This window comes from Pseudoalteromonas sp. Of7M-16 (genome assembly GCF_022347805.1).
GTDB classification, from domain to species: domain Bacteria; phylum Pseudomonadota; class Gammaproteobacteria; order Enterobacterales; family Alteromonadaceae; genus Pseudoalteromonas; species Pseudoalteromonas luteoviolacea_F.
This window is the reverse complement of the sequence record NZ_JAKRFY010000032.1, coordinates 1-57,671: the sequence shown is the minus strand read 5'-3', so window position 1 is coordinate 57,671 and position 57,671 is coordinate 1. Positions and strand designations below refer to the sequence as shown.

Annotated in this window: 39 protein-coding genes and 1 pseudogene (1 of these 40 running past the window's edge); 26 read left to right on the top strand and 14 right to left on the bottom strand. The window is 40.6% G+C overall.

Translation table 11 applies throughout. The annotated features are described in order from the left end of the window. The 3 genes from MHN81_RS24210 to MHN81_RS24200 form a co-directional block, all read left to right on the top strand. On the top strand, window positions 1–537 hold the final stretch of the coding sequence (locus tag MHN81_RS24210; protein WP_239426982.1) for a tryptophan 7-halogenase. The gene continues 585 nt to the left of window position 1, outside the view; only the last 537 of its 1,122 coding nucleotides appear in the window; the start codon falls outside the window, past its left edge; its stop codon occupies window positions 535–537. Between the two features lie 164 nt (window positions 538–701). Further along, complete coding sequence (gene amt, locus MHN81_RS24205) at window positions 702–2,609, top strand: ammonium transporter (RefSeq protein ID WP_196764416.1); 1,908 nt, start codon at window positions 702–704, stop codon at window positions 2,607–2,609. A gap of 349 nt (window positions 2,610–2,958) precedes the next feature. After that, window positions 2,959–3,192, top strand: a complete 234-nt coding sequence (locus MHN81_RS24200; RefSeq protein WP_239426980.1) for a hypothetical protein — start codon at window positions 2,959–2,961, stop codon at window positions 3,190–3,192. Between the two features lie 283 nt (window positions 3,193–3,475). Here MHN81_RS24200 and MHN81_RS24195 read toward each other — a convergent pair whose 3' ends face one another. From MHN81_RS24195 to MHN81_RS24175, 5 genes are all read right to left on the bottom strand, one after another. Continuing rightward, the gene (locus MHN81_RS24195; protein ID WP_023399088.1) at window positions 3,476–4,372 is read right to left on the bottom strand and encodes a heparin lyase I family protein; all 897 of its coding nucleotides are present in this window, start codon (window positions 4,370–4,372) and stop codon (window positions 3,476–3,478) included. Window positions 4,373–4,840: 468 nt separating this feature from the next. Then, the gene (locus tag MHN81_RS24190) at window positions 4,841–6,175 is read right to left on the bottom strand and encodes a glycoside hydrolase family 55 protein (protein ID WP_239426978.1); all 1,335 of its coding nucleotides are present in this window, start codon (window positions 6,173–6,175) and stop codon (window positions 4,841–4,843) included. Between the two features lie 420 nt (window positions 6,176–6,595). Then, entirely contained in the window at window positions 6,596–9,886 is a 3,291-nt protein-coding gene (locus tag MHN81_RS24185) for a TonB-dependent receptor (protein WP_239426977.1), read from the bottom strand. A gap of 1,012 nt (window positions 9,887–10,898) precedes the next feature. Then, window positions 10,899–12,491: a S8 family serine peptidase gene (locus MHN81_RS24180; RefSeq protein WP_023399091.1), complete on the bottom strand. Its 1,593-nt coding sequence runs from the start codon at window positions 12,489–12,491 to the stop codon at window positions 10,899–10,901. Window positions 12,492–13,156: 665 nt separating this feature from the next. After that, window positions 13,157–13,534, bottom strand: coding sequence for a hypothetical protein (locus MHN81_RS24175; protein ID WP_239426975.1), 378 nt, complete (start codon window positions 13,532–13,534; stop codon window positions 13,157–13,159). A gap of 2,144 nt (window positions 13,535–15,678) precedes the next feature. Between MHN81_RS24175 and MHN81_RS24170 the strand changes: the two genes are divergently transcribed. From MHN81_RS24170 to MHN81_RS24160, 3 genes are all read left to right on the top strand, one after another. Then, a complete protein-coding gene (locus MHN81_RS24170; protein ID WP_239426974.1) occupies window positions 15,679–16,041 on the top strand; it encodes an adenosine deaminase in 363 nt (120 codons plus the stop codon). Between the two features lie 41 nt (window positions 16,042–16,082). After that, window positions 16,083–17,795, top strand: coding sequence for a DUF4105 domain-containing protein (locus MHN81_RS24165; RefSeq protein WP_239426973.1), 1,713 nt, complete (start codon window positions 16,083–16,085; stop codon window positions 17,793–17,795). A gap of 110 nt (window positions 17,796–17,905) precedes the next feature. Further along, on the top strand, window positions 17,906–18,754 hold the full coding sequence (locus MHN81_RS24160; RefSeq protein ID WP_239426972.1) for an alpha/beta fold hydrolase: 849 nt from the start codon (window positions 17,906–17,908) through the stop codon (window positions 18,752–18,754). Window positions 18,755–18,900: 146 nt separating this feature from the next. On the opposite strand, the gene MHN81_RS24155 is transcribed toward MHN81_RS24160, so the two are convergent. Next, complete coding sequence (locus tag MHN81_RS24155) at window positions 18,901–20,193, bottom strand: alkaline phosphatase (RefSeq protein ID WP_239426971.1); 1,293 nt, start codon at window positions 20,191–20,193, stop codon at window positions 18,901–18,903. 129 nt (window positions 20,194–20,322) lie between these two features. Here MHN81_RS24155 and MHN81_RS24150 point away from each other — a divergent pair, with 129 nt between their 5' ends. The 3 genes from MHN81_RS24150 to rnd all read left to right on the top strand — a co-directional run bounded on the left by MHN81_RS24150 (window position 20,323) and on the right by rnd (window position 24,149). After that, window positions 20,323–21,195: an alpha/beta hydrolase gene (locus MHN81_RS24150; protein ID WP_023399096.1), complete on the top strand. Its 873-nt coding sequence runs from the start codon at window positions 20,323–20,325 to the stop codon at window positions 21,193–21,195. 122 nt (window positions 21,196–21,317) lie between these two features. Then, the gene (gene fadD / locus MHN81_RS24145) at window positions 21,318–22,967 is read left to right on the top strand and encodes a long-chain-fatty-acid--CoA ligase FadD (protein ID WP_023399097.1); all 1,650 of its coding nucleotides are present in this window, start codon (window positions 21,318–21,320) and stop codon (window positions 22,965–22,967) included. Between the two features lie 51 nt (window positions 22,968–23,018). Then, the gene (rnd, locus tag MHN81_RS24140; protein WP_023399098.1) at window positions 23,019–24,149 is read left to right on the top strand and encodes a ribonuclease D; all 1,131 of its coding nucleotides are present in this window, start codon (window positions 23,019–23,021) and stop codon (window positions 24,147–24,149) included. Window positions 24,150–24,326: 177 nt separating this feature from the next. Here the strand turns inward: rnd and MHN81_RS24135 are convergent, their stop codons facing one another. Beyond that, the gene (locus MHN81_RS24135; RefSeq protein ID WP_239426970.1) at window positions 24,327–25,421 is read right to left on the bottom strand and encodes an MBL fold metallo-hydrolase; all 1,095 of its coding nucleotides are present in this window, start codon (window positions 25,419–25,421) and stop codon (window positions 24,327–24,329) included. A gap of 99 nt (window positions 25,422–25,520) precedes the next feature. Between MHN81_RS24135 and MHN81_RS24130 the strand changes: the two genes are divergently transcribed. Then, window positions 25,521–25,775, top strand: a complete 255-nt coding sequence (locus MHN81_RS24130; protein WP_023399100.1) for a hypothetical protein — start codon at window positions 25,521–25,523, stop codon at window positions 25,773–25,775. Window positions 25,776–25,824: 49 nt separating this feature from the next. Here the strand turns inward: MHN81_RS24130 and MHN81_RS24125 are convergent, their stop codons facing one another. Together MHN81_RS24125 and MHN81_RS24120 are read right to left on the bottom strand one after the other, a co-directional pair. Next, window positions 25,825–26,775 (bottom strand): carbohydrate kinase, encoded by a 951-nt coding sequence (locus MHN81_RS24125; RefSeq protein WP_023399101.1) that lies wholly within the window; start codon window positions 26,773–26,775, stop codon window positions 25,825–25,827. Beyond that, a complete protein-coding gene (locus tag MHN81_RS24120) occupies window positions 26,772–27,965 on the bottom strand; it encodes an AGE family epimerase/isomerase (RefSeq protein WP_239426969.1) in 1,194 nt (397 codons plus the stop codon). The genes MHN81_RS24125 and MHN81_RS24120 overlap by 4 nt, the downstream gene beginning before the upstream one ends. A 256-nt stretch (window positions 27,966–28,221) precedes the next feature. Here MHN81_RS24120 and MHN81_RS24115 point away from each other — a divergent pair, with 256 nt between their 5' ends. The 13 genes from MHN81_RS24115 (at window position 28,222) to asd (ending at window position 46,413) form a co-directional block, all read left to right on the top strand. Continuing rightward, complete coding sequence (locus MHN81_RS24115) at window positions 28,222–29,478, top strand: sugar MFS transporter (protein WP_239426988.1); 1,257 nt, start codon at window positions 28,222–28,224, stop codon at window positions 29,476–29,478. 186 nt (window positions 29,479–29,664) lie between these two features. Next, on the top strand, window positions 29,665–31,992 hold the full coding sequence (locus tag MHN81_RS24110; protein ID WP_231105483.1) for a GH92 family glycosyl hydrolase: 2,328 nt from the start codon (window positions 29,665–29,667) through the stop codon (window positions 31,990–31,992). 2 nt (window positions 31,993–31,994) lie between these two features. Beyond that, window positions 31,995–32,756 carry a basic secretory protein-like protein gene (locus MHN81_RS24105; RefSeq protein WP_023399105.1) on the top strand — a complete coding sequence of 254 codons (762 nt, stop codon included), beginning with the start codon at window positions 31,995–31,997 and terminating at the stop codon, window positions 32,754–32,756. 176 nt (window positions 32,757–32,932) lie between these two features. Continuing rightward, entirely contained in the window at window positions 32,933–34,822 is a 1,890-nt protein-coding gene (locus MHN81_RS24100) for a methyl-accepting chemotaxis protein (protein WP_023399106.1), read from the top strand. Window positions 34,823–35,009: 187 nt separating this feature from the next. After that, window positions 35,010–35,762 (top strand): DUF3450 domain-containing protein, encoded by a 753-nt coding sequence (locus tag MHN81_RS24095; RefSeq protein ID WP_023399107.1) that lies wholly within the window; start codon window positions 35,010–35,012, stop codon window positions 35,760–35,762. Between the two features lie 13 nt (window positions 35,763–35,775). Continuing rightward, complete coding sequence (locus tag MHN81_RS24090) at window positions 35,776–37,143, top strand: MotA/TolQ/ExbB proton channel family protein (protein WP_023399108.1); 1,368 nt, start codon at window positions 35,776–35,778, stop codon at window positions 37,141–37,143. 2 nt (window positions 37,144–37,145) lie between these two features. Next, complete coding sequence (locus MHN81_RS24085) at window positions 37,146–37,673, top strand: MotA/TolQ/ExbB proton channel family protein (protein ID WP_023399109.1); 528 nt, start codon at window positions 37,146–37,148, stop codon at window positions 37,671–37,673. Window positions 37,674–37,691: 18 nt separating this feature from the next. Next, window positions 37,692–38,102: a biopolymer transporter ExbD gene (locus MHN81_RS24080; RefSeq protein WP_023399110.1), complete on the top strand. Its 411-nt coding sequence runs from the start codon at window positions 37,692–37,694 to the stop codon at window positions 38,100–38,102. 9 nt (window positions 38,103–38,111) lie between these two features. After that, complete coding sequence (locus MHN81_RS24075; protein WP_023399111.1) at window positions 38,112–38,717, top strand: energy transducer TonB; 606 nt, start codon at window positions 38,112–38,114, stop codon at window positions 38,715–38,717. Window positions 38,718–38,737: 20 nt separating this feature from the next. After that, complete coding sequence (locus tag MHN81_RS24070; RefSeq protein WP_239426968.1) at window positions 38,738–40,042, top strand: tetratricopeptide repeat protein; 1,305 nt, start codon at window positions 38,738–38,740, stop codon at window positions 40,040–40,042. 176 nt (window positions 40,043–40,218) lie between these two features. Then, window positions 40,219–41,832 carry a hypothetical protein gene (locus MHN81_RS24065; protein ID WP_239426967.1) on the top strand — a complete coding sequence of 538 codons (1,614 nt, stop codon included), beginning with the start codon at window positions 40,219–40,221 and terminating at the stop codon, window positions 41,830–41,832. A gap of 80 nt (window positions 41,833–41,912) precedes the next feature. Then, the gene (locus MHN81_RS24060; protein ID WP_239426965.1) at window positions 41,913–44,627 is read left to right on the top strand and encodes a TonB-dependent receptor plug domain-containing protein; all 2,715 of its coding nucleotides are present in this window, start codon (window positions 41,913–41,915) and stop codon (window positions 44,625–44,627) included. 676 nt (window positions 44,628–45,303) lie between these two features. Next, window positions 45,304–46,413 (top strand): aspartate-semialdehyde dehydrogenase, encoded by a 1,110-nt coding sequence (asd, locus tag MHN81_RS24055; protein ID WP_239426964.1) that lies wholly within the window; start codon window positions 45,304–45,306, stop codon window positions 46,411–46,413. Window positions 46,414–46,459: 46 nt separating this feature from the next. Here the strand turns inward: asd and MHN81_RS24050 are convergent, their stop codons facing one another. The 4 genes from MHN81_RS24050 to MHN81_RS24035 form a co-directional block, all read right to left on the bottom strand. Continuing rightward, complete coding sequence (locus MHN81_RS24050; protein WP_239426963.1) at window positions 46,460–46,885, bottom strand: hypothetical protein; 426 nt, start codon at window positions 46,883–46,885, stop codon at window positions 46,460–46,462. A 300-nt stretch (window positions 46,886–47,185) separates the two neighbouring features. Then, entirely contained in the window at window positions 47,186–48,073 is an 888-nt protein-coding gene (locus MHN81_RS24045) for a sterol desaturase family protein (RefSeq protein WP_239426961.1), read from the bottom strand. 9 nt (window positions 48,074–48,082) lie between these two features. After that, the gene (locus MHN81_RS24040) at window positions 48,083–48,679 is read right to left on the bottom strand and encodes a hypothetical protein (protein ID WP_239426960.1); all 597 of its coding nucleotides are present in this window, start codon (window positions 48,677–48,679) and stop codon (window positions 48,083–48,085) included. 86 nt (window positions 48,680–48,765) lie between these two features. Next, entirely contained in the window at window positions 48,766–49,350 is a 585-nt protein-coding gene (locus MHN81_RS24035; RefSeq protein ID WP_023399119.1) for a TetR/AcrR family transcriptional regulator, read from the bottom strand. A 125-nt stretch (window positions 49,351–49,475) separates the two neighbouring features. Here MHN81_RS24035 and MHN81_RS24030 point away from each other — a divergent pair, with 125 nt between their 5' ends. From MHN81_RS24030 to MHN81_RS24020, 3 genes are all read left to right on the top strand, one after another. Continuing rightward, window positions 49,476–52,589 carry a hypothetical protein gene (locus tag MHN81_RS24030; RefSeq protein ID WP_239426959.1) on the top strand — a complete coding sequence of 1,038 codons (3,114 nt, stop codon included), beginning with the start codon at window positions 49,476–49,478 and terminating at the stop codon, window positions 52,587–52,589. A gap of 78 nt (window positions 52,590–52,667) precedes the next feature. After that, window positions 52,668–53,852, top strand: coding sequence for an aromatic ring-hydroxylating dioxygenase subunit alpha (locus MHN81_RS24025; RefSeq protein ID WP_239426958.1), 1,185 nt, complete (start codon window positions 52,668–52,670; stop codon window positions 53,850–53,852). Window positions 53,853–54,527: 675 nt separating this feature from the next. After that, the gene (locus MHN81_RS24020) at window positions 54,528–56,606 is read left to right on the top strand and encodes a carbohydrate binding domain-containing protein (protein ID WP_239426957.1); all 2,079 of its coding nucleotides are present in this window, start codon (window positions 54,528–54,530) and stop codon (window positions 56,604–56,606) included. 367 nt (window positions 56,607–56,973) lie between these two features. Here MHN81_RS24020 and MHN81_RS24015 read toward each other — a convergent pair. Beyond that, window positions 56,974–57,342 (bottom strand): annotated as a pseudogene (locus MHN81_RS24015) (FAD-dependent oxidoreductase); the annotation flags it as partial. Window positions 57,343–57,671 lie beyond the last annotated feature (329 nt).

Genomic DNA, 57,671 nt, shown 5'->3' with positions numbered 1-57,671 from the left:
GAGAATAAGTTGACCCTGTTAGAAGCGGTCGAGCATGGTTGGTGGTATTGTGCTTCACTACCTAACAATTTACAGGTTGTTAGCTTGACCACGGATATTGCGCTGGCAAAAAAGCTTAGGTTAAAACAGCCTGAAAACTGGTATTCCTTACTCAAAAATAGCATACATATCAATAGTCGAATTGAGGGCACAGTGTTCCCTAATCGACTAAATAATTGGAAAACACCCTCTAGTTTATTGAGCCCTCCTGCAGGAAACGGCTGGCTTGCAGTGGGTGATGCTGCTGCTTGCTATGATCCAATTAGCTCTCAAGGTATATACAAAGCTCTTGCAAATGGCTTACAGGCAGCTAAGGCAATTGTTCAATGGTTAGATGGAGACCCCGAGGGACTGACGGAGTATCGCAATAAAGTCGTCAAAGACTTTGTTAATTACCTTGAGCAAAGGGACTATTTTTATGGGCAGGAACAACGTTGGCAGGAAGCCGAATTTTGGGCTAAACGGCGCGCTTATCTAGCTGGGTTAAAATATGGATAGGTAATACATGCGTAAACGCGATGCTTTGAACACTCGCTCATACATAAAATGCACAAAAGCAGGGCTAGCTAGACTGTTTAATAACAGAATCGTTAGCTTATGTGGAGAAATATAAGGAGCTTGTCTAAGCTCGTTATACGAGTCACTAAACGTTTGGGGCATCTTTGCTAAATATCGAGATCGACCCACATACGATATCTATCACGTGGACGTTGCTTTGCACCGCGCTTGTGCTTTTAATGCAACCTGGGTTTACTTGCTTAGAAAGTGGATTGGTTCGAAGTAAAAACAACATTAATGTTGCTTTGAAAAACGTTGCAGATTTTTGCATCAGCGGTGTTTGCTTTTGGTTAGTCGGATATGGATTGATGTACGGAGCCAGTGCTGGTGGATTCTTCGGTACCAATCAATTTGCATTGGATAGCTATGACAACCCTTCAATCTTAGCGTACTTCTTATTCCAGATGATGTTTTGTGGCACTGCGGCGACTATTTTATCCGGCGCGGTGGCTGAGAGGATGCGATTTTCCGGTTACATTATCTGCTCTTTTCTCACCGCGACGGCATTATTTCCAATCGTTGGCCATTGGATTTGGCATGGTAAACACTTTGAACAGGCTCCCATGGGCTGGCTTATTGAGCTTGGCTTTATCGATTTCGCGGGCGCAACCGTTGTTCATTCCGTAGGAGGGTGGATAGCTTTAATTGCACTTGTTGTCGTGGGGCCTAGGTTAGGGCGGTTTACCCGAGAGGGTGAACCAAAAGAAATGTATTGCCAAAACTTACCCCTGTCGGCACTGGGGACCTTTTTACTTTTTATCGGGTGGTTTGGATTTAATGGCGGCAGCATACATACACCCAGCACAGAATTGGCTCGGGTGTTTTCAAATACAGCTCTATCCGCATGTGCAGGTGGCGTGAGTGCACTGCTATTGTCTTGGAATTTACATTCTATGCAAGGAATACGTTATGTATTGAACGGGCTTCTTGCTGGACTGGTCGCAATTTCTGCCAGTGCAGATCTAGTAAACTTACCTTCGGCGATTGTAATAGGTGCAATTTCTGGCTGTATTAGTGTGCTGCTTGGCGATCTCTTGGAAAAGTTCAAAATTGACGATGTTGTGAGTGCGGTTCCCGTTCATTTAGGAGGAGGGATTTGGGGGACTGTAGCCGTAGCGCTGTTTGTGCCATTGGAAAAGCTAAAACTTGAAACGCACTCAGAGCAGCTTATTGTACAGTTGGTGGGAGTGGCTGCATGTGCAATTTGGGTATGTTCCATAGGCGCAATTTTTTTATGGCTGGTAAATAAAGTGCACCCTCTGCGAGTTTCCGCTCAAACAGAAACGATAGGCTTGAACTTTGGTGAACACGGCATGAAAGATGAACTGATTGACTTAATGGAGCAGTTCGACAATATCGCCAAAAATGAGAGTACGCCCCAACACCTTAACGTTGAACATGGGTCAAACAACGCGTCATTGTGCATGACTTACAATTATCTCTTAGATCATACTAGCAGGCACTTTAAGGCTCGTGAGGAGGAGTTGTTGCGCCTTGCGAGTTTGGATCCCTTAACTGGGATTGCCAATCGACGTGTTTATGAAAATGTGCTTGCGGAGACTTTGGAAAAAAGTAAAAAGTCCAATTTAGATTTTTGTCTTTTGGTGATTGATGTCGATAATTTTAAACAATATAACGATCACTATGGTCATCAACTAGGGGATTATTGTTTACAAAATGTTTGCCAAGCGCTATCTAGCAAATTAACGGTAAAAAATGGCTTGCTGGCGCGAATAGGCGGAGAGGAGTTTGCCATTATTCTTCCAAACACAAGTCAAAAAACGGCACAGAGTTTAGCTGAAAAAATACGTAAAGAAGTCAGTGCGCTTAAAATACCGCACTGTGCTGGGCAAGGTGAATTTGTCACCGTCAGTATTGGAGGTGCCCGTTGGAGTCATACAAATGAAGTAAATCTTCAGACTTTATTCGATGATGCAGACATGGCTTTATTTCAAGCCAAAAGTAATGGTCGAAACCAAGTGCGATTTAGTGATCAAGCAGCAACAAATTGAACTTGGAATTGGGTGACATTGCGCCATGAGTAAAGTCGTATCTGAAACCTGTTGCGGAAAATGGAGTGCCAATATAAACAGAGTTTTAGTGTTCTCCCTTTAGGTTAGCAACTCGGTATATGGCCAACTTACGTTAAATACACAGGTTAAACGGTACGTAAGGCGCAATAAATAGAGTCAATAAAGGCTGTTTGAGTGATGTGTTTAACACTGAGCTTAGCTCACAATTAATCCGCTTTTTAGGATGTTAAGCACACTGTTTAAAGGAATATAATTGTGACAAGTTTCTTTACATTTTGTAAATTTAGGTATAAAAAATACATGCTAATCAATAAAAGGAGAATAATTAATGAAATTAGCATCTGTATTCTTAAGTGCTGCAATAGCACTTGGTGCTGCAATGCCAGCGTCTGCCAAGTCAGTTACCGATTTCGCGTATTATCATGTTGGCTGCTATGCGACAAGCACTGGTGATATGATGTGGTACGAAATTGCGGATACCAGCTCTCAGATAAGAAGCATTATCCAAAGGTGTACCGCCGATGGAGGCCAATTTAGAATTCAAAAAATATACTACAGATAGTTTTGCGACTGTAGATATAATGAATGAGTACAACTTAATAAGCTCCACTCGGGGCTTATTATTTTTCTTTGAGTTGAAACTTAAGAGCATAGTGAGAAAATAAACGCTTTCTATACCATCAATCGCGTTGACTTTAGTTTCTGTGAAACTCTGACTCCGACGAGCCCAGACATTGGTAATGTAACTTTTTCCGCTATTGGTTTTGCAAAACACTGATAGATAATCAGTGGGCTGTGAATAAGTATTAATATGGGCATAGCCCACATTAATACTAAGTATGTTCTTAATTTCTATACTGACTAGGTAGACCACCAAAATAGCTATTGGAGTAAACTTCATCGAAGTAGATCACACCAGAAGAATTAGGCCTTGCCGGACCATACCAACCAAATTTGAAACTGTTCGGTTGCACTGAGCGTCCATTGGCTGTTAGCTCATGGGTGAATGTTTTGAAGTAGTTCGTTCTGCCATTGGGGCCATAATAAGAAAATGCTTGCCAGCTACCACCTTGCTGTTTCACTGCGGCTCTGATGTCTCCATTTGCTACGGTTTTACCATTAAGGGGCGCATCAGCACTAATACCCATACGAACGTAATACCATTTGCCCTTTTCCACAGGGATTGATTTGAAATAGATTTTTCTATTATTGCGTTCATTACCACATAATGACTCGCCTTCTGAATTTACAAACTGACTGGCGTTGCTGTATGAGCACTTAATTGAGTGCTTAAAATTGAGTGTGAGCTTTCCGGTTAGTTTAGATAGGTAAAACTCCATTTTTGGTCCTGTAGCCGCTGTAGGGCTCCAAAATTGCTGAATGATCGCATACCTGTCGCCCAAAACCGGTCCATCTAATGCCGAGTCGTCTGCGACTTTAAAGCTAAACCCGTACCAACGATATTCATTGAGAGGCACATCTTGCAGTTTATTGGCATAGAGCTCTGTTCGACCTTTCCACTGACATGTGGGCGTTGTTACATTACCATTACGGTGAAACTTGACCCCTTTGCCATAATACCCATAGCCGTAGCCCTGAGATATAGAACCATTGCAGTCCTGTATATGATAATTATATTGTATTGGGTCGTTAAAACTGCCATAGCTCATATACTCAATGGCATTTGCATTTGTTGAAAAGTAACAGGCTGCAATAGTCAGGGATAAATTTATCAATTTCATAATCATTCCTTGTTAATAGTTATCAATATATTTACCTAAAAAGTATTAGGTGAATAAATTGTATAGCAAAAACCTAAAACAACGAACTAGATAATAAATATCGCCTTCTCAATAATTGCAAACATTGGTCAGCGTTACGGTATATTGAAGTCTAAGTCTAACTTGCAATTATTTTAAATTTTCAAGATATTAATCCGCCTGATGGATAAGAGTACATGGGCACGTTTAAGCTGAGGAGCTTAGTTAAATAAGAAATGCGTTACTCAACAGAGCCTATTTTGTTGGCTTTATTGAATGTTTGAAGCATGCGGGGGTGTTGGCATGAACTCGTTTATGAGGCTTGTATCACTGTAACTTATTCGATAAACAAAAATAGTCGGAGTTCCATAAGATATAAACAGGTTAATTGCAGTAGATATTTTTAACGTAGGGTGCGCTGAACTGCACACCCAAGATTCACACAAAAACTTAGTGAAGTCTTTCGATAGTCACTTTACCACCACTTAGACCGTTACCACCGTTATATGCTAACTGTGCGTATAGTCGACCACCTTCAACTTTAATTTTCACACGGCCCACCCCTGAATTGTGGGTGATCTTGCCGTAACGGCTCACACCATTCCAATTGAATATCGTGTATTCCTCCAAAACAGGCTCGTAACCATCACGGATCCCGGTAACGGTTACTCTGTAAGTGCTATTAAGAGAGATCGCCACACTGCTTGGTAGTGCAACCCAGCTGCTGTTGGCAGGTAGACTAATACCAGCGGTTTGTTTACTTGAGTAAACTGATTGAGCATCGATACTTGGAGTGCCACCAACTGCTGCAACGTGTCCTGTTAAGTTTGTATTTTTTAATACTACGCTGTGAGTCCACCAGTCTTGACCCGTCATACCTTTGATATTAATCACACCACCATTTTCGGCGTCTATAACAGCATACGCGCGATCACTGCTTTTACCACCTTGGGCAAACACGCCATTAATATCCAATGTTCTGGAGTTTTTTACTTTAAATACTGTCTTTACACCTTCGGCATAAAAGTTACTTATTTGATTATTCCATGTCCTATGATCTGCGGGTCCATAGATCTCGATACCTACTCGTGAGTTTTGTACCGTAGAGTTTGCAATGTCGCTGCCCATCGCAGCTAACTTTATGCCAGTATCTGACTTTTCTACATACACGTTGTCAAAGACGTTAACGTTATTAAACCAGCCATTTGGTTCTGTATTCCAATAAGCTGGTGCTTCACCATTACCATGTAAATGAATTCCAAGGTTTACATTGGCGATAAATAAATCTTCAAAGCGACTCCATATTACCCACTTGCCATTAATACCTGTATTGAACCCGGATATATCTAACTTCGAGAAGTTTGATCTATAACTTGCAAACGGAATGTCGATTGCAGTGCCTTTTTTATAACCAGCAGTTTGAGACAGAGATAAATTATGTAATTCCACACCGTGTGCTACTTTAAACAAAGCTATGTCGGCGGAAGTTTCTAATTTTGATAAGTTACGTTTCTCACCATATATTTTAATTCTAGAGTTGTGATTTCCTTTGCGTTGGGTTACATCAAGTGTATTTGAAACTTTAAAAGTACCTGCAGGGATGTATACGCTTTTGTTATTTTCTACAGCATAATTTATAGCAGCTTGAATTTGAACTGTGTCGTCAATATTATCATTTGCAATTGCACCAAAACGGCTGTCTGTAATTGATATTACACTTGCGTCAAAAGCAATTGCGGAAGAAGATAACAAGCTTAGCAAGAATATTGAGTTGCGGTAATTCATTGTAGTCCTTTTTTAAGTTTTAAGTTTCTCTTAAATAGTACACTATTTTTACAATTAATATAGTGTTTGGGTGAATATAATGTAATTATTAATATATTAATTTTTTGGGTCTGCATTTTGATTTTTGATTGTCATCTTATAATTTATTTTGATGCTTTTTATTAATCTTTAGGGGTTTTGTTTTTTTAAAGGTGGAATTGATAGAGGTGTGGAGTAATCAATGAGTGAGAAAATATTGTGAATTTTAGTTCTGTATGGGTGAAGTTTATTTCTAACTTATAAATAAGTAAACGCATTCTCACTGATGGATTTTAAAGATAATGTTTATAGATTGAAATATAAAAGTATTTGATATACCTTATAAATAAAAATGACCAACAATTGTTGGCCATTATAAAGTTATTTAGTTAATTTCAGCTATTAAAATGTATAGCGGATACCAACTTTAGCTTGCCATGCTGACGAGCCTTTATCAATTTGAGAGTAGTTACGAACATCAGAGCCTTTGTAACGCTCATCGATCACTAGCTGACCATTTTCTAAACCACCAAAGTCATAAAGTTTTTGGTCACTGTGACTAAGCTTCTTCTCAATACCCCAGTCGCTATTAAGTAAGTTTGCAAAGTTTTCGATCATGAAATAGATCTCGCCTTTGTGCTCTTTATAGAAACCTGGAATTTCTTGTTTAAAGCTGACATCCATAGTTGTAACCCAAGGTTGAGTGCCCGTATTTCTGTCAAGGATCTGACCGCGCTCAGAAATGCCTGCACGGTTAAGAAGTGCCTCTAGCTGCTCCCAGCTGAGGCCAGATTCGTCCCAATTTACTTTTGGATCGTTGGCACCAGTTGGAATGTAAGCTAGGTATGCTGACGTGCGGTTAAAGTCGCGTGTATCACCAAAGTCGCTGTCATTGTATGAACCCATTGTGTAGCTGAATGGGCGGCCTGAACGACGTTCGAAGAAAACATTGAACTTAGATGCATAGCCATCAATAAACTCTGTTTGGTAGCGTAGGTTCAATTTGAAGCTATGCTCAACCTCGTAGTGACCACGACCAACTAGGTCAACATTACGACTGTGTGTAGTTGTATGCTTGTAGTTACCATCTGCTTGCGATGCACCGCCAGGTACGATGTCTTCAACGTCTTGGTTTGTGTAGCTTGCAGAGACATATAGGCCGTTTTCAAACTCTTTCGCAATTGCTGTTGAGATGATGATAGATTTGGCTTCAAGATCAGAATTGGTCATCATGATGTCGTAGTTATCACGTAGATCACCTGAGTAAATGCTATCGTAGATTATACGACCTGTCGCAGAGCGAACAATGTTTCCACTCTCATCTAACTGTGGCTTGATAGATGTGTTGCGCCATACCGCTTCGTCTTGTTTGTTTTGGTATGCAATTTCCGCAGACCATTTGAAGCCATCACCTAGTAGTTCTGAATCGAACTCATATTCAAAGCCTAATTGTGCACGAATACTTGAAGGCAGTTCAAAGTTTGGATCAGTGTATGCAGTGCTGCCAGTACCTGGTTTTAGAGAATCTTGGATCCCTTGAGGTACTTTTGTAATGTCTACTTGTTCAACGTCAGCAAAGTGTGCATTGATTGCAGCTTGCGTCGCGGCTACTTGTGTGTAACCGTCTTTTTGGAAAGGGTTGTTAAACCAAACATTTGGAATACCACCTTGGAAGCGGCCAATACCACCGTTGATAGTTAATGCGTCAGTCGCATAATACTTAAAGCCGATACGTGGCAGGATGATATCCGCGCCATCAAGATTTTCTTGGTTTGTGTAACCATAAGTATTCTGGAACGCTGCGTTAAGCCTTGGCTCATCGCTTGAAGCCAAACGTTCATAACGAACACCCGCTGTGATCTCTAGGTCATCAGTTAAATAAAACTTGTCTTCAATATATAATGCGATCTGTTCACGCGTTGCATCATAAGCAAGGTCGTTTACGTTATTAGTGTACGCATTAGTATATGAGAACTGATAATCTTCAATTTCAGTTCTTCTGTCTTTAATAACGTGCAGCTTTTTATTTGCAAAGTCTTCCAGGCTACCAAATGTCCAAGTACCCATTGAACCTTCACCGAATACGTTATATAGACGTTTACTTTCTAGCTGCGCACCAAAGTTGATTTCATGATCGCCCATGAAGTACGTAGCATCGAACGTCAGCGCGAAAGTCTCTGTTTCACTTTTGTTTGCATGGCGGTATCTGTCACGACCAAACTCAAAAGATTCACCTCTACCACCGTCAATAAATACTTCAATCGAGCCTAAATCAGAATTTGTGATACTGTCGTTGGTAACATTTTTGTACGCTAAGCCAATTTCTGTTGAGAACTCATCAGACCAATCAGAGTATAGCTTGGTTGCGAAGTTATCGAACTTAGTTGTGTACTCATATCGGCTAGATGCCAAGCTTAGTGAGTTACCGCCAGTTGCAAAGCCTCTGTCGTCTTTTTCATCTTGCCATTGGTAAGTGAAATCGGCACGGTGTAAGTCGTTAATATTCCAGCTCAGTTTTACTAGTAAGCTTTCACTTGTATCTTCTGGGTTGCCACCTAGTTCATCTTGAATACCGTAGGTGTTGTTTAGTGTGTTAACAAACGTGTTGTAATCTGATTCTGTGATATCGAACTCATGTGCAGTACCTGAACCATCAAAGCCGTAATCCATGTCCATCTCTTGCTTCCAAGAGTTGTAGTTCACAAAATAGAACAGCTCGTCTTTGACAATTGCGCCACCAGTACTGAAGCCCATGCGAGACTCTGTTTCGATAGGATCTGTACTAGAGATCTCAAACGTTTTATGGCCATTCTCATCAAGAATGCTAGAGCCTGCGCGGTGAATTGTGTCACCATTCGCATCTTTTACATCTTCTTTGTATTTAGCTTCAGAGATATTGTCTAGCTTACCTGTCAGGCTAGGCGTACTGGTTTCATAAAAACCAGTAAACGTGTATTCATTTGAACCAGACTTAGTTACAGCGTTAATAGTACCGCCACCAAAGTTACCTTTTTTCGCTGAAAAAGGAGATGTATCTACAGAGATTTGCTCAACAGCATCTAGAGCAACAGGTGGTTGTGAAGTAGGGTAGCCACCAAAGTTCAAGCCAAAATCATCATTTTGACCAATGCCGTCTACAGTTAAACTGTTTGTTCTAGGGTTGTTACCTGCAATGGTAAGTTCGCCGTTACCGTTAATGCTTGCCATTGGATTTAGGCGTGCAACATCTTTAATGTCGTTGTTGAAGCTAGGAACGTTATTGATTGCATCTTCACCAAATACGCTGCTTGAACCGCCAGCTTGTTGCACCAATTTATAACCACTTACTTCAATTTTTTCAATTGTTTGTAGCGGTTTTAGTTGATTGCTGATTCTATGCGTGTCGCCTAATTGAAGGAAAATATTGTCTAGCTCTGCGTCTAGGTATTTGTCCGAGTCCAGCACTACGCGGTAAGGTCCGCCTACGCGTAGGCCTTTAGCAATAAAAGCACCTGCTTCATTGGTAGTAAATGTGCTGACAGTGCCAGTTGGTTCGTGAATAACTGTAACTTTAACATTAGCTGCCGCATCTCCGTTAGGCGTGGTGATTTTACCACGCATAGCAGATGATGTATCAGAAGCGAATGCGCTTGCTGATACGCCAATAGCTAATGCTAAGGCGCCGGCCACTTTAGTTAAGCGAACGTTTTTCATTGTGTTGTTTCCCGTGTGTTTTGTATTTAAAAATTAATAAGGTCAAATATTTGAATCTCAGCTCAATACATATTTGACTTAAACAAACTTCTCCTGCGAACGACTTTATTTCTCACACCAAAACATGGTTAGACTCTAAGCTAGGACTAACCTTGAGAGTTGATGCTGTAAAGTTCAATCGATAGGAATTACTAATTAGAAGTTGAATCTATTGCCAAAGGGTATTTTGATTACGATGGTTTAATATCGGAGTGTTTACCAAGCGGATTGTTGAGTCACTCAAAAGTTTATCGACCAAGGTCGTTTCTTGAGTCTGTAACAGCATTGTGTGTTGAAGTACCACGTTTTAGTCTATCCAAATCATCGTTAAAAAGGTTTTTGACGTTGTTAAGCACAAAATAGAGTATCCATAGGACATTCATCCTGTGTACTTAAAGCAATGTGTTTTATTCTTCTCGTTTGCTTAAGCCACAGCTCCTAGAGCTAGCCATGTAACTAAGAAGAACCCTTTTGATTTTTGCAATTGTTGCAATTGTTGCGGCCATTATAGCGCAATGTTTATTAACTTATCAAAGATCTTGCTATCTAATGGAATAGAAAATATACAAAATAGAGGTGGTTTTAACTCAAAGAATAAAGTGACTGTATAGGTATTCAGTAGTTGGTTCGAAATATGCGCACATATAGCATGTATTATCAATTGTTATATCTAAGTTTATATTAATAAAGATTTTAATTATTTCGAAGAATTTACTGTCTTTATCAGTAGGGTTGAATTGTGTGTGGTGAATTCGTGGGTTCTGAACGCCTTAGCCAGGTAATATTTAAATATTTTATTATTATGAATAGTTTGTAATAGTCTTTTTAAATACTGATTCTGTTAGTTGTTTTATTGTTGCTATATTTTATCTAATCTTCACAATTTTATTTCACCTGGGTGGAAGAGAGTCGGCGTATTCAATTCCGACTCTATTACAGCATTAAAGTGAGGTTAGCCTCACTTTAGGTGTGTTTATTTATATGAGTAGTTCAAAGTTACACCGTTGAAATTATTGTAACCATATAGGCTGATGTGCCATGTACCCGCATTTGGATTGGTAAATGAGCACTGTTCTTCATTGCCATTTTTCCATGGGCGGCAAGTATAGTTGTTGGCGTCTGGTTGAGCGTTGTATCTCACGTAAAGGTCTGCATCACCTGTGCCCCCAGTGATCGCCAAATTCATTTCTTTAACTCCCTGTGGAATATTCCATGTGTAGTGGGTCCAACCATTTTGATTACCTTGCAAGTTTGGCAAAGAACCATTTACTGGTTTAACACCGCCAGGATTGCCTGGATCTCCGCCACCTTGACAGCCATTTGCAGAAAGGTAGTCTGATGCACTTTTCGCTTGGGCGATGCCGTGTCCATAGTAATTGTCACGGCCAGCGGCACCTTTGTCTTTTGCTGTCGCATTAATTGCTGCGCGGATCTCTTGGTTTGTACATTGAGTATGATGGCTCCAAACGAGTGCAGCTACGCCTGCAACATGAGGCGATGCCATCGATGTACCACTTAGGCTTCTATAAGTGTTAGTTGGATAAGTTGAGTTTACATTCGATCCAGGCCCCGCAACCTCGACTTGATCATTATATTGAGAGAAAGATGAGCGAGATTCGCTTGAAGTTACAGACGCTACCGAAATCACCGAATTGTAAGATGCTGGGTATGACTTAGAGCTATTTCCGTCGTTGCCTGCTGCTGCCACAAGCATCATGCCGCCATTAACGAAGTTTTGCATCGCAGTGTTTTCACTGCTCGAATAGTTACCTCCGCCTAAGCTCATATTAACAACATGAGATCCTGCGTCTTTACATTGTTGGATAGCGTTAATGAGGTTCGACGCATGTGTCCACTGGCCATTATCGTTAAAAATTTTGACGATATGAAGGTCTACACCAGGATAAACACCAACCACACCTTGGCTGTTGTTTTCGGCTGCAATGGTACCTGCAACGTGTGTTCCGTGACCATTTCCATCATTATTCCACCTACCAACGGCGTTATTGTTCGCGATACCTGTGACGTTACCATAAGGTAAATCTGGGTGTCCTAGATTGTAGCCTGTGTCAATAACACAAACTTTTCTTGCTGAGGTATTATTTTGAGACAGCAAGTGTCCTTGCACCATATTGATACCGTATGGCGTACTTTGTGCGTAAGGGCTAATTACGCCATCAGATTTAGTGGCATCGAACAAAAAACGTTTCGGGTCAATCTCTATCGACTCGATAGAAGACAAGCCTCGTAATGTTTCTAGGCTATACTCATCTAACTCGGCAACCATAGCTTGTTGACCATTGAGCGAGAATAGTGGCTCAGCACCTGCTGTAAACAGGAAGTTCATGGCAATAAAGTCGTTGAAAACTCTTTTTTCGGCTGTTTTTTCGCTTTTAAATTTAATAATGTAGCGATTGTTGGTTGGTGATTTTTCCTCTAATTTAAGAGCGCTTAGCTGCTTTAGTTGTTGCTCTTGAAGTACTGGGGCGTCCGCCAGAGTTGGAAAACTCATTGCCGATACCATGATGGTTGCTACTGTAGAAAGTTTAAATCGCTTGATACTCATGTTTGTTCCTTGTTGTCTTTAGTTACGGTTGTTTTGAACTGATAACTCACTTAAACATCAGCACTAAAAAACAGAGCATAAAAGTGGTTTAACTACTCTTTCAATTTCATAAAATTGACGTCAGTTAAACATATCAGTTACATATTGTGTGTTTTTTAAACAACCTTACACTTGGAACGGTCTAACCGCAACTATGAAACATATTAAACTTCGACTAGACGCACCTTGAATGGCCAAAATTCAACCTAAAAGCCGTTGTTAAATATGCACTTTTTATTAACATGAAAAATTTTAATAATGAGCTAAAATTACAATTTCGGTTGTTAAAACTGGGTTAATGGCTTGGTTGGGGTGATTTTTCCGTGAAGAATTCGGCGTAGTAGTTTGCACATATGCTCAATAGTGGATGTGTTAGAACAAACACAATGGAATAGAGGTCACCTAGAGGGGCAAAATATCTATAGCAATAGCGGGAGTATTTGTCTATTTGGTGCACTGAGGGGCACGCGGAAACTGTGATCCAGATTAGCGCTATATTTTAAACTTGCGTTGTATTTTTCAAAATATCAAAAAAATCGGTAGCTTCGGTGTTTTTTATGAGTAACGAGTAGGCAGCGTCCGTTAAATCTAGGTTGGACGCTGCTGTCACTCAATAGGCCTAAATTTTAGTGACCTGTTTCGTAAGATGCTCTGGCTGTATTCGTTCTTTCCCATGTACCATCTTTATAAAGGATAAGTGCAGATGCTGTATTGCTGCTTGAATAAGCTCTTACTGTGACACTACAGCTAGTACCACCATTACATCTTGCAATACCTTCCCAACGAACCTCTGAAATTTCCTTTGACACATCCTTTAGGTAAAAACGGCCTGAAGTTGAACTGCCGAAAGAGTAGTCAAAGGCCGTACAGTTTTGAGTTCCATTACCCCATGAATGACTGTTACCACCTTTAGGGTATACATCACATACAACTTGTGCAGAGAAAGCTGAACCCGCAAATAAAGTACCTGTAATTAGCGTAAGAGCTTTTAATGTAGTTTTCATTTTAGTTTCCTGTTTATTGATATTTTTAATGTGGCGCATCAGCGCAATAACAAGGTAGTAAATAATTCTAGTTTGAGTCAATAGAGGGTAATTTTCTTGAATTTTCCTTTTGTTAATTATTAAGCATCCGTATTTTTCTTATTAAGTAGATAAATTATCCATTTTTATTAAAAGTGGTTTATTCTTATTTTTTCGATATTGATGATTTGTCTTCTTATTTTTTAATGTTTGTAGTGCTTTGGTAAAGGCGGGCAGGGCAGAAACGGGATAAAATCAATTTATTTTATTCCTGATCGCGGGTGTTGATTGGAATTTAATATCTTTTCATTTTAACTGTCTGATTTTATGAGCTATAAATTTCATATTTTTTGCGTTTAGCTTTATCAACCGAAAGTAATTTAGAAATTTCAAACGCCGAGAAAAACCATCGTTGTTTTTTTGTTGCTTATTTGTTGCTTGGTGTTTCGGTGTTTCATGTTAGCGTGTTCGCCAATTTTTTGTCGATGTATCTGTAAGTCAGTAGTGCGCATCAAGTAGGAAAACAATTTACATTAAAGACTCTGAGTTAATGAAACATGAACGGAGTGATAGAAGGGGGCACAACTTTGGGCATGAATAATACCCGTTCAAAATATTTCGAATTGGAGGTTGAGCATATGACTTACCTTTGAATATTCTCATTAGGCTAAAACCGGGTGAGCCGCATTTTCGCTTTCGAACACTGGCCTAGGTAATTTAAGTCGCATAGCGAGGTTTAAAATTCTAACAAGTTGAAAAACCTAGTATTATGTAGATATTTCATAAGCCAAAATATGGTAGATAAATCGTTTAAGTCTTAAACTAAGTTGATGCCATTAATATTGTTGCGCAGTTTTTCGGGTGGCCTCTTTCCTAATATTGGACGTCTACCAATAGGGCGAGCCGTGCTTATCTGTAATTGCAGAATAAGCCCCGTCATTTACTATTTGTGCAATATTAGGTTACCTAGTAATTTGCCACCATAAACCTTAACCGTTGATAGTTAATATCCTGCTAGTTGCTTATCAGGTCGAATGTAGCTAACGCCGAGTCAGGCGCTCATTGGTTTTATGTTTTTGCGTATGTCACTCACCATTGCCATAAACTTTGAGACTGGCAATACCGACAATGATATTAACAAATTCATGAATTTTCACTTGGTCCAATATTGGATACCAAGCTCCATTTTTTTGCTTACATAAGCAGCAATATTCGAACTAGTATATAGGAGTATTCATTAAATTGAGGACAGAACCAACGAAACCTTCAAGTGCTCGAAGTGGCAGAATAGAAACAGAGCGAAGTGTTTCGGAAGTTTCAATTGCTAAGTCAGAATATTGAATTGAACTACCACGCCTGCCGCGCTTTCTGTGACTTAACATTGCTCTATGGTTTGATGCTGAGCCAAATAGAGATATTACCACTTTGTGTCAATAATCGAGTGAAGTTAATAAGTTCTTAATTTCCTTTGTAACAGGAGCTTGGCTTGCGTAGCTTTTTTGTTCTTAACACTCAAAAGGCCAGTATTTCAACTATTTATTAAACAAGTTCTTGATAGGCTACAAACACAAGAACGATTAAAGGCTTATCTTAAGATGAAGTCGAGAGGTAGGCTATTTAATTCAGAAAGTATCTGTAGGGCTGGTCCATGAAAAATGTTTACGGGATTGAATATGCAGTCCGATAGAGGGGTAATTGATTTAATGGCTCATGCTCTCTCACATAAGTTAAGTGTCTCCAACTTAACATACAATTAAGAAGCCGTCGTTAACTCTCGATATTAATTAGTTTCAATTTTTTCGAACTAATGCATTAAAATGAATGTTATATAATCTGAAATGTAATTAATAAATTTAAAGGTATCTGATTGGTTTTCTAAAGCATTAATAAGTTAAATTTAAAAAAATGCTAATAGATAAGTTTACATTATCAAATTACATGGCTAGATAAGCTACTTTATGCTCAATACGTCTTACGAGGTAGAGCGTAAAATAAACAGATGGGGATGTTTTTGTGATGGATTAATATTAAAATGTTAATATAGTGAAGATTTTTGTTGAACAGTTGATGTTTTTAGTTAGAATAGCCAGCGATTTAAAGCATTAACGATTTGGACTTAAATTTTTATGAAAAAAGTAACTCTAACCTTAGCAGCATTGTCTATTGCTACACTTTCTGGTTGTGCAAGCATTATGACTCATGAAGAGCAAACAATTGACATCACAACGTCTAACCACAAAGCTGTTGAAGTAACGGTTGAGGGAAATAAGGTTACGACTCCAGGAACAGTTGTTGTACTAAGAGATGGTAAATCTAAGGTAATTAACACGACAGATAGTTCATGCGAGCAGCAAACAGAAGTTAAAAAGTCTGTGACGCCTGTATTCTTCGGAAATATCATAATTGGTGGTTTGTTGGGTTCAACAACTGATAGTGTCACAGGTAAAATGTGGGATTATGACGATTCAGTTGAAATCAAGTGTAACTAACCTGCAAGCATATGATTTTAAAATTATTGAGCCACCTGATAGTGGCTCTTATTTTTTTATGTAGTCACATCGTTCTGGCTACACCTCTCCACGATAGAGTCTCTTCACTACCTGTTTGGCAAAGTTTAATTCACAGTTCATCTGGCGAACCTCAGCTTGGAGACCCTACTTTTTTACTTTCTGTCAGCAACTTTTCTGCATCACATGAGCTTAAAATGACATTGAAGCTTATTGAGTCAGATGTCGATAGCGCTTATTGCAGATTCCCTGCAAGAACGGTTTTTTTAAAGCATGTTTTGCAGCTAGATATTCCGAAACTAGATGCATCACTACCAGCATGCCCTGAACTAGAGAAATATATTCAACATGTCCCTTTTGAACAGTTAGAGTTAGTATTTGCATCAGAGATCTTCTCTTCTGCGACTAGCATGATGGGGCACATCTTTCTAAAAGCAGATGGGAAGAACTTTCGCAATACAAAAGTTAGCCACTCATTAGCTTATTTCACCGAAATTACGACGCTAAATCCAGCTAAGTTAATATCAGAAAGTTTAATCACCGGAATGTCGGGCTTTTTTACTGTTAGGCCGTTTTCAAAAGATATAGAGCAATATTTAGAGAAAGAAAAGCGCAACTTGTGGCAATTCCGTTTAAGAGGCTCCGACTTTCATAAACGTTTGCTGCAACTGCATTTATGGGAGCTTAAGGGCGCCAAATTAACTTACTATTTCCAGTCATATAATTGTGCAACTTTAACACTCGAACTGATTTCTATACTTGAGCCTAAGGTGATGGAAGAACAAAAGTTGTTTGTTAGCCCTGTAGATGTGGTCAAGGCCGTTATAAAACATGACTTAGTGGAACAGACAGAAGTCATGGCGTCACCAAAATGGCTTCTTAATTCCATTGAAGGTGCGCTTAGTAAAGATGAACTTGATTCAATAAAACCATGGTTAAATGATCAAGAAACAAGTGACTTAAATAGTTTGACGTCACTGTCTCAACAATATTTGTCTTTAGCTATTCCTGACAGCTATACAGAAAATGGTGGTATGCGAAATTTTAATATCGACCTATCGGATTATAAACATCCAGCAAATACGCCTCAAGATTCTGCAATTGGATTTAGCGTTTTTAAAAGTAAATCTGACCGCGTTTTAGGTTTCAACTTCTTGTCTTCTGGACACTATTTGTACGGGGATAATAGGCAGTACCTGTACGAATCAGAATTAGTATTGGGTAAGGTATCAGGCAGTTTATCTATAGACTCCAATGATATAGATATTCAAGAAGCCACAATATACAGTGTTAAGAATTTGACACCAACTTCTCAATTCAACCCTAGTTGGTCTAGTGAATTTTATTTTGGATTACGACCATCTTATACTGACGAATTGAAATTTAAGTCGCTCGCTGAGTTGTCGTTCGGGCTAGGAAAAAGCAAAAAGCTTCACCGTGATATACTTGGCTACTTACACGTTGTCGGTGGATTAACTTCTAATATAAAAAATCAAGAGTGGTTTACTCAGATAAAATCAGGTGTAGTTTTGAATTTAATAAATGATTCAAAACTTACTAGTGAATTAAGGTGGGGAACAGGGAAATGGTCTAAATCTCGATCTATGTTTGAAATAGAAACGATATTAAGTTGGTTTCCAAGCACCGATAAAAGTGTATCTGCTATCTCGAGGTTTTCGAAAAACTCTGAAAAGAGGTATCACTCATTAGGCATTGAGTATAACCACTACTTCTAGTTCAGGAATTTGTATGAGTCAGTTATTTTTAGTTACAAGTTGGGGCTGACAACAGCTTACTTATTTCTGCTAAATTATTCGCTCCATCGCCAAAGAATAATAAGGACAGGATGATGAAAAAAACGATGTTAGCCTTGGGGCTTGTAACGGCGCTTACGGGGTGCTCGGTGTCTATTAAGGAATCAAACTTTATTAGCCAAGATGAGTCAGTGACTGTTTATACTAATGACTTTGTTGAAAATCTGAATGCTAGGACGCCCCACCATGAAATAAAACCCATTTCAATTCAAGTTAATGGAGAGGCTGTCGTATTGCACGGTCTGCACTTTGACCACGCAAATACGAAAGACACCATTTTATATATTCCCGGCAATGGCATGAGCGTCGAAAAATCAGTGAGTTCTGAACTTATCGATATTGTTAAGTACGATTATGATATTGTCGTATTTGACCGCAGGGGCCTAGGCGCTAGCAATGGAACTGCCACGATTTCAACCTTGATCAGTGATGCGCAATTAAGTTATGAGTTTAGTAAAAGTGAACTGGGTGCTGAAAAGTTAATTGTTCACGGTTTTTCTCTTGGTAGTTTTGTTGCGGCACAGGTTGCCAAGAGCAAACCAATTGATGGCCTAGTGATGCAAGGATCGGCGACAAACGTTGCCGATTGGATAGACGAAGCCATTCCTTGGTACAAAAAAATGTTAGTTGATGTGCAGGTCGATGACGTGTTTTTTTCAGTCAATAATGCGCAAGTTCTCAGCGATTATTATCAGGGTCCACTTCTGGTGATAGGTGGAGGAAAAGACAAGCAAACACCAGTATCTTTGTCACACAGATTATACGACGCAAGCCAAAGTATAGATAAACAGATAGTGATATCTGAAGAGGCTGGTCACTACAAAATGTTCGACAATAAGCAGGTACGTGCTGCATACGACGAGTTTCTCAACAAGATCTAGCGGTCACTGGAAGGGCATGAAAAATATCAGTTTAATAGCTCTGTTGGTTATGTACTTTATCTTTTGAATAAAAAGCAGCTAAAAATCGCGTTTATGATCAAGTTTGGCGGCCTTCATACCGCCAAACTTTCATACTAAAAAACTAATTACTCGATAAAAGAAATTAGTTTTTTAGCAATTTGGGTATTATTTTGTGAGCCAATAAAGTGTTCACGACCTTTACCGTGGGCAAATACTTGTACATCAATTGCTGTGTGGCCACCGGTAGTCCACCCTGTATAGCTTGCTTTATTGATGAATCCATTGATGACGTCAAAAATCGCTCTGTCGCCGCTAGATTTTGCCTCATTGAGCTTTTTCGCTATTTCTTCAGAGTATTCTAGTCCAGTCAGTGCCACCCAATCACGTTCAATATTTTTGCTATCTTTTAGCTTTTTGGTAATTGTTTTTACTGAATTTTTCACATTCGCTACGACATCTCTTTCCCATTTATAATCGCCGTCAGCTCCAAGAGTTAAACCTCCTGTTGAGTGGTCAGCTGTTATTACGAGTAGCGTGTCCGGGTTATTGTCAACATACGCTTTGGCCAACTCAATCGATTGTGCGAAGTCTTCCATTTCTTTCATGGCACACGCAATGTCATTAGCATGACCACACCAGTCGATTTGACTTCCTTCGATCATGACAAAAAAGCCCTTATCATTTTTATCTTTGTTCAACAAAGAAAGTGCTTTTTTTGTCATATCCGTTAGGCGCAATGGGCTTTCATCGATTGCGTAAGGCATGCCTTTTTCAGCAAAAAGTCCAATAGCAGGAATTGATTCAATAGTATTTAACTGATTTAAATCATCAATATACTGATAGCCAGCCTGTTTAAATTCAGAAACAATATTACGGTCTTCGCGAATAAAATACTTGGTACCCCCCCCGAGCATAAGGTCAACAGGCAGCTTACCTGCAACCTTTACATCAATATAGTCGTCTGCAATCTCATCATAATTACGACGAGACTCATTGTGTGCTGCAAAGCTAGCTGGGGTTGCGTGGTTTATCTGTGAGGTAGCGACTAGCGCTGTGGTTTTTCCGTTTTCTTTTGCCATTTGTAACATGGTCTTTAACGGCTTCTTTTTTGTGTCGACCGCGATTGCACCATTATAGCTTTTAATAGCTGTACTTAGCGCCGTTGCTCCTGCTGCACTATCCGTAACAACCGTGTTGTCGTCTGGATAAGTATGTGCCATGCCAACCAAAATCGAGTCAAACACAGTTGGTTCTACAGTTTTTGTTGTTTTATCGTCTTTGTAGTATCTATACGCAGTTGTGTATGCCGGACCCATACCGTCACCTATCATATATATGATATTTTTTGGTGCAGCGTAAATTTGACTACTAGCCAAGAGAGAGATAGCCGCTGCAACTGCCGAAATTTTGCGTGACATAGTTTTTCCTTTGATTTCCCGTGTTTGGTTTAAACGAGTTTTGTAATAATTGATATAATTATTACCTTAAACGCTTAAGTTTTATCGCGTATGATCTTAACTAAATGTGATTGTGAAGAATATCAATAAATGTCGATTAATAAAAAAAATGAGATGAAAGACTATTTTTGCGAAGGTTTTGCATGGCAGCAAGTTGGCCATGGTCCCAATAAGGTGGTGTGTTTGCATGGTTGGCTGGACAACAGTAATAGTTTTAAGCCTATGGCAGAGCTCTTAACGGAACAACACTTAGCAACGCATACTTGGTATCTGGTCGACTTGCCAGGCCATGGTCGTTCAAAGTGGAAGTCAGCGGATGCACAATACTATTTTATTGACTATATATACGATGTGATGCGATTTATGGACGCAATAAACTTGCCGCAGGCACACTTTGTCGGTCATTCAATGGGGGCGTTTATTTCAAATTTGCTGGCTAGCACTTTCCCAAATATGGTGCAGTCATTGAGCTTAATTGATGGCATAGGACTCGTATATCAAAGCCCTGAGCATGTGAAATCAAACTTGATTAAAGCTTTTGAAGAGAGAAAAAAACTTGCTGCGCAGCCAAAGCGTTGGTTTGATGATAGACAATCAATGGTTAGAACAAGGGCCACGGTCGGCAAGTTTAGTGATGACATCGCAGAAATATTAATGGCGCGTACAATCATCAGCGAGCAGGGCAGATACACGTTAAGCTCTGATCCTAAATTGAAATTGCCCTCTACGATTAGGTTAGGTCAAGAACAAGCGATGAGTTTATTAGATAAAATTACAGTAGACACTATGCTTATCTTACCAAATGAAGGATATGCTCAAATGCGTGATAACATGAAACAATTTCTTCCATGTTTTGATATGCTTAGTGTTTCTGAAGTTCAAGGAGGGCATCACTGTCATATGCAATACCCAAAAGAAATATTGAAAGAGATCGTCTCTCATATTGAAAAAGCAAGTGCCTAGTTGATTGTAAGTTTGCTTTAAATATGGGAATATCCCTTAGTTAGAGTAATTACTCAATTGTTTAAGTGCCTTATTTGCTTTAAGGTAAGTGTAAAAAAAGAACGAGAATACAGGAGCTAAGAGTGGAAAAAATCTGGCTAAAACGCTATCCAGAAGGCATGCCGGCAACGATTGATCCAGAGCACTACAACTCGCTGCTAGAACTAATAGACGAATGTTTTACCAACTATGCTCAGTTACCCGCTTATTCAAATATGGGCAAAACACTGACATATAAAGAAATAGACAATGCGACTAAAGCAGTTGCAAGTTATATTCAGAATACGCTAAAACTTGGAAAAGGCGATAAAGTAGCGGTTATGATGCCGAATTTACTTCAAACGCCGATCACCATTTTAGGTGTGCTCAGAGCGGGCTGCACGGTTGTAAATGTGAACCCTCTGTATACGGTTCGTGAGTTGGAGCACCAGCTGAATGATTCAGAAGCAAAAGCGATTTTTATTCTAGCTAACTTCGCTAGTACTCTAGAAAAGGCTTTGCCTTCGACACCTGTGAAACACATAGTGATGACGCAGATAGGAGATTTGCTTGGTGGTGTTAAAAAGCACTTAGTGAATTTTGTCGTCAAGAAAGTTAAAAAGATGGTACCCGCTTATAATTTACCTTCGGCTATTCCGTTTGCTCAGGTAATGAACGCAGATCCCAATAGCTACAAAAAGCCAGACGTTAGCCAAACTGATTTGGCTTTTTTACAATACACTGGTGGAACTACTGGTGTATCGAAAGGTGCAATGCTGACCCATGGCAATATGGTTGCGAACTTAGAGCAGGTGTCGGGCTGTTTGGACAAAGTCCTAGATAAGGGCAAAGAAGTCGTTATTACAGCTTTACCGCTTTATCACATCTTTGCGCTCACTGCGAATTGCCTGACATTTATGAAATACGGCGGTCATAATATTCTAATCACAAACCCTCGAGATATGGCAGGGTTTGTTAAAGATTTGGCTAAGTATCCGTTTACGGTCATTACGGGTGTAAACACCTTATTTAATGGACTACTCAACACTGAAGGCTTTGCACAACTAGACTTTTCAAACCTAAAAGTGTCTTTAGGTGGTGGTATGGCGGTGCAAAGGCCTGTAGCTGAAAAGTGGCAGTCTGTGACCAACTCTCGATTGCTTGAGGGTTACGGCCTAACTGAATGTGCGCCGCTTGTCACAATTTGCCCGCTAGACCTAGAAGGGTACAATGGTTCGATTGGTCTACCTGCACCTAGCACGGATTTAAAAGTTGTGCTTGAAAATGGTGAGGAAGCACCAAAAGGTGAGCCAGGTGAATTGCTAGTTAAAGGCCCGCAAGTCATGGCTGGTTATTACAACAGACCTGATGCCACAGCCGATTGTTTGCAAGACGGCTGGTTCGCTACTGGAGACATAGCGACCTATGATGATGAAGGGTTCTTTTATATTGTTGATCGTAAAAAAGACATGATCTTGGTCTCTGGCTTCAATGTATTCCCAAATGAAATTGAAGAAGTCGTTGCTAGCCATGATGGCGTTCTTGAAGTTGCCGCTATTGGCGTACCTCATGAGGTAAGTGGAGAACAAGTAAAAGTTTTTGTTGTAAGAAAAGATCAATCTTTGTCAGAAAAAGATATAATAGCGCATTGTCGTGAAAACCTAACAAACTACAAAGTTCCTAAAATGGTTGAGTTCAGAGATGAACTACCAAAGACAAACGTAGGAAAAATATTACGTAGGGCGTTAAAATAAGAAAAAACCGGCAGCAGCCGGTTTTTTTTCGCTAAATGCGAAGGAGTCAATGTGCAGTATCAGTTTATTCAATACCAAGCTGAGTTAGATGAGTTTGTAAGCCTCATTTCGGATAGTAAAGTTTTGGCAATCGATACCGAGTTTATGCGTAGAAGAACGCTTTACCCGGAAAATGCCTTATTGCAGGTCTATGATGGTAAGCATTTGGCGTTAATAGACCCCTTGGTAGATATGGACTTCTCAGCGTTGTGGGCACTATTTACGTCACCTGATGTGATTAAAGTGATCCACTCTCCTTCGGAAGATATTGAAGTATTTCAAAATTTTGCAGGTATAGTGCCAGCGCCCCTTTTTGATACTCAATTTGCTTTGCAACTTTTAGGTGAAGGCAACTGCGTTGGTTTTGCCAATATGGTCAAATCATTGCTAGATATTGAAATAGATAAAAGTATGTCTCGCACAGATTGGCTGAAACGTCCTTTGTCGGATAAACAACTAGAATATGCTGCGGCTGATGTATTTTACTTATTACCCTGTTTTGAAAAAATCATTGTGCAGATAGAACAAAAGCAACTGTTTGACATCGTGATTTCAGAAAGCGAACTTATTGCTAAGAAGCGCGCGTTCAGAACCCCTGACGAATACATTTATCTTAACATCAAAAATGTATGGCAACTTCGGAGTCGAGATCTGGCGGTATTGAGAGAGCTGGCTGCATGGCGTATGAATAAGGCTGAAAAAAAGAATATTTCGGTAAACTTTATACTCAAAGAGCTCAATATGGTTGAAATTGCTAAAAGGCGACCCTCCTCTTTAGCAAGTATGCGTAATATTCCTGAAGTTGAAGCGATGGAAGTGAACCGTTCTGGCAAAGAAATATTAGCATGTATTGAAGCGGGCAGGGCCGTTGAAGAAGATGCACTACCGGCCAAAGTTAAGCGTTTAATTGATTTCGCGCAGTATAAAAGGGCAGCGAAAGAGATTAAATCTGACATCAGCCAAGTTGCGAAAGAGCGCAATTTACCAGTTGATGTGATCGCGTCTAAAAAACAAATTAACCAGGTCATAAGCTGGAATTGGAAGCTTACCGACACACAGCGCCAAGTGATGATTAAACCCGATCTTTTCCAAGGGTGGCGCAAAGAAATTATTGGTGATGCGCTTAAAAAGTGGGAAATTTAAGCCTTCTAATTGAATAATCTATATAAACGTGTAAAAGGCACTGTCACAGTGCCTTTTACATTTAAATTCTATTTATCAGCAAGCACACATCTATCCTTTCAAATATGAGCCACTAAATCTCAACCGGACTGCTATTGATAGCGAATCATGAATACTCGCAAGCATTACGATACACAACTATAACTTAACCTGCTCGCCCTCATTTAAAATATACAGTGGTGTTGTACTTTTTAGCTGGTTTTTCATATGAAGTAGCCTAAATAGCGCAGAGTGAGAAGTATGATCACCCATTTTCCAGCTCATGTTGCCGTGACCCCATGGGATCATAACGCCACAATTGAGCTCTTTAGCTGCTAAAAGCGCATCTTCGGGTGTTAAATGAACATTACGATACCATTTGCCGTGTGTTTCATGATGGTATGATGCAATTGGAATGAGGCATACGTCCATATCGCCGTACTGTGCATGAATGTCTTTGAAGTGTCCTGAGTACCCTGTATCACCAGCGAAAAACAGTTGTCTGTCCGCGCTTTTAAATACCCATCCCCCCCACAAGGTTTCATCGTCATCATTGGTTATCATGGGCACAACCAAACGATTGCTGAAATGGTGTGCTGGAACAAAATGAACGTCAGTCTTTCCTACGCCATATTGAGTATACCAAGGCATTTCAACAATATTGTACCCGCCAGTTGGAAAATAATCAGCAAAGTTTAACGGAGTAAGGTAGGTAGGTTGATTACCGATTTTTTCAATATCAGATTTACTAAAATGATCGTAGTGAATATGTGAATACACGACCGCTTTGGCATCATTTAAAGTTTGTTTTTGGTAAGCGGTTGGTTCATTGCGATAAAACCCACCCGCAAGGTGAACAAATGCCCAATCTACTGGCCAATCGAATTGTCCTGTTACAGGATCAATCAAAATGGTTTCCCCAGTGGGGGTTGTTACTGAAAAGCTGGCATGTCCTAACCATTTTACGTCAAAAGTGCGCTCTTCATCGATAGATAAAGCGGGATTTTTTCCGATGTATTGACATGTTTCCATGTCGTTTTGACATTCAATATACGGGCTTTTAGGGTAACAATCTTCTTCGCAGGTATGGGGGTAGGCCTTTGGCATGTTATAGCTGTTAGCAAATTGATGTGTATATCCTTCAGTAGACTTATATTTTATCTCTTGAGATGGTGCTAGACGGTTGACATTGTTTGGTGTGGTGCAGCTTGCGAGTAAGATGCACATAGGCAATGGTAGGTATTTGTTTATCATGGGTATTCAAATCTTGTTGTAATTATAGCTATCTGTCTCTATTCTGACATTGACTGAAATAGCTTGTCTTATTCAATGTTAAACCGCTACGGGAGTATTATGGAACGAGTGTCAGATGAAACTTGGTACGCTGTATTAGTGTTTTTTGCTTTAATAATAGTACCGTTTTTAATAGGGCTCGCAATCTTTAAAATGTATCGAAAAGTGTTTCCTTACAAGCCATCTGAGTTTCAGTCTATTGTTGAGGAGCTCAATGCTAAACGGATCGGGTTTTTCAAACCTTTTTTGGTGGGGTGGGTGATTTGCAGCCCAGTTGTATTTTGGTTTTACAGTGAATATCTAGCACACCTTTAAAGTCTAAATAGGCTCTTCCTTGAGCCTGTCTCACACTTAGGAAAATGTTCTAGCCTATATCGTGCTTTGTTGGCAATGAAGCAAACGCGCCATATCGAGTCACGGCATATGCGCCGCATTTAGCCGAGAAATTAACTAAATCTAAAACGTGTGCCTCATTATTGGCTATTTCGTTGAACGTAGTTGACTCTAGCTTTCTGGACAACTCTGCAAGCAAACCGCCGACAAAAGCATCTCCTCCAGCAGTTGTATCAACGGCGTTGACTTTTGGAGGAGTAATGTAACCAGAAAATTGGTTGCTAAAATAGCGGATATCATTCGGCCCATCTGTAATGAGTAACAGTTTTACGCGACTATTGAGAATGGCTTCAATCGTTGTTTGCTCATCTTGTGAAGGGTGCGCATGGGTGTTTAAAAACTCCAGTTCTTCTTTAGAAAGCTTAACAATATCTGCCTGAGTCATGATGTGCCAAACTCTATCCAAACAATGATTCATGGATGGCCATAAATTTTCTCGTAAATTCATGTCAAAGCTTTTGATCAGACTATGGTTTTTAGCTTGTTCCATCGCGGTGACCGTACTTAGATAAATATTCTTTTCGGTCAAACTGTTTGAGCAAACATGCAGTATTTTTCCCTGCTCGAACATCTCAGATTCGAAGTGTTCTGCACGAAACAATAAGTCAGCAGCAGGTGGCCTATAGAAGCTAAAGCTTCGCTCACCATCAGCATCCAATGATACAAACGCTAGGGCCGTTTTTGCTTCTTTCGTGAACTTAACATACTGCGTGTTTACCTGTTGGTGAGATAACTCTTCTTTGAGAAAATGGCCGAACATGTCGTCTCCTAACATGCCACAAAATGCGCTGTCCACACCTTGTTTCGCCACTGCAACAGAGACGTTAGCGGGGGCTCCGCCAGCATATTTTGTAAATGACTCAGGCGTGCCGCCATCGGATAAGAAGTCAATTAATGCTTCGCCAAAACAAACTACACTCATTGGCTTTTCTCACTTATGTTGTAAGCTCTAAGTACTTCGTAACATGCGCCCATGGTATGGTAATCGGTTTTACCTGCGGGGCTTTTTTCATCGCTATATGAACGATTGTCTTGTGTTAGTATTCGGTACCACGCACCATATTTATGATCAACCATGTGTTGCCAGCTGTATTGCCAAATTTTGTCGTACCACTGCCAATACTTTTCGTCATTGGTTTCAATTGCGAGAAGCGCAGCAGCCGCAAAGCTTTCTGCTTGAACCCAAAAGTACTTGTCGCCGTCGCAGATAGATTTATCCGGCGCGAATCCGTAGCAAATTCCGCCATTTTCTTCATCCCACGCGTTATCTAGTGCTTGGTCGAATAAAAACTTGGCTTTTTCTACCATCCAAGATTCAGGCTTGTGTCTGTTGAGAATTAACAACAGCTTGGTCCATTCAGTTTGATGACCTGGCTGAAAACCCCACGGTCTGAACAAATGTTTCGGGTTGTCTTTATTATAATCCCAATCAATTTCCCAATTTGTGTTGTAGTGCTCCCAAATCAGTCCGTCAGCCAGTTTTGCTTGGCGAACAGTCATATTGTGAGCGAGCGTATAGGCTCTTTCTAAAAACTTGTTGTCGTTGGTCGCTTCAAAGCACATTAATAGCGCTTCACACATATGCATGTTGGCATTTTGGCCACGATATTTATCTGCTTGTTCAAAGCTTGCATCAAACTCGTCCAAATATAGCTCGAACTGTGTATCGTAATATTTGTCTTCTAGCAGTGACCATACACGCTCTATGGTGTCAGTAGCTGAGTTTATGCCCGCTTTGAGCGCAATTGCGTTGGCTAAAAGTACAAAAGCAAGCCCATAGCAGTGGTTGGTAAGGTCAGTGGCCACACCGTTTTCAATCAGCCAGGCATAACCACCGTTTTCTTGTTTGTGTACCTTTTCAAGGTAATCAAGCCCATGACGTGCTAGATCTAAATATTCTGTTTTATCTGTATGGATATATGCCATTGCATAATTGAAAACAAAACGTGTACTTGAAACTAGGTGTCGAGTTGTCTGGTCATAAACTTCACCACTATCTTTAAAGAATTGATAAAACCCACCTTGGCTGTCTACGCATTTGGGGTGATAAAAATCCATCGTTTTATCAATATGTTGCTTTAAAAACTCTCTACTCTTAAAATCTAGCGACATAAATTCGTGCTCCACTTTCTAATCGCGTAGCGGTAAATGCATAACAAGCTTAGCGTCTTTTTGAATCAAAACGTTGTTCTTTTAGCTTTGTTAATTCAGGGAAGTGCATCAACCGTTGTTTTTCATTTATGCGTTTACTCTAGCATCTTCAAAAAAATAATGGAACGATCCAATAAAACATTTGTGATTTTCTTGTAACAATGTGTAGAATCATTACATCCTTTAACATGGAGTAATCCGAGTGAGTGAAATCAACATGAATCAAACCATTGCTGCTGGCACCCATAACAACGAAAAAAACTTTTTTTTTCCGTTAGCTGCAATGACAACCCTGTTTTTCTTATGGGGTTTTATAACCGTATTTAACGATGTATTAATTCCGAGATTAAAAAGTGTCTTTGACTTAAACTACACCGAAGCAATGTTAATTCAGTTTTGTTTTTTCATTGCCTATTTTGTCGTTTCCCTTCCTGCAGGCTCTTTAGTAAAACGTTTTGGATATCAAAAAGGTATTATTATTGGGTTGATTGTCGCCGCGTGTGGTTGCCTATTGTTTTACCCCGCAGTGATCGTTCATCAGTACTGGATCTTCCTAACGGCTTTGTTTGTAATGGCTTCAGGTATTGTGATTTTACAAGTATCTGCCAACCCGTATGTTGCAGCACTGGGAACCTCAAAAACAGCCTCAAGCCGTTTAAACTTAGCCCAAGCACTAAACTCTCTTGGTACAACTCTAGGCCCAATCGCAGGTGGTATGTTGTTATTTGGCGCAGGTGGAGCAATGGCTGTCGAAGCTGCAAGTGCGGATTCGGTAAAAGTGCCCTATCTCGTTATTGCGGGGGTTTTGGTTGCTATTGCTGTGGTATTCGCATTTTTAAAGCTACCTACAATTGAAGCACATGTTGAAACGGTAGATTGCAAAGTTAAAGATAAAAACCTCAAAGAAGCCCCGCATTTGATGATGGGAGTTGTCGCAATCTTTTGTTATGTAGGCGCGGAAGTGTCTATTGGCAGTTTTATTGTAAATTACTTTGCAGAAGAACATATTGGTGGCTTGGATGCGCCAACAGCAGCCAAGCTACTAGGGTATTATTGGGGTGGAGCCATGGTAGGCCGATTTATCGGTTCGCAAGCACTTAAGTATGTAGCGCCATCTAAGGCACTGGTGTTTAATTCTGTCTTTGTGATGTTGTTGCTAGTAGTAACAATGTCCACTGAAGGGAATGTCGCAATGGTTGCTGTATTAGCTATTGGTTTGTTTAACTCCATTATGTTCCCAACTATCTTTACAATCGCAATTGAAGGTCTAGGTTCGTTGACCAGCAAGGGCTCTGGCTGGTTGTGTTTGGCTATCGTTGGCGGTGCAATTATTCCTCTATTACAAGGGGTTGTGGCGGATAGCATGCATATTCAAATTAGCTTTATTGTGCCACTGGTGTGCTATGTGTTTATTGCATGGTACGGACTTAATGTCGTTAAGTTGTCTAAACAATGGCACGATAAAATAGCCTAACGCTCAAGTACTCCTTTCAATTAGGCAAGTGTTCACTTGCCTTTTTCATCTTAAATTTATAAATTTCTATCTCATAACTATTGAATACGTATTCATAGACGTTGTATATTAAACTCAGTTGGAACGATCCAATCATAATTTTGAATAAAGGAGAGGCACATGCATCGCTCTATTTGGGCAGCAGCTATGCTATCGCTTACCACTGTATCGTCGGTAAGCGTCGCTAGCGGGTCAAACACGCAGTGGGTTGATACATTTATTGGTACCGGGGGAGATGGTCATACTTTCCCTGGCGCAGTGGTTCCATTTGGTATGGTGCAATTAAGCCCTGATACCGATAACCCAATGCGCGGCGTTTCACCACAACCAGAAATATACAAACGTTGTGCAGGTTATCATTATGATGATCACACCATTGTTGGATTCTCCCATACACACTTCTCAGGTACCGGACACTCTGACTTAGGTGATCTTTTGGTCATGCCAATTACAGGCGATGTCAAACTTGAAGCCGGTACAGCGGAAAAACCTGACACAGGTTATCGCTCTCGCTTTTCTCATGACAAAGAGTGGTCAGAGCCTGGTTATTATGGTGTCGAACTACAAGACTACAATGTGACGGCTGAACTCACCGCAACAGCACGCGTGGGCATGCACAAATACAGCTTTAATAGTCATGATAGTGGTCATGTTCTATTTGATTTAACTAGCTCTATTTATAACTTTGAAAATAAAGTGATTTGGAGTGATATCCGCAAGGTCGATGATAGAACCCTAGTTGCATATCGTGCTACCAACGGTTGGGCTAGAAATAGACAAATGTATTTTGCTATTCAGTTCTCTCAGCCAATTGATGACTACCAATTTATCAATCAGGACAACATGCGCTACAGATGCATGAATTGTCTAAATACAAAGCAAAAACATTCAACAATTGAAAATAAAGCGGTTAAAATGACCGCGGGTAAAGCAGTTAAATTTGTCGCATCATTCAATGGCTTAAAAGATAAACCTCTTTACGTTAAGGTCGGTCTTTCTGCTGTGAGTCGTTCAAATGCCCTTGAAAATTTAAATGCAGAGATCCCACATTGGGACTTTGACAAAGTACGTGCAGACTCAAAACAACTTTGGGCAAATTATTTAGACAAGGTTGACGTAGAGGGTACGGTTTCTGAAAAGCGTCAATTTTACACAGCACTTTATCATGCACTTCAAGCACCGAGCATCTATCAAGATGTCAATGGCCAGTATCGTGGTGTTGATGGTGAAATCCATGATGGTAAAGGGTTTGAACATTACACCTTATTCTCTTTATGGGACACGTACAGAGCGCTACACCCGCTATTAACATATATTGACCCAGATCGTGTATCGGGCATGATCCAGTCTATGTTAGTTCACTACCAGCAAAGCTATGAAAAAATGCTGCCAATTTGGTCTTTCCACGCTCATGAAACTTGGACTATGATTGGCTACCACGCGGTATCGGTTATTGCAGACGCTTACCTAAAAGGCATTCGAGATTATGACATTGATCTAGCAGTTGAAGCGATTACCAATACGGCCAACAATAAAGTATATGATGCTATCCCTGAGTACAAAAAGTATGGCTATGTCCCTATGGACGTGCTGCCAGAGTCTGTGTCAATCACATTAGAATATGCCTACGATGACTTTGCAATTGCACGCATGTTTGAAGCTATGGGTAAAACAGAACTGGCTAAAGATTACTATGCACGTGCAATGAGCTATCGAAATGTATTCGACCCACAAACCAAGTTTATGCGTGGTCGTGATACGAAAGGTAACTGGAACCCAGATTTCAATGCGTATGAAGCAAAGTACATGGGTGCATTCACAGAAGGTAACTCAATGCAATACAGCTTCTATGTGCCACATGATGTCGCAGGTCTGATTGACTTAATGGGTGGCGACGATGCCTTTGAGCAGCGCCTTGATGATCTATTTGATACACACTTGTCTGCTGACATGATTAAAGAGCATGAAGATATAGCAGGTCTTATCGGCAACTATGCACATGGTAATGAACCAAGCCACCATATTGCATATCTATACAACTATGCAGGTAAGCCTTGGCGTACACAAGAGCGTATTCGCCAGATCATGGATACATTGAGCTCTGATAAACCAGATGGTTTGGCAGGTAACGATGACGTAGGTCAGATGTCAGCATGGTATATTTTCTCTGCAATGGGCTTTTATCCTGTTGCGCCAGGTGATTTAGCTTATGCAATTGGTGCGCCTCAAACGCCTAAAGTAACGCTTAAACTTGCCAACGGTAAAACGTTTACAACCACGGCGAAAGGTTTGAGCAAAACACACAAATATATTCAGTCTGTTAGTTTAAATGGTAAGCCGCTGAAGCGTAACTATCTGACTCATGACGATATCATGGCTGGTGGTGAGTTAAAGTATGTTATGAGCGACAAGCCTAATAAAGCTTGGGGTAGTGATGTTACTGCTCGCCCGCCTTCAATGTCGGAGTATCACTAAGCATGACAATTAAGACTGCAATCACTACGCTTGCAGTGGCTGTGGGCCTATTGGCTCACAGCGCATCAGCGTTAGAGAATATCAATACAGACATTAAACCGATTCAATTTGATGCAGACATTGCCTGGCAAAGCTTTTCATTGCCTAATGTTCAAATACGTAACTTTAGCAAAGAAGCAGTGCCTGTATGGCAGCACGTCAACGTTGATTTGATCAAGCAAATCTCATACAACGTCGCACGTATTTTATATAGCCAAAAGCATCGAGCGCCCCAGCTACCATTGCTGGAGATCATCGTTGAAGATATGAAAGGAGTTGCCTACAAAGAAGGTGACTTTAACGGCGCAAAAATACACATTAGTGCGCAGTATCTTAGTAAATTCGCCAAAAACCATAGTAAGCAAGCGCTTTATGATGAGCTCGTTGGCGTGCTTTACCATGAAATTGCCCATGCTTACCAATTGGACGATCACAATTATAAAGAGATTGGACCTATCATTGAAGGCATTGCGGACGTGGTGAGAATGAAAGGTGGGTATGTCGATTTTGCACATAGAAAGTCCGGTGGAAATTATGACTCAGGTTACAAAACAACTGCATTTTTCTTGCACTGGTTAGAAGAAAATCATCACCCTAACTTGTTGGTAGAACTAAACGCCCAATTAGATCCCTCTGATAATAAAAAGTGGACTTGGCAAACCTTCTCCTCTGAGCTGGAAATAAGCTTGGATACGGCTTGGTCTGATTATCAAAGTAAACTCTAATATTAGTTCTTTTTTACTAGTTAAAAGGCGGGTCATACCTGCCTTTTTTTGTGCCAATTAAAAATAATTCAATAAATTTATAATAGAAACATAAAAACTGCCGATAACATAAGACAAAGCCTTAAAGATTTGATACAACCTACTTAGAAGTAGATAAGAATTAAAACAGGATCTGCATGTTTAGCGCCTTTAAATTTACCACCAAAATTACCCTTGCGGCTTCGGTCGTGCTTGTTATCGTTTTAAGTCTATTTACAGTGAATAACTTTGTCTTGATGCGTTCACAAACTCAAGACCAGTTGACACTTGTATTACAAGAGATATCCCAATCTGTATCGCAAAATATAGCTAACTGGCTAAACGATAGGTTAGATATCGTACAGTCAGTTGCACAAGGCCACCTCAAGTCAGACAGTGATGAAGAGGTACGCAGAAGGTTGCAAACAGCAGCTAAAGCCGGCCACTTCAAAAATACGTTTATTGGTACACCAGATGGCCAATTTGTATTAAACGATTCCTCTATTGTATTGCCGAGTGACTTTGATGCGACAACGCGTCCATGGTATCAATTGGCAATGCGAAAAAGAGATACTGCTTTTACCACGCCATATACAGATGCAACCACTAATGAGCTGACGATTACTGCGGTTGTGCCTGTCTATAGTAACGGCGTTTTGTCGGGAGCAACTGGTGGTGACATAGATATGGGCACTATCACTCAGATCATTAATGAGATAGATTTCTTAGGCTTTGGTTACGGTTTTTTACTCGACGGAGAGGGGCGCATCTTAAGCCACCCAAATACGCAAATGAACGACAAAAACATGCGTGATTTATTTGGCCAGCAACTGAACCTGCAAGAAGAATTTGTCGAAATTGAAATCGATGGCACTGAAAAGCTCGTCTCGTTTGTCAAAATGCACGGTATTAAGAATGTTGAGTGGTACCTTGGTGTTGTTATCGATAAAGAAATTGCTTATTCCTCGATTTCATCATTCAGAAATATGGCTCTAATCTACATGTTACTGGGTGTAGTTGTAATTGTCGTTTTGATGCAGCTGCTATTGAAGTATCTAATGAGACCAATGACGCATCTCAATGAAGCCATAAAAGATATTGCTCAAGGCGAGGGCGATTTGACTCGGCGCTTAGTTGTGGAAAATAACGATGAATTTGGGGAGCTTTCAAACTACTTTAATTTGTTTGTAGAAAAAATTCACCAAAGTATAGGTAAGGTTAAAAGCACCACAGATGCGTTAGAAAATGTCATGGAAGGTTTGCAAAGGCAAACTCAAGATGCTTTGGATATCTATACTGAACAAACTAAACGTACGGACAATGTTGCAACAGCAATCAATGAGCTGTCCTCCAGTGCAATTGAAATCTCAAACAATGCTAAGCACGCATCTGAGTTAGCAACAGGTGCAAATACAATGTCTGATGAAAGCCAATCGGCGTTGAACTCTAATATTGAAGAAATCGGCGCGTTGAGTTCAAAAATGCAAGAAGCTCAGTCAACCATTGATGGCCTTGATAGATTGACAGCCAGCATCGGACAAGTATTAGAAGTTATTAAGGGAGTCAGTGAGCAGACAAACCTGTTGGCACTCAATGCTGCGATAGAAGCTGCTCGTGCTGGTGAAGCTGGGCGTGGATTTGCAGTCGTTGCAGACGAAGTAAGGCAGCTTGCACAACGTACTCAAGAGTCGACACAAGAAATTGAAAATACCATTGCCGAGTTACAACAAGGTTCGGCGTCTGCCGTTGCCGTTATGAAGCTAAGTATTGAAGATTCCAGTGCGAGTGCAGAGCAAGCTCAATCAGCTGGCACGAAGATGCAAGAGGTGTCTCATGCAATTGAATCGATCGATGGAATGAACCATGCGGTGGCTAATGCGACACAAGAGCAAAATACAGTAATTCAATCATTGGATAGTGATATCCATGGCATAAGTGATTTATGTGTTCAGGGGAGTGCAAGCTTGCAGCAAACCTTAGATGAATGCAAAACACTAAAATTGCAATTTGATGAATTAGAAAACATGATGAATAAATTCAAAGTATAATTATATTAGGGCTGTATAAATACAGCCCTTTTTTTAATGTTGAACTAAATAGCACAAACCCACCTTTAAAATAATATTACAGCTGTAACATTAACGTATTATTTGCGCAACACGGCTGTCATTTTTCATATTTAAACTGCACACACTTCAAAATTGGAACAAGCAAATATTATAAAAGGTGTGTGAGATGAAGTGCGTTAACCAATTGCTTTTAGCGGGCGTGTTTGCAGTAGCAAGCAGTACGCAGGCAAGCGATCTCAATCAAGTAATAGACTCTAGCTCTGCAATCAATAATTCAGCGCTAACTTCTCAAAATAAAATCGATTCGATTTCAGACAGTATGCAGTCTCGTCTGCAGCAATTTAGAACTCTTAACAAGGAAATCGAAGGTCTCGTTGTTTATAACAGCCAATTAGAAAAACAGATTAATAACCAACTTGAAGAAATGGCAGCGATTAATGCCTCTATGGATCAAGTATCGGTAATAGAACGTCAGATCACCCCATTAATGCTACGTATGATCACAGGCCTAGAGCAATTTGTAGCTTTAGATGTACCATTTTTACCAGAGGAGCGTGCAAATCGCATTGCATCACTGAGAACATTAATGGACAGAGCCGATATCACATCCAGTGAAAAATTTAGACGTGTACTTGAAGCTTATCAAGTCGAAGTAGAGTACGGACGTACAATCGAAGCATACTCAACACTTCTGACGATAGATGGACAAGAGCGCGAAGTTGATATGTTGCGAATCGGACGCCTTGAGCTGTTATACGTCACTAAAGACTCTGCAAAAGCTGGTAGTTGGAACCGAGAGTCAAAGCAATTCGAAGCATTGCCTAATACCAACATCAGCCAAATCAATAAAGGGGTTCGAATAGCGCGCAAACAACTAGCCCCAGATATGTTAACTCTGCCAATCCAAGCTGCTCAATAAAGAGGTATAACTAATGAGCTTTTTAAAATCATTTAGTCGCAAAGCATTACTTGTATCCTCAATGGCCTTAAGTGCATCAGCTCTGGCAAATGAAGCAATGGATCTAGACTCCTTGTTAAAAACGCTAGAATCTGGTCAAGCAGCGCAAACGCAACAAAACCAGCAACGTGAAGCTGAGTTTAAAGCACGCGAAAACCAGCAAGTAAAAATGTTAAACGATTTAAAGTCAGACCGTAACGATCAGCTTAATCGTTCTGAGCGCATGGAAACGCAGTTTGAAGAAAACGAAATCAAACTGGGCAACTTAAGTGACACGTTATCTAAGCGTATGGGGTCACTAAAAGAGTTGTTTGGTGTGCTTCAACAAGCTTCAGGTGATGCGAGTTCAAAGTTTAGAACCTCAGTTGTGTCTGCTCAAATTCCAAATCGTAGCGACGTGATGGATGAAATGGCCAAGAAAATGGGCTCAACATCTAAACTTGCATCAATCGAAGATATTGAAAAAGTTTGGTTTGAATTACAACGCGAAATGACCGAGCAAGGTAAAGTGACGCGTTATAACACGGATGTCATTGTAGCTGGCGGTGAGAAGGTCAACAAAGAAGTTGTACGTGTTGGTGCTTTTAACCTAATTGCCGACGGACAATACCTGAACTACAACCCTGAAACCGATACTATTTCAGAGTTGACACGTCAGCCAGTATCTCGCTTCCAACAAAGTGCGGGTGACTTGCAAGCTGCAAACTCTGGCATTGTTGACTTTGCATTAGACCCAACTGGCGGTTCTATCTTGGGCTTGTTAGTACAAGCTCCTAATCGTAAAGAGCAGGTAGAGCAAGGCGGTGTAGTTGGTTATGTCATTTTAGCAGTGGGTGCTTTGGCACTCCTTATTGCACTAGAGCGCTTTATTTCACTGATGCTGATTGGTGCCAAAATCAAGCGTCAGCTTAAATCAGATGTTGCTAAAGACGACAACCCGCTTGGCCGAGTTATGAAAGTCAAAGACCAATACCCAGATGTTGCTTACGACACGCTTGAACTTAAACTAAGTGAAGCGATTCTGCGTGAAATGCCGAAAATTACCCGCAACCTAACTTTGATTAAAATCATCTCAGTGGTTGCCCCTCTGCTAGGCCTACTTGGTACTGTAACTGGTATGATCAACACATTCCAAGCAATTACACTGTTCGGTACTGGTGACCCGAAACTAATGGCTGGTGGTATCTCTACTGCACTTGTAACTACGGTATTGGGCTTAGTAGTCGCTATCCCGACAGTGTTCTTATACACGCTATTGAACACGCGTTCACGCAACCTTCTGCTTATTCTTCAAGAGCAAAGTGCGGGCATTATCGCTGAGCGCAGTGAGAAAGGAGCGTAATCATGGTGCTACTAGTAGATGCTATCACTGCACTACAAGAGTTCCTTGATACTGGTGGCCAGGTTCTCCTGGTCATCGCAGTAGTCACCTTTGCTATGTGGTTACTTATCCTGGAACGCTTTATGTACTTTTTTGGAAAGTACAGAGGATATAAAAAGCAGACAGTAGAAACCTGGCAAAACAGAAACGAGCGCAACAGCTGGAATGCTGAACAAATCCGTCAAGCCATGATCTCTAAAGCAGGTATTGAACTTAACAGCAACCTGCCTTTTATCAACGTGATGGTTGCGCTGTGTCCTTTATTAGGGCTATTGGGTACGGTAACGGGCATGATTGAAGTATTTAACGTAATGGCTATTACAGGATCAGGCAGCGCACGTTCAATGGCGGCGGGTGTATCAAAAGCCACTATCCCAACAATGGCAGGTATGGTTGCAGCATTATCTGGTGTTTTTGCATCGACTTACTTGCAACGAAAAGCGAAACGGGAAGTTGAGCTTTTAGAAGATAAATTGCTGTTAGACCATTAAAGAATTTGAGGTAAAAAAATGAGAGCTCCTCTAGCAAAAGTTTTCCAAGAAGAAGAAACCGAAGAAATAAACATGACGCCTATGTTGGATGTCGTTTTTATCATGCTTATCTTCTTCATCGTTACAGCGACATTCGTCAAAGAAGCGGGCATTGATGTAAACCGCCCAGAAGCTGCAACGGCTGTTAAAAAACAACGCGCCAATATTCTGGTAGCCATTTCAGACAAAGGTGAGATTTGGATAAATAAACGCCAAATTGATATCCGTGCGGTTCAAGCAAATATCGAGCGTCTTAAAGCGGAAAATCCGCAAGGTAGCGTTGTAATTCAAGCTGACAAAAAAGCAACGACTGAAATTCTAATTAAGGTCATGGATGCGTCAAGAGCGGCTGGTGCCTTTGATGTTTCTATCGCTGCACAGGAATCCTAAGGGAAAACAATGCGTTATATAATTGCATTATTAATTGCTGGTGTAGTCACGTTCTTCTTATTTTTGGGAATGCAAGCCTTGATCAATGGTGGTCAAGGTACAGCCACGGAGCCAGTTAAAGGCAATGTGCTTGATTTTGTTCGTCTGAAAAAAGAAGAAACGGTAGAGAAGAAAGAGCGTAAGCCACAAAAGCCACCTACACCTAAAGAGCCGCCACCGCCGATGGACGCACCGCAAATGCAAGCAAATAACTTAGATGCGGGCGCTTCAAACTTTGATTTTTCAGCAAACGTTGACGCTGATGTTGATCTCGCCGGTGGACTGGCACTGGAATCAAGTGATGGCGAGTACTTGCCAATAGTAAAAGTGGCACCGGTATATCCAAGACGCGCGCTTTCAAGAGGTATTGAAGGGTATGTATTGGTTGAATTTGTGGTTACAAAGCAAGGCACAGTGAGAGATCCTAAGGTGCTTAAAGCCGAGCCAGAAAACATTTTCAATCGTGCCGCGATGGATGCTGCACTGAAGTTTAAATACAAGCCTCGTGTCGTAAACGGCGAAGCTGTAGAAGTGGCTGGTGTACAAAACAAAATCACCTTCCAAATTAACGGTTAGTGAAATTAGGAGTTTGTATTATGAAGTTAATAAAAAACGCATTGGTACTGAGTGCCGCTGCACTGGCCATTAATGCTTCTATTAGTCTCGTTTCTTTGTTACCTGAGGTGTCTATGTCGAGTGCATACGCTGCGACGAAGACAAAGCGTGTGCCTGCGTTGAGGGAAAAGGTATACAGCCAACTTGCCAGAGCTCAAAAGCTGGCAGATGATGGTAACGTTCAAGAAGGTCTTGAGGTACTTGACTCAATTCAAGAGCGCTCATCTAGTATGAATTCGTATGAAGTGGCCATGATGCATAACTTTTATGGGTTTATCTATTACAACGAGAATGAGTTAAGTAAAGCCATCGCATCGTTTGAAAAGGTTGTCGCCGAAGAAGCAATTCCTGAGTCTTTAAAACTGTCCACGACATTTAGCTTGGCGCAGCTTGCAATGGCAAACGGCGACTATGAAAAAACGGTAGTGTATTTAGATAACTGGAAAGCGTTAAATACACAGCCAATAAAGAGCAACTACTATACATTAAAAGCGCAAGCGCTTTACCAAAATAAATCATACCAAGATGCATTGGAAAATATAAATGTTGCCATCTCTTTGTCTGAGTCAAAAAACGAAGTGCCAAAGGAAAACTGGTTAGTACTTCAAAGGGCTCTATATTACTCACTAAACCAACCTAAAAATGTGATTGGAACATTAGAAAAAATGGTTCAGCTATTTGACAAGCCACAGTATTGGATACAGCTAGGTGGTATGTATGGTGAGGTTGGAGAAGAGAAAAAGCAATTGGCTATATTAGAGACTGCAAAACAGCGTGGCTTTATTAAAACGAAGTCCGAAGTTTTGCAACTTGCTCAAGTTTACTTATATAACGGATTGCCTTTTAAAGCAGCTCAAACATTAAAGCAAGGTATAGATAGTAAAGTGATAGATAACTCTGAAAAGAACTTATCTTTTATCGCTGAAGCGTATGTTCAAGCAAAAGATGAAGAAAAATCAATTACTTTTTTTGAAGAAGCTGACAAGCTAGCCTCTCACGGTAATTTTCAACAGCGACTTGCTGAAGTATACATTAATATGGAGCATTATAATGAAGCCGCTGATGCTGCAAGAGCAGCATTAGATAAAGGCGGTTTAACTTTTGAATCTAATGCTTATGTTGCGCTGGGTATGGCTCAATATAATTTAGAAAACTTTGATGCATCTATATTGGCTTTTGAACAGGCTGAAAAGCACAAAAAATCAGCAAGGCTGGCTAAGCAGTGGATTAAATATGTGCAAAATGAAAAGCTTCATAAATTAAGTTTAAAACAAGCTTTACTTTAATTTATTGTTAAATATTCGCAACGCCAAAGCCGCCTTCGGGTGGCTTTTTTATTTTTAATTAATATTTATTATGTCATTTTAAATTATAAAAACTGTCACCCATTTGTAACACGTTAAATCTATTCTGGCTCCATTAAATAAATACCGTTATAACAATTATATCTTTGGAGACCAACATGAACCTTTCTGGTTTATTTAAAGTAAGCTTAATTTCTTCTGCTCTTGTACTTGCTGGTTGCGGCGGCGACATCAATATCACACCTACAAACAATGACAACCATGTAGACAACTCAGTTGAAAATCCGGTCGTTGTTCCAGATACAGGTAATGATGATAACGATAAGCCTGTTGAATTACCTTGTGCGAGCTACGCGATAGATGGCACAACATTCAAAGGTGACCAGGATGGTATACACTGTAAATACAGCCAAGCTTTCGCGAGCAATGCAAAGAACATTACATCTTCTTTCCTATTAGAAGCATTGCCTGACGGTGGTGCTCACATTTTCGAAGGCGCACTATTCATTGGTGATGATGTGCAGACTTCTGAAGGCGAAACGGTAGATCCAAATGGCCCAACACTGACGATTGAAGCTGGCGCAACAATCGCATTTACAAAGGCTGAAAACTTTGTACGTATCGGTCGTGGTTCTAAAATTCACGCAGTGGGTGAGCTAGGTAAACCAATTACTTTTACGTCGATTAAAGAAATCGATGGCGATGACACAACAGTACCAGCGATGCAGGACTGGGGCGGAATTCAAATCAATGGTATGGCTAGAACAGAGAGCTGTTCAAAGACTGCTGCTGACGAAGGCAAGTGTGACGCAAAAGCGGAAGGTGTAATTTCTTACTATGGTGGTAACAATGACGCTGACAACAGTGGTTCTTTAGAGCACGTTGTTGTTAAGTTTGCTGGTAATGGTGTTGAAGGCGACGAGCTAAACTCTATCACGCTAAATGCGGTAGGCTCAGGCACTAAGATTGAATACATCCACATTCACCAGGGTTACGATGACGGTATCGAGCTATTCGGTGGTCAAGTTAACTTAAAGCACATTGTTGTAACTGAAACAGCGGATGATGGGATCGACTGGGATACAGGTTGGAAAGGTAATGGCCAGTTCATCCTTGTTCAAACTCTGACTCAGGGTAACCACGGTTTCGAAACAGACGGTGGTAAAGATGACCCTACTACTGCTGACAAAGCGACAACTGTATCAAATCCAACAATTGCAAACGCGACAGTTGTAAGCAACGGTATTAAGGGTCCACGTGGTCACGGTGCGGGTATGGAAATGAAAGAGTGGGGTAAAGCTCAACTTCACAACATGCTATTTGTAAGCAAGGGAACTGAAGACGGTTCTGGTTGTTTTGACCTAATGAACAAAAATGACTTATCTGGCGCAGCTGGTATTCACGCTAACGCGAAGAATGGCGAAATCAAGTTCCACAACTCAATTTTTGCTTGTGCGAAGAACTTCGAGTCAACAAAAGTTCCACTTGAAGGTGATTTAGCTGACTTCAACATCGAAACTTGGTTCACGAATGACGGTAATAAGCTGATCGGCTTTAACTCTTTCTCAAATGTACTTGGTGACGACTTAGCAACAACGAAAGGCACAATCCTAGACAAAGATGGCAACGCTATCGAAGCTGTAGAAACTTCTAAGCTAAGCGACGAAAACTCATTCTTTACTGACGTAACTTACGTAGGTGCGTTAGGCGAAGATGAAACGGACACTAACTGGGCTAAATTCGTAGCTGAGTCAATCGCTCGTACAAAATAATCTAAGCCATATAAGAACAAATTGAAGGGCGCTTTAATGCGCCCTTTGTGAATCAATATTTTGGTTTAGAGGAATTACAAATGAAACCAATCAAAGTGTTCAAAACAAACTTGATAACGATTTCTTTGCTTTCTCTGTTAAGTCCTTTGTCTACACATGTAATGGCAGAAGAGACAGCCCAAGAAATAGAAGAAGTTGTTGCAGTAGGTAGCCGCCTTAAAGGTAGCGCAAGTGCGGTAATCGAAGAGCGTAAAAATCAGGCTTTTGTTGCAGATATCATGGGCTCTGAGCAGATCTCCCGTACTGGCGACAGTGATGCTGCGTCTGCGCTACGCCGTGTGACAGGCTTGAGTTTGGTAAATGATAAGTTCATTTATGTTCGAGGCCTGGGTGAGCGTTACTCAAGTGTGAGACTTAATGGTGCTCAAGTACCGAGTCCGGACTTAACTCGTAATGTCATTCCGCTTGATATATTCCCGTCAAGCATCATCGAGTCTTTGGCTGTGCAAAAAGCCTATTCACCAAATATGCCTGCGGCTTTTGGTGGTGGTGATGTAAACATCAGAACAAAAAGCATTCCGAACGATCGTGTTATAAAGCTAGAAATTGGTGTTACACACAAAGATACCAATGATCATGGCTTTGTTTATAACGGCAGTGATGATGACTGGTTAGGTGAAGATGATGGTTTACGTGCAATGCCTGCAACGATGACATCGGCACTGAACAAATACATCAACGGTATTTCAGATATTTCGGTACTGAATATCCGTGATATTGAGTCCAAAGAGCGTGGTGAAGCTGTTTCTCAGGAAGAAGCTATTGCGATCAACAAGTCACTTACCAAGTCTCTTCATCGTGACTTTGGTATGGTTGAAAAAAGCTTGGACCCAGATTTCGGTGGTAAGCTTGTTTACGGTGACAAGTTTGACGATGTATTTGGATTTGGTGGCGCGCTAGGCTTTTTATTCTCAGCGGCATACGACCATGAATGGTCACATAGCAAAGGATACTCAGCTGTATTATCTTCAGTGGAAGTTAACCCTGATGACTGCGGCAAGTCTGACTTAGAGTGTTACTCTGCAAGAACAGATAAAGAGTCAACTAAGAAGAACGTTAAGTTCAATACTTCTTTGAACCTTGGCTACAAATTGGATGGTCATGATTTAAACGCATCTTATATGAAGCTAAGAGATACCGAAGATGAAGCAGCTGTGTCTCTATATCAAGAGCCATCTAAGTCTCTAAGTATCGCGGATGGCGAAGTTCAGCGTAAAAACCTAACGTCTTTTGAGCAGCGTGAACTAGAAGTAATTCAATTCCGTGGTAATCACAACATTGAATATGACTTTATCAAAGGTGTTGGTTTCGACTGGCAATATACAGATTCAACCGCTACGACTGATATTCCGAGTGAGTTAGAGATCTCGGCACGAGATCGTTACACTGGCGGGACTTATACTGACACATACACAAGTGGTGCATTAGGGGGCGATCCTTTCTTATACCGCTTTGTTGATATGGAAGATAAGGTTGAAAACTATAGCTGGAACCTTTCTAAAGTCTTCTACTTTGATTCTTCTGAAGTAGAGCTCAAAGGTGGTGGTTATTTCGTTGATAAGACACGTGAATACAAAACTGACTTCTTCAAGTATCGTTTTGGACCGAGTGAAAATATTACACTCGCAACGAATAAAAACGAAGCTTTAGGTATCGGTAGTATTTTCAGAGATGACAGTCGTGTAGACGACACCGAAATTGAACTATTATTCCAAGAGCCAATTGCTGATGATTACCTAGCGGCGCAAAAAATTGATGCTTACTACGGTAGCTTTGATTATGTGTATGCAAATGACTGGCGATTCTCTGGTGGTCTGAGATATGAAGACTTTAGACAAGTCGCACTGGCTTTTTCACGCTCTACATTTGATGCTGAATTACTCAAAGACAAGTTAAGTGGCGAAGCAATTCAAAAGTCGACAGTAATGGAAGACGAGACGTTTGGTTCACTATCTATGACGTACAGCCAACCTACTTATCAAGTACGCGCAGGCTGGGGTCAAACAATTGTTCGTCCTGATTTACGAGAGCTGACACCTGTTCAATATCAAGATCCACTGACTGACTACAGAACGCTTGGTAACCCAAGGCTGGAGTCGAGTCATTTAGATAACTTTGACTTACGCGTTGAGTTTTACTTTGAGAGCGGTGATAACTTCTCTGTCGGTGCATTTTACAAAGACATCGACAAGCCAATTGAAGCTCAGTTAAATGAATCTGATGGTCGATTCACACTTGAGTTTGAAAACGCCGATTCAGCTTACGTTTATGGTTTGGAAGCAGAATGGCTGGTGGAGTTGTCGTCTGACTTCCTAGGTGGCGCATTCTTCACCTCAGGTAACTTAACGGTGAGTGATTCTGAAGTTGAAATTTTAGAACTTGATGCTGGCGATTTGACAAACCTCAAGCGTCGTATGACTGGTCACTCTAAATATGTTGCAAACTTACAGTTGAACTACGATTCTCATGATGGCAATCATCAAGGCTCGGTGATTTACAACGTATTTGGTGACCGTATTCTTGCGGCAGGTGTTAATGGCTTTGACGATGCTTACGAGCAACCGATCAATTCTTTAGACTTGGTGTATAGCTACTATCCAACGTTCAGCACAACTGTGACCTTCAAAGTTAAGAACCTTTTGGGTCAAGACTTTGAAGTAGAGCAAAACGATGTGCTCATCCGTTCGAAAGAAACGGCACAGCAAGTTAGCTTAGACTTTGCGATAGAATTTTAATATTAAAAACTGTTCAAAAAAAGGCCGCCTTTAAAGGCGGCCTTTTTATTTTTGCGAATAACTTAATAATTATAAATAATATTTAGTATAATTATTTTAATTTCTTCTAAATATGTACCGATTTAAATCGTCTTCATTTTAACTTGGAATATTATCTATAAAATTTAATAACTTTCATGTGAAAAATATTACATTTACGTAAAGGTAAACATATATTAAATTTAGATTTTTTTTATAACCTAGATCAATATTTAGAATGATTTTTACTTGAAAATAGTACTAAAGTGACTCATAATAGCTAACACAAAAAGGTTATCGCATATCCTTACCACATTCAGGTATTTTGTTTACATAAAATAAACATATTACCGAAACAGAGTTCTAGTTTGATGCGTAGCATCAAGCTTGGACGCAACCTTTACATGTTGTATCCAAACCCCGCATTGCGGGGTTTTTTTATGACTCCTAACTGCCTAACCAACTCAATTTTGATTGTCCTTTAACTTCAGAAGTTGCAAGACGTTTGTTACGCCAAAAACTGATATATCTCCGTTACATGAGTAATTCGCTTAACGACTAAAAAAGTACTAGAGATGGCAGGTTAATTTTGATAGGTTAGACGTCTAGACGTACCCCCTCACGCAATGAGTCATTTAAAATTAAATAAGGGTAATGTATGAACAATGTTGGATTTATCGGCTGGCGCGGTATGGTTGGCTCAGTATTAATGGAGCGCATGCAACAAGAAGGTGACTTTGCTCATCTTGAGGCGCATTTTTTTACTACATCTCAGGCGGGCCAGCTAGGACCTGACTTTGCTGGTGAAGCCAAACCACTTAATAACGCTTATGATCTTCCTTCTCTAAAGGAAATGGACATTATTGTTTCATGCCAGGGCGGTGACTATACCAAAGAAGTTTATCAGCCTTTGCGTGATGCTGGTTGGCAAGGATACTGGATTGATGCCGCCTCAGCGCTGCGAATGTCCAGTGATAGTATTATTGTTTTAGATCCAGTCAATAACGACGTTATTCAGCAAGGGCTAGAGCAGGGTGTTAAAACGTTTGTAGGCGGCAATTGCACTGTTTCTTTGATGTTACTAGCACTAGGTGGGCTATTTGAAAAAGATCTCATTGAGTGGATAAGCCCGATGACCTATCAGGCCGCATCAGGTGCTGGTGCGCGCAATATGAGAGAGCTCATTGCGCAAATGGGAGAGATCCACAGCAGCGTAAAATCTCAGTTGGAAAGTCCCTCATCAGCGATTTTAGAATTAGACAAGATTGTAGCAGACAAGCTCAAAGATGATAACTTGCCAAAAGATCAATTCGGTGTGCCACTGGCAGGCAGTTTGATCCCATGGATTGATGTTCCAATGGAGTCAGGACAAAGTAAAGAAGAGTGGAAGGCAGAGGTTGAGGCCAATAAAATTTTAGGGTCAATCAAGCAACCTATTCCTGTGGATGGTCTTTGTGTTAGGGTCGGTGCAATGCGATGTCATTCTCAGGCTCTTACAATCAAACTTCGTGAGGACATAGAAGTTAGCGAGATAGAAAGAATTCTCGATGAACACAATGAGTGGGTAAAAGTTATTCCTAATGAAAGAGGGATAACAGAGCAGGAGTTGACTCCTGTGAAAGTCACTGGGTCTTTGCATATTCCAATTGGTAGGATCAGAAAGTTGTCTATGGGCGACAAATACATTAGCGCATTCACTGTGGGCGACCAGTTACTGTGGGGAGCTGCTGAGCCGTTAAGACGCATGCTCAGAATCATCACAGGTTAGCAGGCAAAAAGTGCCTAGGATCTCAGCCTAGGCACTACTATCTTTATTAAAAGTGGAATTCATGCACACTATAGGTGTGGTCTACGCCATTACAATCTGTTGCGATTGCTGTAGTTGGGCGAAAGTTACTATCTAAGAACCATTTAGCCTTCATTTTTGAGCCATCCGGGCAAGTTGCCCCTTCTGTATACGCGACTCTTTTTCCTGCTGATACACCCGCCGGGACATTTTTATTCCAGTAAATTCGAACTTCTGAATGTGGTGGAATATCAGGTACAAACTTGTAATAGACTTTCATAGGGTAGCGACGTGTTACAATATCACCGCAAGAGCTAGATTCACATTTAAGATAAACAAAGTTGTATGAGTACTTTAGTACGCCATCACTACTTTGTGTACCTTGTTCGTTTGCCAAGGCGAAGTTGCCTGTAAAGCCAGCGGCTAAAAGACCAGCTAAAATAACGCTTTTCATAATTTATCCTTTTATGTATACCAATTTTAACTACGGTTTGCTTAAACCTACTTATCTATAGCACCCAAATGGGTAATTAAATACCCTAAAATGGTTACCATTTGTTTACATTGAAATGGTTTTGAAACAAGTGTGACTGTCAGTGGATAGATGCTGGTAATTGGGCCTTAAATCCAAGGAAAAAGAAGAGCTCAGACATGCTTTTTCTTGGCCAGTAGGAGGGCAGTTGACCTTTGGGAGGAGTGGCCAAGGAATCAACTAAGCTCGTCAATGCCAAGGCCTGCACCTAAGGATTAAAAGCTATTTGTTTTTGTTTTCTTGTTGCCAAGCCCAAAGTGGTGGCTTGATGAGTAAGTTCCATCGGTAACGCCAATTAGGGGCGTGCCAGATTTGACGCAAAAGCTTTACATACCCACTAAAAAACACTGTGATTGGGTTGATACTCTTAACTGCTGGATAGATCCCGTATTTCACTTTGACATCTTCCTTAGCAAACGTACCAAACATGCGGTCCCAGATGATAAAAATACCTGCGTAATTTTTATCTAAGTACTGCTTATTTGTCGCATGGTGTACACGGTGATGGGATGGAGTATTGAAAATTGCTTCGATTGGACGAGGTAGCTTTTTAACGGTCTCCGTATGTAACAAAGTCTGGTAAACCTGAACGACCACTTCTGCTAGAAAGATGATAAAAGGATTGAAACCCAAAATAGCCAAAGGTAGGTGAAAGAATAATGGAAACAACCAATCTAACGGCCCATGACGGTACGCGACAGAAATATTAAAGTGCGGTGAGCTGTGATGAACAGTGTGTGTGGCCCATGCAAAACCATTTTTGTGTAAGAAACGGTGCTCCCAGTAATATGCTAAGTCCGCCAACACGATGCAACAAAGTATTGTCCAAGGCGTTAACGGAAGTTCAACTAATTTAAAATTATCATAAACATAGAAAAAACCCCCTGCATAGGTCGCTGCTACCAATGCAACAATCAAGATAAAGGTACCGAGAGTAATAAAGTTGGTGATGCTGTCACCAAGCAAATTGCGTGTAAACGTCTTTTTAAGGCCGTATCGAATAAGCTCAACGACAAAAAGTGATAATGCAATTACCAAGAACCAATCGTCAATGAACGTTTCAAGCCACCAAATATCATCGGTTGAGAATGCGTGTGTTAAAAAGTCCATAATTTACCCCTATTTGTAATTGACCATGAACTCAGAAGACACTGGGTGCCCACTTGCATCCAAGTAGTGGATCTCAAGTACAGATTGTAAGTTTTTGCGGTAATCTATTTTTTTCCATGCATCTGCTAATTCAGCGTTTGAGTGAGCCTTCTTTTGCAAGATCCTCTCATACTGCGCACCAGAAATGGTCGTTGACTGGTTAGCAGAGCGCACTATGTCTGATAGGTAACCAATAGAAACCTCTGCCTGTTGGAAGTCTTGACTGAAGTTTTGGTAATAGACGCTGATTTTTCTTGGGTATCGCAATAGATTTTTATTGAGTGCTTGTTGATTTTCAAACGTCTGCCACAACTTTGCGATGTGTTTGATTGCAATTTTTTGCTGTACGCCACTGATACTCATAGTGTTAATCCGTACACCCTTCACAGCCTCAGTTGTACTCGGGCGTGGATTGGATTGTTTTGTTGTGAGATTGGGTGCTTCAACCTGTACATCAGGTTTGTCGCTGTGCTCAGTTGCAGCCATAAGGGGGAACTGCGCCATAGCCGCCCCCCAAATACCTACAATCACAACTCCCGAGATTGCGAATGAACTCATTAACTTCATTGATACTCCACATAGCATATGATCATTAGATTGATATATAGGCTAGTGTTAGAGTTTTAAATTGTCAATATGAAAATCTACTTCGTTTATTCAGTGCTAAGTGTCGTGCATAACAATTTTGAGCTATGTTTTAAGGTATGAACTTGCTCTTTAAACTTGAGCGGGAGTAATGATTCGGCCATTAAATAATTGGCATATATACCATTACTTACTAGGTTGATCTTGTCATCTCCAGCATTAGGGTAGTCCACTTTTAAGGCTTCCGAGACGTGCTCGATAAACTCGGACATTATGTGTTGTTGGTCGTCTTTTATGGCATCAAGACGTTTGGCTTCGGCAAATAAGGCCTCGCCAATGATAGTCGCGTTGAGTTGTTCAGCAGATCCGACGGAGAATAGCGTTTCTATGAGTGCTTCCGAACGGTTATTATTGGGCAGCCAGTCTATAACTTGTTGCCATTGAGCACTGTAGATACCCCGCCAGCGTTTGCTGAGTGCGCAAATAATGTCATCACGATTTCCGATATAGTGGCGCAAAATCGTTCTTTTTACGTTGGCGGTTTCCGCTATATTTTCTAAAGATGTTGCTTGCATACCTTGTTTTAAGATACACACCTCTAAGGCATCAAGAATCTCTTCAATTCTCTGTGCTGCCATGCTTGGGCGAGCCATATAAAACCTCTTCTATCACAGTGCTTGAATATGGATAATTTTAGCAAATATATTTTCACATTGACAATTTAAGGTTGTGCGATCTAATCTATAAATTGTCAATGTGAAAATATACGGGTGATAAAGTGGATAAAGTTAAAACCAAGAAGCTCATCGGAGTTTTATATTTGGTGCTGTTGGCTAGCTGTGGTAGCAATCCAGAAACAAACAATGAAAAGCCTCAGGGATCTGATATACCGGAGGCCGTTGTTATGCCAGAGCCTCCTGTAAAAGTAATGCCACCAAGTGCAAAATCGGATTACATTGGTTTTGAGTCTGCACCAGTGAGGCCGATGGCGAAAACCTCTGACGGTAAACGGTTATTGTTGACCAATACTTCCAATCATACTCTAGAGATTTTTTCTATTGAAAAAGATGGGACGCTCTTGTTGTCGCAAAGCGTGCATGTCGGATTAGAACCAGTGTCTGTTGCAATCAAAAATAATCAGGCCTGGGTTTTAAATCATCTATCAGATTCAGTGAGTATTGTGGACTTGTCGCTTTCGCCTGCCCGTGTAATTAGAACCTTGCTTGTGGGTGACGAACCAAGAGATATTGTTTTTGCGAACAATAAAGCTTTCATTACCACGGCACATCGAGGCCAACAAAGGCGCAGTCCCGCACTAGCGAAGGTGAAAGGTGCAGGGGACCCCAAATTGCACACGCCTGGTATAGGGCGCGCTGATGTCTGGATATTCGACATAAATAATTTGGGAAATAACCTAGGGGGAACACCTTTAGAAATTGTGTCTATGTTTGGAGACACGTTGAGGGGGCTTGCTGTATCTAAAGATGAGAAAACAGTATATGCCGCCGTACTCAACTCTGGAAATCAAACCACAGCAGTCCATGAAGCAGTAATGTGTATGGGCTTTGAAGACGATCAATATGGCGCAGTACCTTGTCAGGTATTGGACGGTTTGAGTTCACCTAAGGGGTTGCCGGAGGGTTACTTACCAGGTGGGAGAACTGCCCCGGGCGTAAATGCAGACGGCGAATATCAACCTTGGACGAGTATGATTGTCCAGTATGATCGTGCATCAGGGCAGTGGCAAGATAGCAAAGGGCGCAACTTTTCAAACGGAGTTCGTTTTCACCTGCCAGATCATGATGTATTTGCGCTTGATACACAGACCCATAAAACAGTAGCAAGTTTCAAGCATGTGGGTACGACACTATTTAATATTGCAGTTAGTCCGACCACAGGCGCATTGTTTGTATCTAATACAGATGCCAACAATGCAAGCAGATTTGAAGGCTCTGGCAAGTTTGCAGGGTCTACGGTGCAAGGCAATATAGCTAAAAGCCGTATTACTGTTATAAATCCGTCAACTGGTAATGTTTTTGCTAGACACCTAAATAGACACATTGATTACGGCGATTTGAAAGGGAATAAGTCAGTAAAGCACCATAGCTTGTCTGCCCCTCTTCAACTTGAAGTTAGTAGTGATGGAAAACTGCTTTACAGCGCAGTGTTAGGTTCAAATAAAGTTGCCGTGTTGCCGACATCTGAATTGAGCGACGATAGCTATTGGGATAACAAGGGCGAAGAGTTCGACCCTAAAGTGGCGAGCGAACGTTATTTGTCTGTACAAGGGGGGCCTGCAGGAATATTACTCAATGAGCAGCATCAGTCGTTGTATGTATTTACACGTTTCGACAACAGCCTGGTCCATATTAATTTATCAAGTCGAAATGAGTTGCAGCGAATCGCAATGTCTACGCCTGAACCCGAGGATTATATGGCGGGCCGACACATGCTCTACGATGCCAATCGTTCGTCTTCAAATGGTGAGTCTTCTTGTGCAAGCTGTCATATTTTTGGGGATACAGATCACTTAAGTTGGAATTTGGGCAACCCCGACGCAAGTAACATCAAGAATCCCCAGCCATTCCCAACTCAAAATTTGTCAGAGCTAGGCTGTTTGTTAGTGGGCCCTGAAGAAGAAAGTTGCCAACTTCTGGAAATCATTAATGGCAATGGTGATGAACGTAGTTTTGCTTCTATGAAAGGGCCTATGGGTACACAAACATTAAGAGGGATGCAGCATCATGGTCATATGCATTGGCGCGGCGACCGTTCTGTGGGCTATTTTGGTGATGATACTGGGCAGACTTTGGATGAACGTACTTCTTTTAAAAACTTTATTGTCGCTTTCGAAGGTTTATTGGGCTTAGATATAGCACTTCATGAATCAGTTGATACAGGTTTAAAGACTGCAGATGTAAAACAACTAGAGCAAGATATGGAAAAGTTTGCGGACTTTATGCTAAAGGTTGCCTTACCACCAAATCCTATTAGAAATTTAGACAACTCGTTATCTTCCTCGGCTCATATTGGCGAACAGTTCTTTCATGGCACACGGCGGTCAGATGGCGCAGCGCAAGATACGCCATTAAATGGCAATAATGCGGATGGCGTAAATTGCGAGGGGTGTCATGGTGTTGATCATGAAAAAGGGTTTTATGGTAGCCGCGGCGAGATAGCACACGGAGGGGAAATTCAAATATTAAAAGTCCCACAGTTAAGAAACCTCTATACGCGCGTTGGTATGTTTGGCTTGCCTGATCGTGGAGGGTTTTTACCTTCTCACACGAAAACCCATCAAGGTGACCAGATAAGAGGTTTTGGTTTTTTACACGATGGTGCGACGGATCAGTTGCTAAACTTCCTCAAAGGAGGGGTATTCGATAATGGAGAGAAGGGTTGCACCGAGGGCGCAGATGAAAGGCATGGATGTCATTTCAATGCTGGTGAGATAGGCATTCCTGACGAAACAACGCGACAGGGTTTAGTCGATTACATGATGGAATTTGATAACGATTTAGCCCCGGTTGTTGGACAACAGATCACAGTGACAGAAAATACACTTGAGGTTGTCAAAGAGAGGGTTTTACTGCTCGAGCAACGAGCAAGTAAGCCTTTTGTTTCCAAGCTGTTGGGTGGGAAGGTGACCGAGTGCGACTTGATTGTACTGGGCGTAGTTAATAACGAGCAGCGGGGCTACTTATTTGATCAAATAGAAAATAACTACAGAAGTGATCTCGCATTTGAAAGCCGCCTGACTTTGGCACAATTGATGAGCTTGGGGGCGACACCAGACAATAGCTTAACCTTTACTTGCACCGTTCCCGGTAAAGGTTGGCAAGCTGCATTAGACTACGACTTAGACGGCATATTAAATGGTGATGCAATTTAGGCTGTATTTTTGGGGTGAATAAACTAATGAGAGACAAATACCGTTTACGATCAGGTAAGTAGACTAACAGGTAAAATTATGAGCAAATTCAAAACGCAGCTTATGTCAGAGTATGAACAAATCACACAGGCACCTATAGAGGAGGCCTACTCGCTGCCTTTTGCGGTATATAAAGACCAAGATATACATTCGCTTGAAATGGAGCATATATTTAAAAACGAATGGGTATTCATTGTTAGCGAACAAGAGCTAAGCCAAACTGGGGACTATTTTGCATTTACACTCGCAGGCGAAGCAGTCGTTTTGATCCGCAGCCAAGACGGTGTGGTTAGAGCACTTTCAAATCTTTGCCGGCATAGAGGCACATTGTTGCTAGACGAAGGATATGGTCGTGTCGAGAAAAACATCGTCTGTCCTTATCACGCATGGACCTATTCAGATGAGGGGAAGTTTAAAGGTGCACCTTTTACAGGAAAAGTTCAGCTTGATAAAAAGGCACATTGCCTAGTGCAATTTCGTTTAGAAAGTTGGCACGGATTGTTATTTATTCACCTTGGAACTCCAGATAAACCACTCAGTCATCGCCTTCAGGGGATTGACGACTACTTGCATCATTTTAATCTACCTTCATTTACGCATGGCTACCGCTCACAAAGCATGGAGCTATGGAATACAAACTGGAAGCTCGCGATGGAAAATGCTATGGAAAGTTACCACTTGTTTAAGGTGCACAAGGAAACACTAGAGACTGTGACACCAACTAAGCAAGCGTTTGATATTGCAGGGCACTTTGAGTGGACTTTGACTGGCGGGGAAATGAAAGATAACTCCAGTAAACTGGCTAAGTGGTTTAGAGGAAGTTACCCAAAAGTGTTCGACAACTATGTGCTGATATCAATCCCTCCTTCTTTTGTTGGGATCTTAACGTCTGAGAGCCTATCTTGGGTGCATGTGTTACCGCTAGACAGTGAACATTGTAGTGTTCGATCTGCTGGGATTTCACATGTTAAAACAAGCAGTGAAGATAAAACAGAAAAAGCCTTTGTAGACGCGTTTTTTGCTGAAGATAAAGATATTTGTGAGCGTGTACAAAAAGGTATGGGGTCAACTATTACTCGAGGAGGAAAGTTAGTATCAATGGAAAAAGTAATTGCTGATTTTCATCAATTTCTGGGAAACAGCTTATTCAATGCGCCCGTAAGCGATTTTTACGAAGCGCCAAAAGCTAAGCTTTTTTTAAGTGACAGCGGAAATGAGCAGTAGTTTGTCCGAAAGTGCAGTACGCCAAGTTGGGAGCACGTAATGTGCCCCTTCACTAAGGTGACTTGAGTTATAATGTTATGTCCGGTCATGCCTTTGTATATGCATAGATTTTATTTCGACAGCGCCCAGTGAGCATTTGTTGGCCGGGTGTATCAATAGGAGGTGTTTAGTCCATTAAAAACGTAATACATCAACATATTTGCTGTTCGCGATCACTTTTAATGTTGACATAAGCAGCCCTCAGCAATGAAATAATCCGCACTCTAAAATTTACAAAAACACAACATTTATAGGTGGGCTATATGCTTTTGCTTGCTAATTAATTGAGAAAAGTGCCGATAATTGATTGCCGTATACTTATAAAAAGGAACAGATTAAACCAGTGCCCAAAATGTGTACTTTTAATATCTCATTGCATGATTTACCCAATATAGAAAATAGTAACGAGTTTAAGCTACCATATACTAAGTTTATGCTTAGAGGTGTAATGAAATTTATACTAAATCGGGTGAAAGATACTCTGTCTTATATCTAACAAGGCAGACATTAATCGCGAAATATAGCTCGCCAATTTATTAAAGTTTGTATAAAAAGTATCTGTCTTGCTACTTCTAAAATAATGACATTAGGTTAATATGTCTGCCTAATTTATACTCAATTTTAAAAGGATTATTTATGAATAAAATGATTAGAACGACTTCCTTGTCTATTTTTCTGCTTGGGGCATGTAATGTGAATGCAGAACAGGCTCGAGGTGAGTGGATTGACAAGTTTGATCTAATTAGTGGTCAGTATCAGGCTCAATACCCCAATAGTTTTAGCCGATCGAGTAACCTTGCTTGGGCCGAAGCATATTATTTGGATGCACTCATTGAAATGTATTTGGGGACAAAAGACCCCAAATACCTAGATGTATTTACGGCACGATCGGATATGGCGATAGCGCTTGCAAAAGATGATACTGGGATGGGAGTTGACGGGTTTAAAGGTTGGGGCGAGTGGAAGTACTCCATTGATGCCATTCAAAATTCTAATGCAGAACTCGTTGATCCAAATGATAGTTCACTCCCAGCTAATTGGAGCAGGTGGCAATCAACTGCTGCAACAGCTTATAGGAATACAACAGAAGCGGACAATATTGACAAAAGTACTGCAGCCTTCACAATTAAAACGGCTCCTCAAACCAATCGTTGGCATGTACTTCAAACACCTTTAAGAAACCCCTACAAACCCAATGAACACTTTGACCCAAACAGCAAGTACCAAATTAATTTCCATGCGAAGATAGAGAATTGCGATGCGGGCGTAAAAGGCCGGCTGCAAGTTTATGACTTTACCCAAAGAAAAGTACTTTTAGATAGGCTTATCGAATCGCAATCATACCAATATCACACTGCTGATTTTGTCTCGCCTGAAAACCCCACGAACGACGTGCAAGTCAGACTTTATACTACAGATTATCGTAAACATTGTACCGTGCATTTCGATAACATAAGCGTCAAGTCTTGGCGTGAGTATCTTGTTCACGATGGGATGATCACAGCACCGATGGCTAAATTTATCAAGTTGGCAAGGACAGGGCGCTTGGAACCGCGTTTTTCACAATTTGCTGATGAATATTATGATTTTTTAGTGACGCAAATTTTCCCTAAATGGCAAAAAGATTTACATGGAACGCTAAGCGGAAATTTAGTTTATTTATTCGCTGATGACTCATCTAGTAGAAAACCTGGTCAGTCATTACCACATAATCAATATCTTGCACTACAACGTACGTACGCAGAGTTGGCACAGATAGAAGGCCATGATCCGAATCACAAATTTATGGCGCAAGAGTTAATCAAAGCATTTAAAAGTAGCTTAAAGCTTGGGCAATATCACTCTGGGTCAGGTTTAACAGCCAATAAGTATGAATGGAGTTACTGGAGTATTCTGAGCGATAGAGACACAATAAATGATGGCTTTAACTGGACCGGCACAGAAGATACAAGTCATGGCAACTTAGATGTTGCCGCAGCTTTTAGCAGCTACTATGCAGGGGTTGGATTAAATAAAGAAGATATGACGTACTTTGCAAATACAGCAGACTTTATGATTTCCCACTGTGATAATTTTAGTAAACATGTGAACAAATGCTATGGCGATGAATCTTTTACATCTCTAAGGTGGTGGATGCAATTAGCAGAGTTTAAACCAAGTATTTATCATGACTCTGAAACCAAATTGACTCAGGTTTTTAATGCAATTCAAGGTGTAGGTCAGCGCTATTACATGGGGGCAATCGCACAACTTGTAAAAGGTTATCGGGTCTACGATCAGCCATTTGATTATACAGCTGCAAACGCATTACCTGAAGGTTGGAGACATTGGCAATCAACTCCAGAGACTGTATTTTTGAGCCCCAATAGCGCGTTTAGTGGATCACAAGGTCTAACGGTAAAAAATAGACCGACATATGGCTGGCAAGTAGCACAAAAGGTTTTCGATTATGAGCCTGGTGCAACATATCGACTAGATGCTATGGCACGCGTGTTTTCTGGAGATGCCAATGGTCGAGTTATGGTTTATGACGCAACGAGTAAAAAATCAATCGCCCAAGTCGTGACAACTAGTCGAGGCTGGTCGCCAATCTCTATGGAGTTTACTGTGCCAAATGCTTCTGGTCATAATTTACAGATCTATTTGTATTCAACAAAATGGCAAGTTGAAAGTGAGATACACTTTGACGACTTGGAAATTCTCAGAATAAACTAAGTAACACTAGGTGGTGAGTCCATTGGGGCAAACCACCCATAAACTGACTGCAAATAAAAATATTCCGATGGGTGCAGGTCAACTAAAGCCAATAAAAGGCATTAAAATAGAAAATTATATCTTTATGATAAACAGCAGATTAGGGTAAGGTTTTAGCTGGTGCCGTGAGCAAGACTTCTAAATATATTATATCCTATAATTCATATTATGTTAAATTTGGTTTGTGTCTATATATCTAAGATAACACTTCTGCTTTTGTGGCGCTGTGAACGCCAAATTCAAGGTATGTCCAATACTAGACAGTATCGGACTTAATTAAGATTTCGTGACTCTTAACTCTTAACTCTTAACTCTTAACTCTTAACTCTTAACTCTTAACATTATGATTTGAGTATATCTTTAACGGCGCGTTTTGCTGAATACACAGCGGCATGAACCGACCCCCAATCTTTGCCATCAGTGTATGCATCACCAGCAAAAACAAACGTTCATCAATGCTTTCACCCAGCTTTTTTATTTTTTCCCAGTCTTCATTGTTGCTTACGTAAGCGCCATATATGTGCGCTTCAGTATTCCAATTCTGGGTTATATGCTTGACGTAATAAGTCGATGCTTTGCCATCAAACAGCTCATCAAGTTCATTCAATATGTATTTAATTATCTCGTCTTCTTGTAAATCAACATAAGGAGTTGAGCCTGCACCAACTGCAAATAATCCTAGTATATGATGTGTCGTGTTCTTGTAAGTGTAAGGGGTCGTTCATTTCTAGATTTAGCCAAACATTGAAATTCAACTTTCGACTCCTCTGAAAGCCCCGTAAATACTGGACCTCTGAAAATTTCGAACCGAATTGTAAGGGGTCGTTCATTTCTAGATTTAGCCAAACCATGAAATTCAATTTTCGACTCCTCTGAAAGCCCCGTAAATACTGGACCTCTGAAAATTTCGAACCGAATTAACAAAACCAAAAAATACATTTGTTTTTAGACAAAACCCGCTCATTCCATATCATTTTGCGCTCATTCCTGCTCACAATACGTTTAGAATTAGACTAAAAATCGCCA

Bases quoted from the DNA above. Each gene is read 5' to 3' on its own strand.
- MHN81_RS24200 (WP_239426980.1), top strand. From the start codon at position 2,959: ATGAAATTAGCATCTGTATTCTTAAGTGCTGCAATAGCACTTGGTGCT.
- MHN81_RS24195 (WP_023399088.1), bottom strand. From the start codon at position 4,372: ATGAAATTGATAAATTTATCCCTGACTATTGCAGCCTGTTACTTTTCA.
- MHN81_RS24190 (WP_239426978.1), bottom strand. From the start codon at position 6,175: ATGAATTACCGCAACTCAATATTCTTGCTAAGCTTGTTATCTTCTTCC.
- MHN81_RS24185 (WP_239426977.1), bottom strand. From the start codon at position 9,886: ATGAAAAACGTTCGCTTAACTAAAGTGGCCGGCGCCTTAGCATTAGCT.
- MHN81_RS24180 (WP_023399091.1), bottom strand. From the start codon at position 12,491: ATGAGTATCAAGCGATTTAAACTTTCTACAGTAGCAACCATCATGGTA.
- MHN81_RS24175 (WP_239426975.1), bottom strand. From the start codon at position 13,534: ATGAAAACTACATTAAAAGCTCTTACGCTAATTACAGGTACTTTATTT.
- MHN81_RS24170 (WP_239426974.1), top strand. From the start codon at position 15,679: ATGAAAAAAGTAACTCTAACCTTAGCAGCATTGTCTATTGCTACACTT.
- MHN81_RS24160 (WP_239426972.1), top strand. From the start codon at position 17,906: ATGATGAAAAAAACGATGTTAGCCTTGGGGCTTGTAACGGCGCTTACG.
- MHN81_RS24155 (WP_239426971.1), bottom strand. From the start codon at position 20,193: ATGTCACGCAAAATTTCGGCAGTTGCAGCGGCTATCTCTCTCTTGGCT.
- MHN81_RS24150 (WP_023399096.1), top strand. From the start codon at position 20,323: ATGTCGATTAATAAAAAAAATGAGATGAAAGACTATTTTTGCGAAGGT.
- MHN81_RS24135 (WP_239426970.1), bottom strand. From the start codon at position 25,421: ATGATAAACAAATACCTACCATTGCCTATGTGCATCTTACTCGCAAGC.
- MHN81_RS24130 (WP_023399100.1), top strand. From the start codon at position 25,521: ATGGAACGAGTGTCAGATGAAACTTGGTACGCTGTATTAGTGTTTTTT.
- MHN81_RS24125 (WP_023399101.1), bottom strand. From the start codon at position 26,775: ATGAGTGTAGTTTGTTTTGGCGAAGCATTAATTGACTTCTTATCCGAT.
- MHN81_RS24120 (WP_239426969.1), bottom strand. From the start codon at position 27,965: ATGTCGCTAGATTTTAAGAGTAGAGAGTTTTTAAAGCAACATATTGAT.
- MHN81_RS24115 (WP_239426988.1), top strand. From the start codon at position 28,222: ATGAATCAAACCATTGCTGCTGGCACCCATAACAACGAAAAAAACTTT.
- MHN81_RS24110 (WP_231105483.1), top strand. From the start codon at position 29,665: ATGCTATCGCTTACCACTGTATCGTCGGTAAGCGTCGCTAGCGGGTCA.
- MHN81_RS24105 (WP_023399105.1), top strand. From the start codon at position 31,995: ATGACAATTAAGACTGCAATCACTACGCTTGCAGTGGCTGTGGGCCTA.
- MHN81_RS24100 (WP_023399106.1), top strand. From the start codon at position 32,933: ATGTTTAGCGCCTTTAAATTTACCACCAAAATTACCCTTGCGGCTTCG.
- MHN81_RS24095 (WP_023399107.1), top strand. From the start codon at position 35,010: ATGAAGTGCGTTAACCAATTGCTTTTAGCGGGCGTGTTTGCAGTAGCA.
- MHN81_RS24090 (WP_023399108.1), top strand. From the start codon at position 35,776: ATGAGCTTTTTAAAATCATTTAGTCGCAAAGCATTACTTGTATCCTCA.
- MHN81_RS24085 (WP_023399109.1), top strand. From the start codon at position 37,146: ATGGTGCTACTAGTAGATGCTATCACTGCACTACAAGAGTTCCTTGAT.
- MHN81_RS24080 (WP_023399110.1), top strand. From the start codon at position 37,692: ATGAGAGCTCCTCTAGCAAAAGTTTTCCAAGAAGAAGAAACCGAAGAA.
- MHN81_RS24075 (WP_023399111.1), top strand. From the start codon at position 38,112: ATGCGTTATATAATTGCATTATTAATTGCTGGTGTAGTCACGTTCTTC.
- MHN81_RS24070 (WP_239426968.1), top strand. From the start codon at position 38,738: ATGAAGTTAATAAAAAACGCATTGGTACTGAGTGCCGCTGCACTGGCC.
- MHN81_RS24065 (WP_239426967.1), top strand. From the start codon at position 40,219: ATGAACCTTTCTGGTTTATTTAAAGTAAGCTTAATTTCTTCTGCTCTT.
- MHN81_RS24060 (WP_239426965.1), top strand. From the start codon at position 41,913: ATGAAACCAATCAAAGTGTTCAAAACAAACTTGATAACGATTTCTTTG.
- asd (WP_239426964.1), top strand. From the start codon at position 45,304: ATGAACAATGTTGGATTTATCGGCTGGCGCGGTATGGTTGGCTCAGTA.
- MHN81_RS24050 (WP_239426963.1), bottom strand. From the start codon at position 46,885: ATGAAAAGCGTTATTTTAGCTGGTCTTTTAGCCGCTGGCTTTACAGGC.
- MHN81_RS24045 (WP_239426961.1), bottom strand. From the start codon at position 48,073: ATGGACTTTTTAACACACGCATTCTCAACCGATGATATTTGGTGGCTT.
- MHN81_RS24040 (WP_239426960.1), bottom strand. From the start codon at position 48,679: ATGAAGTTAATGAGTTCATTCGCAATCTCGGGAGTTGTGATTGTAGGT.
- MHN81_RS24035 (WP_023399119.1), bottom strand. From the start codon at position 49,350: ATGGCTCGCCCAAGCATGGCAGCACAGAGAATTGAAGAGATTCTTGAT.
- MHN81_RS24025 (WP_239426958.1), top strand. From the start codon at position 52,668: ATGAGCAAATTCAAAACGCAGCTTATGTCAGAGTATGAACAAATCACA.
- MHN81_RS24020 (WP_239426957.1), top strand. From the start codon at position 54,528: ATGAATAAAATGATTAGAACGACTTCCTTGTCTATTTTTCTGCTTGGG.